Origin of the sequence: Granulicella sp. S156 (assembly GCF_009766105.1) — a bacterium.
GTDB lineage: Bacteria > Acidobacteriota > Terriglobia > Terriglobales > Acidobacteriaceae > Granulicella.
In genome coordinates, this window is record NZ_LMUH01000005.1 from 1 (window position 1) to 57,671 (window position 57,671).

The window sequence follows — 57,671 nt, forward strand, 5'->3', positions numbered from 1 at the left end:
CAAAAGCGGAAACCGCTTCTGCCTCGATCCCTCAAAAATCAAAAAGTCACAGGCTCTCAGGATGACGAATTTGAGGGGAGGCTAAGGGGGAGAAATACAGATAACCAAGCGTTCGCCTGACCTTATCTACGTGTTCGCTTTGTCTTTGCCCTTATAGGTTCGGCAGCCACATCGCTCAGGCTGGAGTTGTGCGGCGTCGTTCCATGCCGGCAACATGCCCATTTCGTGGGCTATATGGGCTCTTTTTCCTGTTCCAGCGCTCGCTCCCCGGAACCCGTCTTGACCCCTGCTTTTATGCGTCTTCGGCAGCTATAATAGAGAGTGCCCATGCCAGACGATCAGAACCCGCAACTGCCTCTCGGACCCGACTCAAACTCACCTTCTCCGCAGGACGCAAACTCCAACAATCCCCCGCTTGCGGGGGGTGCTGGTGGAGACGGTCCCACCGCGCCTACCGGCCCCGGTGCCCTGTACATGAACTCCATCAATATCGAGGAGGAGATGCGCCGGTCGTATCTCGACTACTCGATGTCGGTCATCATCGGCCGCGCGCTGCCCGATGTCCGCGACGGCCTCAAGCCCGTGCATCGCCGCATCCTCTATGGAATGCAGGAGATGGGGTTGCAGTTCAACAAGAAGTACACCAAGTCGGCCAAGGTCGTCGGGCACGTGATGGGTAACTACCACCCCCACGGCGACTCCGCCATCTACGACACCATGGTGCGCCTGGCGCAGCCCTTCAGCCTGCGCTACCCGCTGATCGACGGCCAAGGCAACTTTGGCTCCGTGGACGGCGATCCACCCGCTGCGATGCGTTACACCGAGAGCCGCATGACGCGGCTGGCCGGTGAGATGCTCGCCGATATCGATTCCGATACCGTCGACTTCGTTCCGAACTACGACGAATCGACCTCCGAACCGACGGTTCTGCCCGCGCGCATCCCGAATTTGATCGTCAACGGCAGCACCGGTATCGCCGTCGGTATGGCGACCAACATTCCGCCGCACAACCTCACTGAGGTCCTGAACGCGACCATCGCGCTGCTCCAGAAGGAGAAGGGCGAGACCCGCGGCGACCTTGAGATCGTGCTGGAGCATGTGAAGGGGCCGGACTTCCCCACCGGCGGCTTCCTCTACGGGCGCGGCAACCTTACCCAGACCTACAAGACCGGACGCGGACGCTTTATGATGCGCGCCAAGTGCGGCATGGAACAGATCACCGGCGGACGCCAGGCGATCATCTGCACCGAGATTCCGTACCAGGTCAACAAGTCGAACCTGATCAAACGCATCGCCGAGCTGGTGAACGAGAAGATCATCGACGACATCTCCGATGTGCGCGACGAGAGCGATCGCGACGGTATGCGTATCGTCATCGAACTCAAGCGCGGCGCGCAGCAGGAGATCGTGCTGAACCAGCTGTACAAGCACACCTCCATGCAGGAGAGCTTCAGCATGATCTTCCTGGCCGTGCACAACGGCCAGCCGAAGGAGCTGCCGCTCAACGAGGCCATCTGGGCCTTCATCGAGCACCGCATCGACGTCGTTCGCCGCCGCACCGCGTTCCTGCTGAACAAGGCCCGCGACCGTGAGCATGTGCTGCTCGGCTATCAGATTGCGCTCGACCATCTCGATCAGGTCATCAAGATTATTCGGCAATCGTCCAGCCGCGCGGATGCCCGCGAGAACCTCTTCGGCTACTTCAGCAATCGCCGCATTAGCCTGCGCGGCACTGAGCTGCAGGGCGTCACGCTGGATCCGAAGAAGTACAACATCGATCTCGCCGGCGGCTCGGTCTCGGCACAGCTTTCGAATAACACTGCCGGGACGCTGATCCTGAGCTACCGCCAGATCGACGCGATCCTGGAACTGCAGCTCTACAGACTCACCCAGCTCTCGATTGACGAGCTGCTGAATGAGTTGAAGGCTGTGCGCGACAACATCGCGGAGTACGAGTCGATTCTCGCGTCGGAAAAGAAACTCCGACGAGTGATTATTAAAGAGCTCGAGGACATCCGCGACAAGTACGGCGATGCCCGCCGCACCACCATCCTCGACGAGTCGACCGAGCTCACGCTCGAAGACCTGATCGCCGATGAGCAGGTTGCGGTAACGGTTTCGAACACCGGCTACCTGAAGCGGACGCCGATCTCCACCTACCGGCAGCAGCGCCGCGGTGGCACGGGACGCCTGGGGATGAAGACGCGCGAGGAGGACTTCGTCGCGCAGCTCATCATCGACTCGACGCATGCCTACCTGCTCTGCTTTACGAACTCCGGCCGCGTCTACTGGCTGAAGGTCTATGAGATTCCCGACATAGGCGCCGCCGGCAAGGGTAAGGCGATGGCGTCGCTGGTCGACCTGCAACCGGGCGAGAAGGTTGTGACGATTCTGCCGGTGAAGGACCTCACGGAAGAGTCCAAGTACGTGCTCTTCGCCACGCGCAACGGCACGGTGAAGAAGACACCGCTCAAGGACTTCTCGAATGTGATGGCACGCGGCATTATCGCTATCGGCATCGACAAGGACGACGAGTTGATCACGGCCCGCATCACTGACGGCCAGCAGGTCATCTTCCTCGCCACGCACGACGGCATGGCGATCCGCTTCAACGAGCAGGATCTGCGCCCGATGGGCCGTCCGGCCTTCGGCAACCGCGGCATCACGCTGAAGAAGGACGACTATGTGATCGGCGCGGCGGTTACGCCCTCCAACGAGGCGCGCAACAAGAAGCGTCTGGAGCTAGCCGCGCAGACCGGCCTCACCGCCAAGGTGGAAGCCGTACTGGACGAAGCTGGTGAGAGTGTAGCGGCACAGCCTCTGGAACTGGCTGAGCCTGGCGAGCTGAGCGCGCCGGTGATCTCGGAAGAGGCCGCCGCCAAGCTGCAGAAGCTGGACGAAGAGCTGGGCCTGACACCGTGCCTGATTCTGTCGGTCTCGGATAACGGCTACGGCAAGCGCACGGATGTGGACTCCTACCGTCTACAGACGCGCGGCGGCAAGGGCGTGATCAACATGAAGGCCACTCCCAAGATCGGTAAGGTCGCCAGCATTCAGTTGGTGGACGACACGACGGAGATGATGGTGATCAGCCAGTTCGGCAAGATCATCCGCATCGACACCAAGAGCGTTCGCGCGGCGGGACGAGCCACCATGGGCGTCAAGCTGCTGGATCTCGATGCCGACGATAAGGTGGCTGCGGCGATGGTTATCCCGCCGGAAGATCCGAAGAGTCCTACGGAGAACGGGGCGTTGCTGCAGTAGTTGCCTTTGTTTTTCTTCCTGTCATTCCCGTAGGGAATCTGCTTCTAAAGGGCGTGAGCTTCGGCTCACGCCCTTTCTCTTGCCCGTGTTTCGGAGTTTGTTTGTCTACCCCAGCGCTTACGCGTGATTGAAATCCGAACGGAGTAGGATAAGTCTTCAAACTTAAGCCAATGAGGACTCTCCGTGAAAGCCAAAATCTTCAAGTGTCTGGCGACACTTGCTGGTCTGTTGTTGTCCTACGTCCCAGCCTTCGCACAGCAATCGCTCCAGGTATTGCACGGTCATGTCAGTACAGCAGTCTCTAGCGGGAAAGCGGAACTAGTGGGTTCGCTTCCATCGGAGAAACAGCTGAACCTCACCGTGGTGCTGCCGCTACGGAACCAAAGTGAACTGACCAGCCTTTTGAGCCGACTCTATGATCCGTCCAGTCCAGACTATCGCCACTTTCTTAGTGTCGGACAGTTCACCGATCAGTTCGGACCTACGGTTGCGGACTACCAGGCAGTGGTTGACTTTGCCAAAGCCAATGGCTTTAGTGTGAACGATACGCCAGCCAATCGCTTGATTGTGCCCATCAGCGGCTCCGCAGCACAAATCGAAAAGGCATTCCATGTGCAAATGAAGGTCTATCAGCATCCGACGGAAAGTCGCACTTTCTTTTCGCCGGATCGTGAACCTTCAGTCAATCTGAGCGTACCGCTGTTGCACATTGTCGGTTTGAACAACTTCTCCATACCGCACCCCATGGTAAGAAGAGCGGCAGCGGGGCAAGTAACAGGCAACACCACCGGTTCAGGACCTGGTGGTTCATACCTCGGCAGCGATATGCGGGCAGCCTATTACGGCAACACAATCCTCACTGGCGCCGGCCAGGCAGTTGGACTTCTGGAGTTTGGCGGCTACAACCTCAGTGATGTGAATCTGACATTTAGCAGTGCTGGACAGTCGTACAACGTCCCCATCAACAACGTACTTTTGGACGGAGCTACCGCTGCTCCGGTTGATGGCGATGTCGAACAAGTATTGGACATCGTGCAGGCTATCGGCATGGCCCCAGGTTTGAGCCAGGTTCGTGTGTATATCGGGAACTACTCCGAAGTAGACATATTTAATGCCATGGCCACGGAAAATATCTGCAAACAGCTCAGTACTTCCTGGGGTTGGGCACCGGATGATCCTTCGACAGACGATGTCTTCTTTCAGGAATTTGCCGCCCAAGGTCAGAGCCTATTTACCTATTCTGGAGATGACGGAGCCTTCGATACAGCGACCAGTCAGGCTTTCTATCCGGCAGAAGACGATTACGTCACGGCTGTTGGCGCTACTCATTTAAACACCAATGGTGCAGGCGGTTCTTGGGCGTCAGAATCGGCGTGGAATTCGGAAGAGCCAGGCACAACCGAACGGTATGGGAGCGGTGGCGGAATCAGTCCCGATGGCATACCGATTCCGAGCTGGCAAGCCGGGGCGGCCAATTCAGCCAACGGAGCTTCAACCACCCTGCGCAATGTGCCGGACGTTGCCATGGAAGGTGATTTCGATAACTACAACTGCGAGATGGGTTCATGCAGAGAAAACTGGGCTGGAACCAGCTTTGCGGCTCCGCGCTGGGCGGGCTTCATGGCGCTGATCAATCAGCAGGCCGTGGAGGCCGGCACAGCTCCCAGGGGCGGTTTGGGTTTTATCAATCCGGCCATCTATTCAATCGGTGCGGGCTCCAGCTTCAATAGCGATTTCCACGATATTGTTAGCGGGAACAACGACACCTACAACCAGCCCGTGTGGTATAGTGCTGTCCCTGGCTACGATCTGGTGACTGGATGGGGAAGCCCGGCTGGACAACACCTGATCGACGCTCTGGCAGGACCACAGGTGCCGGGCTTTTGGCTCTCAACCACACCTAGCATTCTGTCCATTAATCAGGGTGCTTCTGGCACAACCACCGTCACCATGACTGATGCGAGCGGCTTCGCAGGCAGCGCCAATCTGGCCGTGTCTGGCCTGCCCAGCGGGGTGAACTCATCGTGGAGCACGAATCCCACAAGTGGGACCAGTGTGCTTACATTGACCGCCAGCAGTTCAGCCGCAGCAGGAACCTCAACGGTAACCATTACCGGTACTTCCGGCTCTCTGAACGCAACCACGTCTCTGCCTTTGACGGTTCAATCGCCGAACTTCACGCTGTCAGCTTCTTCGAGCATCCTTACTGTGAATCAAGGCAACTCCTCTACTTCCACAATTTTGGTAAATCCCGAATACGGGTTCACTGGCAGTGTAAATCTGACCGTGTCTGGCCTGCCCAGCGGTATGACCTCATCGTGGAGTACGAATCCCACAACTGGGACCAGCGTGCTTACATTGACCGCGAGTAGTTCCGCCGTGCTCGGAACATCTGCGGTGACCATCATAGGTAACTCTGGTGCCTTAAGCGCGAGCACGACCATTACCGTAACTGTCAGAACAGTGGCAGTGGCAACAGCGACTACCTTGACGGCGACTGCAGCTGGCGCTCCAGCCTCCTCTGTAGCATCGGGGAGCGTTGTGATACTGACTGCGACGGTAAGTGCCGGGCCAACGGTCTTGACGACCGGGCAGGTGAACTTCTGCGATGCAACGGCCGCGCACTGCGAGGACATTCATCTTCTCGGCACCGCGCAGTTGACGAGTACGGGAACGGCGGTGCTGAAGTTTGTTCCGGGAATCGGGAGCCACAGCTATAAGGCAGTCTTCGTGGGCAGCGCGACCAACGCAGCGAGCAACTCCAACGCATCGGCGCTGACGGTGACCAGCGCGATTGCATCCACAACGACTATCGCACAGAGCGGCAATCCGGGCGACTACACGTTGACAGCAATAGTAACGGGACAAGGAGCAGTTTCGCCAACCGGGACTATCTCTTTCCTGGACACTAGCAATGCAAACGTCCTGCTGGGTACTGCAGCTTTAGTTGGAGAAGAAGCTTCTGTAAACTGGCTAACTTCCCAGTCGCCAGCGGCGGGATCTTCTCCAATGTCCATTGCTGTGGGGGACTTTAGCGGCGATGGAATTCCGGATTTGGCAGTCGCGAACCTTGGCGGGACTGACGGGAGCGTGACGATACTGCTCGGCAATGGTGACGGGACATTTGCACCTACTGCGGTAAGTCCGTCAACAGGCACCTATTCCTGGTCCATCGCAGTGGGGGACTTTAACGGAGACGGCAAGACTGACTTAGCCGTTGCAAACGCAGTAAGTGACACGGTGACGATTTTGTTAGGCAAAGGGGATGGGACATTTACCCCACAAGCGGTGAGCCCGGTGACGGGTTCCTATCCAGAGTCGGTGGCAGTTGGAGACTTCAACGGGGATGGCATACCGGATTTAGCCGTGGCCAACGGATATGGCAATTCGATAACAATTCTGTTGGGTAATGGGGACGGGACATTTACCCCAGCGGCAAGCCCGACGACAGACGACAGTCCGGTCTCTGTCGCCGTGGGGGACTTTAACGGCGATGGCATTCGGGACTTGGCCGTGGCCAACGCAGGGAGCGGCACGGTGACGGTTCTGCTGGGCAATGGAGATGGGACATTTACCTCAACGGCTAGTCCCGCAGCTGGCTGGAATCCTGTATCCGTTGCAATAGGAGACTTCAACGGAGATGGCATACCGGACTTAGCTGTGGCGAACGAATATGGCAATACGGTAACAGTTTTGCTGGGCAAAGGGGACGGGACGTTTACCCCAGCGCCTAGTCCAGCTACGGGCAATGATCCCTCATCCGTAACAGTGGGGGACTTCAATGGAGACGGCAACGCCGACTTGGCGGTGGCGAACTCCAAGGACAATACTGTCACTATTCTGCTGGGCAACGGGAACGGGACGTTTACGGCTGCGGCAAACCCGTCAACCGGAAACTATCCACTGTCTGTAGCGGTGGGGAATTTCAAGAAAGATGGCCAGACGGGCCTAGCTGTGGCAAACAACATCAGCAGCACGACAACGGTTCTAACGACACAATTGACACAAACAGCGACAGCTGTGGCAAGCAATATCTCGGTCGGCGCAGGAACGCACTTGGTAGAGGCGAGTTATCCCGGAGACAACAACTACACCTCCAGCGTCTCCGGCACGACGGCGCTGACCGCGCCGCTAGTGACGCCGACGGTATTGGTCACACCTTCTTCCACGAGCATCACGACGGCTCAACCCTTGACTGTGATGGTTGCCATCAACGGTACACCGACACCGACCGGTTTGGTGAAGTTGGTAAGCGGCAGCGACAGCAACACGCAGACCCTTAGCGGGGGCAGTACGACGTTCACCATAGCGGCCGGATCGCTGGCCGCCGGCAGCGACACATTTACCGCCAACTACACGCCCGACTCAACCAGTGCCTCGATCTATAACAGCGCCACAGGTACATCTCCCCAGATTACGGTGACGACTGCAGTCCCTCCCAGCTTCACAGTCAGCGGAACAACGGTTTCTGTAGCGCCCGGCGTTACCACTGGAAACACTTCGACCATCACCGTAACGCCGTTGGGCGGATTTACCGGCATGGTGAGCCTGAGCTGCGCCATCACCCCTATGACCGCCAGGGATGCGGCGACATGCAGCATCCCCAGTTCGGTTACGATCGGCGGAACGACGCCGCAAACAATCACTCTAACCGTTCACACCACAGCGGCAACGAGCGCTACACAGGTCTATCCCAAACGCCAAGGAGCTCCGTGGTACCCGGCAGGTGGTACGACTCTGGCAGGGCTCCTCGTCTTTGGCATAACTGTGCGGCGGCGTAATTGGCAGACGAGGCTTGGAATGCTTCTGTTCTTCGCCATTCTTGTCGGCGGTTTGTCGGCGTGCGGTGGCGGTGGTGGTGTGAACTCCGGCACAACCCCAGGCACCTATACAGTGACGGTGACCGGAACATCGGGCACCCTTTCTCAGCAGGGCGCGATCACCCTCACCGTGCAGTAGGTGCTACGCGATTCATGCAGCCGCACCGTTGCCAGAGTGCGGCTGCATGTGCCTTCAAGCATTAGACTTCGCTGAGCTTCAGTGCATAGCGTGCGTACTTGCGACCACTCGTGCGGATAAGGACGCCTTTCTCTGTAAGGACGACCAAATCGCGCGTTGTTGTCGCGGACGAAGCGCTGGTGACGGAGGGGCACCACCTTCTGCTGTCTCCCACTGATGTAGTGGTGCGGTCGACGGCGCTCAGGATGGAGAGGCCTGCAAGCTTACTGGCGCTGGCAATCGTTGCCACGCGGCAAAACTGTAGGTCTCTCCACTGCGGCGCAAAAGCGCGCCTCCGGTCGAGATGACAAAGTTTGGGTGATGTGGCCGGGAGACACTTGCGGGGTGCGGATGTTCTACCTCTGTGCTCACCCCCTCGCCGTCTGTTGAAGGATCCGTTGGCGGCGAGCAACAGCAGATTAGCTCTCGTCCACGCCACCTATAGCGCTCTCTACTTCGGGTGTGAGGTCGCGTGGGCTGAGGGCTGAGGGCTGAGGTCTGGAGTAGGAGTTGGGCCTGGTCGTCGTCTACCGCGTCCAGCAGGGTGGTGGCTGAGCCTTGTGGCTGTGAGATGCGGGTGCGGAAGTAATAGGTCTTGCCCGTCTGGGCGTTCAACCTGTGTAATGCGATTCCATCTTCCATCGGATTCCACCCGCTTGCCTGGGCCCATACACAGACGTGGTGTACGCCGGGATCGACCAGGAAGGTCAGGTAGGTTTCGCCCTCCGTTGCCCCTACCCATTTGCCATCCACCCCGACTCTCACCGTCACGCCGTGGAAGGGGAGCCTGGCGACGTTCTCAAATAGGTAGACCAGGACCTTGCCGGAAGGAACCTGCGGTGGTGGCGCGACGTACTTGTCGGGCTTTACGTCAAAGTCCAACTTTGCGGGGCCGCAGGCTGCGATGGCGGCGGGAAAGTCCTGCGCAGTCTGTTGGGCTTTGGCCTGCGGCAGTGCAAGGGCTAAAAGGATGAGGCCTGAAAGGATTGATGCTGCTGCACGAGCTTTCATTGGGTGCTCTTTCTGTTGTGCCGGGCACGGTCTCTTGCGCGGCGCATTCCTGTGTTGCAGAGACGTGGGGGGTTCTCGATTGGCCTCTGGCGCTGGAGGAACTTACAGAGGGGCTCGATGAGCCTACGCCTCTCGGTGGTATCTGGCTACTGTCGCCGCTCCAAGCTAAAGACGGTCGCCCTTGCGGGCGATGCCCACCTTAGGCGCATAAAGCGCGCGCCGAAGATGGGGCACCCGGTCGATGGCTCGGACTACGGCGAGAGACAAACAAATGACAAATACCAGCGCTCAATGGGGTTCCCGCACTCCCCTTGACCGAAACATTTCTACCGAAATCGCATCTAACTCAGTAGAGGTTTTTTACGATGCAACGCTCCTCATCTTTCCTGTTTTCCCTGGCGCTTCTGTCCGCTGCTGCCGCTACTTCGCTGGCGCAGAATGCGGGTATCGCCGACCCCGATAATGCTCCTGCACCACCCCCGTCCAACTATGTTCAAGGTCAGGCGGCTCCGATCCAGCGCACAGCTCCAAGTGGCTTACACCTCAACACTTTGGCTGCAGGCCAGCCGCTTACGACCACCGACGGTACCGCCAGTGCGGGCGTGTTGCCGGGCGTGATGGTCCGGGTGGGGCCCAATAGCTCCGTCCGCTCCGTGTCCACTACCGACGCGGGCGTCGCCGAGGTTCGCGTGGAGCATGGCCGCGCCAATGTCAGCGTCGATCACCCTGAAGGCAACCCCCAGATTCTCGTCGACCTGCCCAGTGGACAGGTTGCGCTGGTGAAGGATGGCTTCTACACCTTCAACGCCGATACGAATACCGTACGCGTGCTGCATGGTGAGGCTCAGGCGTTTTCTGGCCAGAACAATAACAACTCCATCAAGATCAAGGACAACCAGCAACTGGTGCTGGGAGCGAGCGGGCGGGCTTCGGATGTTGGCCCCAACCAGGCGCGCGCTGATCTGGTGCTCGACAACAACACCTATGGCCGCAATCCCAACGCCAGCTCCTACCAGGGTGGCGGCGGCGGCGGCTACTACGGTGACGGTGGTTCCGGCGGCAATGCCTACTATGGCGACGCCTATTACGGCGATGGTTACTACGGCTATCCGTACTATGCGTATGGCTATCCCTATGGCTACTACCCTTACTGGGGTTACGGCTATCCCTGGGGCTTTGGCCTAGGATGGGGCTGGGGCGGCGGCTACTATCGTGGCGGCTGGGGCTATAGAGGCGGTTATGGCTATCGCGGTGGCTATGGCTATCGTGGCGGTTACGCTTATCGCGGTGGTTACGGCGGCGGTTATCGTGGCGGCTACGGCGGCGGTTACGGTGGAGGCGGCTTCCACGGTGGTGGAGGCGGTGGTGGCTTCCATGGCGGCGGTGGTGGCGGCGGTCATCGCTAACGCAATCCTCCAAAACAGCTCTTCAGATGCCCCTCTTCGCTCGATGCGGAGAGGGGTTTTCTGCGTTTGCGAACAGGCGATGAATCCTCGATGAACGTTTCGGCTGGAAGAACAACTTTGGTTCAGGTGTCCGAGTCAGACGGTCTGGGAGCAACTCCCAGGAGGATTCACACAATGGCACACGAATCGCACAAGCAGGCAGCAGAGCACCATGAGCACGCCGCCAAGGCGCATCACGCGGCAGCCGAACACCACGAGAGCGGCAACCACGCAGCAGCCCACGAGCACTCGGAAAAGGCCCATACGCACTCGGTAGAGGCGCACAAGCACTCCTCCGACGCGCACGCCAAGTCGGCTGAGAAGCTGTAGTCGAGAGATTTGAAGAAGGCCGAAGAGGGTGGTGAGGATTTTCTCAGCGTCGTCTTCGGCCTTTTTGTTTTTGGATCTTCTTGCTGTTACCTGTTTCTTTCGCCGTCATTCTGAAGCGAAGCTGAAGAACCCCCGCATTGTTGCCACCACAAATGCAAAGCAAGACAAAACAAATGCTTGTGGTGTGCTTTGCATACGTGGTGATACGAATGCGGGGGTCCTTCGCCTACGGCTCAGGATGACGGCGAAAAACAGACAACGACATCATTCCTATTTATGCGAAACGGTTTTAGCTTGCGGGAGGCACCGTGATGTCATCCCCGATATAGGCATGCAGTGCCTGGCCCTTCTTGATCTCCACGTTTTTGCCGTGCTTGATCAAGCCGATCGGCCCGAAGAGTACCGTCAGCACTACCGCGCTGGTCGTTCCACTCTCGCCCTCTTTGCCTTTGGTGCCGCGCAGCTTGATCTTGGTGTCGCCTACCTTCAGGTAGTTGAGCCGCAGATTCAGCTCGCCGGCTTTGCCCATCATGCCTGACTTCTCCGCCTTGGTCACTTCACCAAACGCTTTCGCGCCAGTCTTCGCCACAACTACGTTTCCCACCTTCAGATCATCGGCCAGCGTAAGTTCTACCGGGTCACCCTCCGACGAGGTCTTCGAACTTAGATCCTGCGCAAACTGCAAATCCACATCGTCGCCTTCGCGAAGCATGTACTTGCCAGATGCATCCGGGTTCATAGCGGCAGCGGGTGCAGACGCCGCGACCGGTGCAGCAGTGGGCACAGCAGGTGCCACTGCCACCGTGGGCGCGGTTGCGGTTACCGGAGCTGCCGGAGCGGTGGCTTGCTGTCCCACGGCACGACTGCCGACGGCCGAGAAAACTACGAAAGACGACACAAGCAGACGCCGCATAGAACACCTTAGGTTGAGGATAGGAATGCCACCTAAACCTACGCGGAAGCCCCACAAGACACAAGCGAAATAAATATTCGGGGTTGCATGGAAAACGCGGCTCTTACACGAGACCACTCCAAACCAAACGGCTAGACGTACCGGAGATAAAAAAGACGCACAACTTTTCTATTTTTGTGTGGTTCCTACACCTGTGCGTGGAAGATAATTCCCTGCGCTAGTCAAAAGGAGACACAACAATGCGTACTGGTATCAAGGCACTACTGGCAGCAACGGGTTTGATGGCGGCGATGGTGCCGGCGACGACGATTCAGGCACAGGTCCCGGGACCTCATCCGGCTTATCTGCATGCGCTGGACGATCTGCGCGGAGCGCGGGGCATGCTGGCTGACCACTGGCAGTGGGGTGCTGTGAAGCAGGATGACCAGGCTGCCATCCGCGAGATCGATGCAGCAATCAATGAGATCAAACATGCGGCTATCGACGACGGCAAGGGCCTCAACGACTATCCGCCGGTCGATACGCGCCTGAGTCCGCATGACCGCTTCCGCAGAGCGAATGAGTTGCTGGCGGCAGCCCATCGCGATCTCGATCACGCCGAGGATGTGCCTCAATCGCGCGGACTGCGCGATCGTGCGGTCGGCCACATCGATGCGGCACATCAGATCGTCGATGCGGCGTGGCGTAATGCTCACTGGCAGTAAATCTGACTTCGTTGAGTTGTGAGTTTTGAGTGAGTCTGTTTTGAGTTAAGGCGGTGTCGCTGGAATAGTGACACCGCCTCTACTTATTTGCCCTTGTAGGGCACGTACAGATCGGGAAACTGCTTTTTCAAGGCCTCTACTTTGGGCCTGTCGCAGACCAGGATGTAGGGGTTTCCGGGATTGTTGAGAGCGTAGTCCTGATGGTAGTCCTCGGCGCGGTAAAAGCCCTTCGACGGTGTGACCTGCGTCACGATCGGCTTGGGAAAGACTTTAGCGGCGTTGAGCTGCGCGATGTATGCCTCGCTGAGCCTGCGCTGATCATCGTTGAGGGTGAAGATCGCCGACCGGTAGGATGTGCCGACATCTGGTCCCTGCCGGTTGAGCTGGGTCGGATCGTGAACGACGGTGAAGAACACCTGCAACAGGCGGCCGTAGGTGATCTTCGAGGGGTCGTAGACCACCTGTACCGACTCGGCGTGGCCGGTGGTCTCGGTCGTGACCTGATCGTAGGTTGCAGTCGAAGCCGAGCCCCCAGCATAGCCAGTGGTCGTCGCCAGTACACCGCGCACGTGCTCAAAGACAGCCTGTGTGCCCCAGAAACAGCCACCGGCAAAGACCGCCGTCTGCTTTCCTGGAGTAGCGGCGAGGGCGACGTCTGTGGTTGGGGCGGGGATCATGGGCCTGTCGGCTGCTTTGCATCCGCTGCAGAGAGCGATGACAGTGAGGAGGACGAGGGTCGTGTTGCGCAGAATGTTGAAGCGGGGCATGGTGGACCTCTCTTACAGCCATAAGACTAGCGCAGAGGTGGATGGGTTACATTCATGGGGCTGATTCTACTTTGTGGGATCCCATCAAAAATGAGCAGGAGCGGTCGCGCTTCGCGCGATGCCCGCCTTAGACGCGCAAAGAACGCGCGCCGAAGACGGGGCACCCGGTCTTACCGTATGGCCTAAAGGCCGTACTCTTCAAAGCGCATATCTACGCTGTATAGCTTCGGCTCAAGCCGAGTGCGGCGAGGCCTTTTCTGTAGGCGATTGAGCTTCGGTCGGCGGGAAAGTGGGCTTCTGCATGGAGGTCGAGCGGGAGGTCTTCCGGATACTGCCGCTCGACGACCGCGATATCTTCTGCGAATACCTGGTGGTTGAAGTCGAGCGTCTCCTGTAGCGGAGAGTCCTTATCGAAGTTCCGGCAGATGGGCACAAAGAGCCGCGTCTTGCGAGCGGAGATGGGCGATGCGGCGTTCAGGATGTGCAGTTGGCCGTCATTCGGGAAGACCACCGTGAGCTTCGCCGTGAAGGGGTAGAAGACCTCGAACCGCCTGTGCCAGAGGAAGCCTGGCGGGTTAAGGTGCTTGTAGGCGTGCGAGTAGTTGCTGACCGTGCTGAGGTAGTCGGCCACAAAGCCAGAGGGCGTCTGCGTGATGGGATAGTCCGGCACGACCGGGTTGTCGGACTCACCGAAGCTGTCCGTATGGATAAAGGCAAAGTGGCTTACGTCGAGGAAGCCTTCGATCTGGCGGCCTGCGGCGGCGTGAATGAGGACGCTGTTGGGGAGCACTGGAAGGTAGTCTGGATCGCCCCACTCCTTCATCTCCGGCAAGGGGAGCGGGCCGTTGTCTACCAGCCGCAGCCAGACCAGGCCGTAGCGCTCCTGTACGGGAAAGATCTGGAGGCGCAGTCGAGGGGAGATGGCTCCGCCGGGATGCGCGGGAATGCAGGTGCAGCGGCCCTCGCGGTCGTAGCGCAGCCCGTGATACTTGCAGACGATCTCGTCGCCTTCGACGTGACCCATGCTGAGCGGAACGCCGCGATGCTGGCAGATGTCCCGGGCCGCGGCCAGCGAGCCGTCGGAGAGGCGGTAGACGACGACGCGTTCGTCGAGGAGGGTGGCTGCGTAGGGCTGATTGGTGACCTCATGCGAGAAGGCGACCGGATACCAGAAGGGGGCAAGCGCCCGCCAATCGGCCTCTGGAAAGGTGCACCCGCGAGGAAGAACCGCCTGACCAGACCCGGCTGAGATCAGCTCAGCGGTTGGTACGAAGCTTGTAGGGGTCGCCATAGGCCATTATGGGCCTGCGCCACTGGCGGCAACAAATCATAAATTTTGATTCTAGTATTCGCCGTGGCGATCAAACGTCCAGTGCCGGACGGGGCCTACATCCACGTGCACAAACTGGCTGAGCGGGTAGTAGCCTACACCGCCGGCCTGCAGGCTTAGCGCGGCATCGCGCAGACGGCGGGTACGGATGCCGGGTACGCGGATGTCGATGGCTTTGGCCTCTATGTGCTGCGAGTGCTTGGCTACGCCGGTCTCGGGACCGAGGTTGCGCAGGTACTCATTGCTCTCCGGCGTGCGGTAGCCGCAGACTACGTCGATCATGCCCTGTGGGCGGCCGAGCCGGGCCATCAGGTTGTGCAGCAGGTCGAACTCGTGGGGATCGTAGTGGCTCTGGTCTTCGGTGCGGTGGTCACGCAGAAAGTGATTGAGCTTGTCCATCGCTTCAGGGATGTAGACGTCGCCGATGCGGTAGACCACGTCGAGACTTTCGCCAGTGTGCAGGTGGTAGAGCTTCAGCTTATACTTGCGGCCCGTCGTGGGCAGGCTGTCGCCTTCCTCGGGCACGATTCCGGGTTCCAGAAGGGGTACGGACTTCAGCGGCTCCATGTGGGTATGAAGGTGAATCCGCGTGTTACGTGCCGCAGCGGGCAGGGTCAGGCAGAGCAGACCGGCGAAGGCCAGGGAGGCAAAGACGAGGTTGCGCAAGCGCCGATTGTTGGAAAGTGCGGTATAGAGCGGCAGATTCAATGAAGTCGGTCTCCGTGGGAATTAGTCTGCACTTGCAAGTCGGGCCGGGCGAATCGAATTCGCCAATTGCCATTCCACTCTGCCATTCTAGCGTAAGAGTTGTTCTATGGAGTGTCATCTCTTTGTAAGGGCATTGTCAAAGTAGCTTCCTGGGTGGGGCGGCGAAAACAAGCAACAGTAAGGACAACTACGATGGATAGATAGTGTCTTTCTTTTTAGATAGTTACGTTACCTTGCCGGAGCACCTTCGATGAAAAAGCTCGCCCTTGCCCTACTTCTGGTGCAAACAACTTTCCTGTGTGCCGCCAAACCGAGTTCTAACCCGGCGGACTACCCCCTCAGGGTGCATGTTGTATTTTCCAGGTATGACACCCATAACGCCGAGCAGGAACTTGACACCATTATCGATGGACAGCAGGTTCTACTCGAGAGTGAAGGAACCAGTGGCACTGGCGTTCTCGCGTTGGGGGACTACAAAGCTCAGCTTTCCAAAACTATTTGGATTCCAAAGCACCCCAACGGCTACGACACCTTCCTCGTCTATCGGTTCCTGCTGCCCGATGGCACGATCCGTGACTTTAACGTCGTTGGCCTGGGACCCAAAGCCGATACCGGGACGGCCCCCGCGCCTACGCACCCTTGACGGCGGCTGTATCATCTAAAGAGAACGAAGCGATTTGTTGGAAGATCATTGCATGTTTCGCACTAGCACTAATCCGGTGAGTATCTCCCGCGTGACGCCTTCTCGTCACGACTTTGCCTAGCTGCGCCTTCCCCGACTTCTTTTCCCCTGTTATCTGTTTTCTGATCCCTGCCTTTGCAGGAGGAGCCGCATCATGTTCGACCGCCTTGACCAGATTGAAGAACGCTACGAAGACCTTGGCCGCCAGTTAGGCGACCCCAGCCTGCTCTCCGACCAGAAGAAGTTCCAGACCGTTGCCAAGCAGCATCGCGACCTGGAGCCGACGGTGGAGAAGTTTCGCGAGTACCGCAAGCTGCGCGACGGAGTCACCGAGGCCAAAGCCATGCTCGGCGAGAGTGATGCCGACATGCGCGCCATGGCGGAGGAAGAGCTCGGCACACTGGAGCCGAAGCTCGGCACTGTAGAAGAAGAGCTGAAGGTGCTACTGCTGCCCAAAGATCCGAACGACGATAAGAACGTTGTTATCGAGTTGCGCGCGGGCACCGGCGGAGACGAGGCCTCGTTGTTCGTCGCCGAGGTCTTCCGCATGTATCTGCGCTTTGCCGAACAGCATAAGTGGAAGGTGGAAGTGCTGTCGCAGACCGACTCCGATGTGGGCGGACTGAAGGACGTGACCGCTATCTTCGAGGGAGACAAGGTCTACTCGCAGATGAAGTATGAGTCCGGCGTGCATCGCGTACAGCGCGTTCCAGCGACCGAGACGCAGGGCCGCGTACATACCTCAGCCATTACTGTCGCGGTGCTGCCGGAGGCCGAAGAGGTCGACGTCAAAGTCGAGGCGAAAGACCTGCGGATCGATACCTTCTGTTCCTCGGGTCCGGGTGGACAGTCGGTGAATACGACTTACTCGGCGATTCGTATCACGCACCTGCCTACCAACACCGTTGTGAGCTGCCAGGACGAGAAGTCGCAGATCAAGAACCGCGAGAAGGCTATGCGCGTTTTGCGCTCGCGGCTGTATGAGGTCGAGGCTGAGCGCATTCACCAGCTTCAGGCTAAGGAGCGCAAGCAGCAGGTGGGAACCGGCGACCGTAGCGAGAAGATCCGTACCTATAACTTCCCGCAGAACCGGCTTACCGATCACCGCATCGGGCTGACGAACCATCAGCTCGCGATGGTGATGGAAGGTCTGTTGCAGCCGACCGTGGATGCTCTGATCGCGCACTATACGGCGGAGAGATTGAAGGCGGAGATGGTGGCGGCTTGATGGATTGAAATCGAGGTGCCCCATCTTAGGCGCAGCTTCATCGCGCCTAAGGTGGGCATCGCGCGGAGCGCGACTGCTCCCGCCCATTTTCCTATCGCCACAAACGTAAAATCAACCGCATGACATTCGGCCTCAAACGCTACCAGACATCAGGCCATGACCACGCGATCAACTTCAGTTGATACCAGCACCTTCCCTATCTCGACACCCCCGAATCGCGCGATCTGTTCGAGCACTCGCTTGAACGGACACGACGCAAGTACAACTTCCAGGTCTTCGGATACGTTGTAATGCCCGACCACGTTCACCTTCTCGTCTCCGAACCTGTGTCTCAGCCACTCTCGAAGGCCATTCAATCGTTGAAGGTCTCGGTTAGTAAACAGTTGCCGCAGCGTCCGTTCTGGCAGGAGCGTTACTACGATTTCAACGTCATCACGCATCGCAAATTTGTTGAGAAGCTAAAGTACATTCATCGGAACCCCGTGGCAGAGGGACTTGTCGAGGTGCCAGAGGAATGGCCTCACTCCAGCTACCGTACATGGCTTACAGAAGAGCAGGGCACTGTATATATCAGTGGGTTCTGACTGGAATGAGCGGGAGCGGTCGGGCTTCGCCCGATGCCCACCTTAGGCGCGCAAAGAACGCGCGCCGAAGATGGGGCACCCGGATTGTGCGGATCTTCGTTCACCATTGCCCTGGTGCCAGCTTTAGTACCGTGCCTGGTTTCAGTGCGAGGAGGGAGGCTTGCCTCGCTGCTTCCCCTTGTGCGCAGTGGGCGACGATGAAATTGACTATTGGGGTTGGGTCGGGCAGGCCGTGGGGATGATGATCGCAACCGTGTTTGACGATCAGGACGAAGTCTCCGCCCAAAGCCATGTAGCGTTCGCGGACGATGTCTGTGTTCTCTTCTTCCGGAACTGCTGTATCCGCATCGCCGCAGACATGCAGGATCGGTATGTGCGCGGCGGCGATCGGCGCAAGGATATCGATCGGGTTTCCTTTGAAGTTCAACATCTCCTGCTCATTGGCAAAGTGATAGCTCGCGATCGCTAGTTTCCAATCGTTAGGACTGCCAGTCCCTTTGCCTTTGCCGCCCGGCCAGCTCTTCATATCGCAGACCGGAGCGTCGCCATAGATGCAACCCACTTTATCTGTGTTCACGTAAGCCCAGCGATAGGCATAGAGGCCTCCGCGACTTAGACCCTCCAGCGCCGGTTTGGAGGAGAGCCCATATTGCTTCGTCATCGTCTCGTAGAAGACGTCGAAGTGCTTCATGGCGTCGGGACAGCCGAAGGTGTTTCCTACGTCGAGGAAAGCGACATAGAACCCAGCTTTCAAGAGAGCGATATCGGCTGCGGGAAAGGCGTCCCAGAACATGGTTCGCCAGACCCAGGGCCGTCCTGGCAATGGGTCTTTCGGCTGGACGATATGGCCGGTGCAGCCATCTACAACTAAGTCGTGGAGGACATAGCCGTGGTAGTCCTGCACTGGTGGGCCTGGAAAGGCAGGGGTAGAAGACAGGGCCCGTACTTTACTGGAGGCGGCAAGTGCGGCAAGGAGTTGTATTAAATTCCGGCGGGTCACGAAGGTTCTCCTTCGACAGAGTTTACTGGTAGCGTTTGTGGCCGAAGGTCATGCGGTGATTTTACGGTTGTGGCGATAGGAAGATGGGCGGGAGCGGTCGGGCTTCGCCCGATGCCCACCTTAGGCGCAAAGAACGCGCCGAAGATGGGGCACCCGGATTAAAGGTGGGCGCCCGATTTGTGGCTTCAGGTGGAGTTATTTCTCCGGCAAGCTCTCTTTGATCGATTGCGCGACATCGTCGATGGAGGTCTTCTGGCTCAGTTCGCGCACCTCTTGAGCATTGGCCTCTTTATCCAGGCCCATCTCATTTGCGATGTGCCGATCCATGCCGAGTACGGCTGTGATCTCCTTCTCCGTCAGCAGCAGGATCTGCAGCATCAGGTGGTCGCGTTCATCGGAGCGGCGGCCCAGGCGGGCTTGTCGCATCAGGATGAAGCTGGCGACAAGGATCGACTCCATCGCGACGATGGTCTGCAATAGCGAGAAGGGCGCGGGGTCGAAGTGCCGCAGGTGAGGTAATAGGTTGAGCTCAATCCATAGGGCAAAAAGGCAGAGATGCGCCACAACAAACGTGAGGCTTCCGACGAACCCAGCGATCGAATCGGTGAGCCGCTCCGTCCGGGTCCGCTGAGAGAGGAACTCCTGCTCGTGTTTCGCGATCAGCTCGACATGGTCCTGAATGTGGGCCTGCGACATAACGCACCCTCCTTCCTGCTTGAGTTGGATGCATAGTAGCCAGCCTCGCTGATAGTCTTCCCGATATGCGTTGTCCGCCTGTCTTTTTCGCGTTGACCCTCGCCGCCACCCTGGCACCCGCCCAGCAACCGTTTACGCTGCAACAGATTCTCAGCGCGCCCTATGCGCTTTCGCTCACAGCTGCCCCATCGGGCACGCTCTTCGCATGGGTTGAGAATGCCGAGGGACGGCGGAATCTCTGGATAGGCGGGCCGAAAGAGTCCGCGCGGCAGCTTACGCAGTACAGCGAAGACGATGGGCAGGACATCGATGGCCTCGTCTGGTCGCCGGATGGGACAAGCATCGCCTACAGCCGTGGCGCGGAGACAGGTGCCGACGGCAAGCCGGCGAATCCAGCGCATCTGCAGCGCGCGACACCAGTGGAAGTCTGGGTGCAGCCGATCGCGCCTGACAGCCAGCCCGTGCTGCTTGGCGAAGGCCATTCGCCGCTATTTTCGCGCGATGGACGGAGCGTACTGTTCGTGCATGGAGGCCAGATATGGTCTGCCGGGCTTTCTTCCTCCATGGCCTCACCCAATGCCGCGCATCAACTCGTCTTCGATCGTGGCACGGCGAGCTCGTTGACGCTTTCGCCCGATGGCAAGCTGCTGGCGTTCGTCAGTCATCGCAGAGATCACAGCTTTATCGGAATGTTCGATCTGAGTGCGCACACATTGCGTTTTCTCTCACCCTCCACGGGCAGCGACTTCGCACCGAACTTCTCGCCTGATGGCCAACAGATCGCGTGGCTGCGTAAGCCGTTCACGGAGGCTCCGGAGTTCGCAGCGAATCGCGTCTCGGCGTATCCGTGGTCGATCCAGCTTGCGAGTGTGGCGAGCGGCGAGGCTCATACTCTCTATTCCCCCAAAGCGAACGAGCGCGGGAGTGTGACGCCGCATCTTTCAAGCGGGAGCCCGCGTTTGTTCTGGGCGACAGGTGGCAAGCTGCTCTTCTTCAGCGAAGCGGATGGATGGGTGCATCTCTACTCGCTACAGGCGGACAAACCCGGATCACAGCCGCGTTTGCTTACGCCTGGGGCGTTTGAGGTTGAAGACGCCACTCTCAGTGCGGAAGGACGAACTGTCTTCTATGCTTCGAATTCGGCAGTTGCAAATGCTTCCGATGCGGACCGCCGCCATCTGTGGAAGATCGACCTCGGCGGAACAAACTCCGAGCCGATCGCTCTCACGCATGGCAGTGGCATCGAGACCCATCCGCAGATTGCAGCCAGCGGCGAGATTGCCGCGATTGCCAGCGATGCCCGTGTTCCGTCGCATCCTGTGATGGTGGCCGCGGATGGAACATTTACGCCGCTGCATGCGGGCGCTTTGCCACAGGACTATCCGGCTGCGCTGGTTACGCCGCAACAGGTGCTCTTCCGTTCTAGCGACGGCATTGATCTCCATGGGCAGTTGTTCCTCCCCGAGCGAAAAACAAGTTCCAAACGCCCCGTCATCGTCTTCTTTCATGGTGGGCCGGAGCGGCAGATGATGCTTGGTTATCCGGCGATGGATTATTACTCCAACGCGTATGCGATGAATCAATACCTCGTCGCGCGCGGGTTTATCGTGCTCTCGGTGAACTACCGCTGCGGCATCGGCTATGGGATGGAGTTCTACCGGTGCGAGGGCTCAGGTGCGGATGGCGCTGCAGAGTACAACGACGTACTCGCGACGGCGGCGTATCTGCACTCGCGCAACGATGTCGACCAGAAACGCATTGGCGTGTGGGGAGGGAGTTATGGCGGCTACCTTACGGCGCTGGCGCTGGCACGCAACTCCGACCTGTTTGCCGCCGGCGTGGACTTTCATGGCGTCCACGACTGGATTCTCGAAGACGATGATGCCAAGTGGCTGCGCGGCAACAATGCAGAGAAGGATGCTATCGCCACAAAGGCTCGCGTTAGCTCACCGATGGCAGATGTAGCGAAGTGGCGCTCGCCGGTGCTCTTCATCCACGGTGATGACGACCCCGAGGTCTCCTATGCCGAGACACAGGCGCTGGCCGATGCGTTGCGGGCTCGTGGCGTGCCTTTCGAAGAGCTTATCTTTCCCGATGAGGTGCATGATTTTTTGTTGCATCGGGATTGGCTTGCGAGCTATGAGGCGGAGGCGAAGTTTTTTGAGAGGGTGTTGAAGCCTGGGCAGTAGGTCATTTGCGTCTGGAGATCCCTGCATTTGCCTATAGCTGCAACGCTACTCCGAACAAAATACAGGGGTCTCTCCGCTACGGCGCAAAAGCGCGCCTTCGGTCGAGATGACAAGTTTTTGGGGAGACTATAGAACTGCTATTTAGTGTGCGTGGCTGTGTTCGTGGTCGTGGTGATGGCCGCCTGGGCCATGGTGATGGTGCGAGTGGCCGTCGATGACGTCCGGCTCCGGTGGGGAGACGCAGCCATCGACTGTGGGGCAATCGGTGACCTCGATCTGGATCGTTGAGTGGTGGATGCCGAAATGGTCGCGAAGCTGATGGTTGATGCGCTCCAGCACCGCTTCGCTCTCCGCAAGCTGCATCTCGATGACCTGCACGTGGCTGGAGAGTGCGTGCGACTGCGAGGTCAGGCTCCAGACATGAAGGTCATGCACGTTGACGACGCCGGCCACACCTTGCATAGCCGTACGTATCTCATTGAGATTGAGCGAGCGCGGCGTGCCTTCGAGCAGGATGTGCAGCGTCTCGCGCACGATGCCCCAGGAGCTCCACAGGATCATCGCGGCGATGATGAGCGAGAGCAGCGGGTCGATCCACTGCTGGTGTGTGAACAGAATTGCCAGGCCACCAAGAATGACCGCGGCGGTCGAGAGTGTGTCGCCCAGCATGTGCAGAAAGACGCTACGGATGTTGACGTCGCCGGAGAACTTCCAGAGCAGCCCGGCGATGGCGCCGTTCATGACCACACCGGCGGCAGCTACGGCCATCATCAGGTGCGGCTCTACCGTGACCGGATGGAAGAACCGTTGCAGGGCGGTGACGGCGATCCAGAGGGCGAGTACCAGGAGGCTCAGTGCGTTGACGAAGCCCGCCAGAACGCCCGCGCGCTGATAGCCGAAGGTGCGCTGGTCGGTTGCCGGCCGCGTCTGCAGCCATACCGCAACGAAGCTGAGTGCTAGCGCGAGGAAGTCGGAGACGTTGTGCCCAGCCTCGGAGACCAGTGCGAGCGAGTGGGCACGCAAGCCGAAGAACAACGTCGCAAGGATATAGAGCAGCGTGAGCGCAAGCGAAAACTTGAGGATGCGCTGCATCGAGCCGCCGGGTTTCGCGTGGGCGTGCATATATCCAGTGTAGACGCTTGCGGTAAAGCGGGGGACTCCAGTGGCCTGCAGAAGCACCTTCCAGCGGCAGAAATGGGCTAAAGCAAGACAAACTTTCGCGGTTCGGACCGGCTCACCGGGGTTTCTCTTCCTGCCATCTCCAACAATGTTTCTTCGATCATCCCGCTCATTTCTTCCAGCGGAAGGTCATTGGATAGCGTTCCGAAAGGCTCTTCGATCTCTTCGGCCAACGCTTCGAGCGCCATGAAGGTATAGGCCACCAGCACAGACATTACCGGAGTCATCACGCCAAGGGTACCGACAAGGCCAAAGGGGAGAAGAAAGCAGTAGATATACACCGTGCGATGAATCATTACGGAGTAGGGGTAGGGCAAAGGAGTGCCTGCCAGACGTTCGCAGCCTCCCAATACGTCGGAGAGGCCATTCAGGTTGTGATCGAAGGCAGCGGCAGTCATCTCTCCGTATCGGCCTTCCCTGCTTCGCGCTGCGACCCATCGGCCCAGAGAGGTAAGAAGGACTGCAGGACGATATCGCGCTGCTAGAATTTCCGCACTTAGCTCTGGGGACAGCAGACGATCCAGATCGAGCCTGGGATCGCTATGACGCAGTTGGTGACGCAGCGCGTGGGTAAAGGCGGCGAGCAGGGAGACCCATTCCGTGACACGGGGATCTGCCGGCTCAAGGCCTCCCAGGGTGAGCGACTGACGGACAAGGGAGCGGGTCAGGTTGAGCAGAGCTCCCCATAGCTTGCGGCCTTCCCAGTAGCGGTCATAGCTGGCGCTGTTGCGAAACCCCAGAAACAGCGCCAGCGATACGCCAAGCAGCGTGAACGGAGCGACGGTCAACGGGATCTGATGATGAAACAGCCTTCCGTGGCTCCATGTAACAAAGCTGGCTATCGCCAGCACCAATAGCAGTTGCGGAAGGATGTCGCTCAGAACGGAGCCGTGCCAGATGAAGAGCATTCGGAACCAGTTCAATTTTGAGCGCACGATCATATGTTCATTGCACGCCCCGGCTGGTTATATGTCCAATCGTATGATTCGTTCATATTGATAGGAGAAATGGATAAGTAGGTTGAACCTTTCTCCCGAAGCGCCTGGGGTCAAGCAGCAAGCGTTCTGGTTGAAAAGGTCCTGATGGCATCGGTGCGGCAGAATGTTTCGGGGTTCTTCGACTCCGCGCCTCGCAAAGTACGCGAGTCGATTCGCTCAGAATGACGGATTGTGGGGATTTATGAGAGACGAGGACTTTAGGCTTTCGATTGTCGTGCCAGAGGAAAATCGATGCAGCAGCGGGCGCCGGTCTGGACGGATTCGTCGAAGAAGATGCTTCCGCCGCTGCGCTCGACTGCGAGCTTGGCGATCGAAAGGCCGAGGCCCGCACCGCTGTTCGACGAAGTTTCCGACGACCTGCCGGTAAAGAATCTCTCGAACACGCGCTGATGGTCACCTGCCAGAATGCCAGGGCCCCCATCGTGAATGCACACACGCTCCGCTTCGAAAGAAGATACGGTGACACGGGAGTAGCTGATCCGCAGGGTGGAACCAACGCTGGAGAACTTCACTGCATTGTGCAGCACATTCAAGACAGCGGCTCGTATAAGGCTGCGGTCCGCAGAGATTGTCTGCCGCACATGATCGTCCTGTTCCTGCTGCACGGTGATCTGCTTTTCGTCTGTGACCACTTCCAACAGTACGAGGATCTCGTTGACAAGCTCCGGCAGAAGAAATTCGTCGAGCGCTTCGAGATGCGCGACTTCGGCCCTGGAGAGCATCAGGAGCCCTTCGATCGTCTGGTTGAGACGCACCGTCTCTTCGAGCATGCTGCTGATGGCTTCACGGTAGCCTTCGCCATCCTCAGTCTCCTGAAGCGCGATCTCACCGGCGGCGCGAAGGGAGGCAAGCGGTGTCCTGAGTTCATGGGCCGCGTCTGCCGTAAACCGCTGCAGTTGAGAGAAGGCCTGCTCCAGGCGCTGCAATAGATGGTTGAGGACTCTGGCCATGTGCCCGAGTTCATCATGTTCGTTCTCCACCACAACGCGTTCCTGCAGGTTGCTGGCGGTGATCTGTTCTGCGCGCGCGGCCATCTCGTCCAGCGGAATGAAGGCCCGTCTCGCGATGTTGTAGCCCGCGAACCCTGCGATCACCAGGCCAATCGGCATGGCTACCAACAGGAGCAGAAAGAATTGGAGCATCCGTTCGCGGAGCGGCGCGAGGCTGTATCCGAGCCGTATGAGCACCTGTCTGCCGGCGACAGGATGCAGGTGGCTGATGACGAGCACATGCGTCCCATCCTCGAGCTTGATGGAACGCTCGTTGAAGGAGTTGCTTCCTTCGTTAGGGTGAGTGGGACCGCCCAGAGAAAGACCGTTCAGGTTACCGGTGCGATAGAGGACAGTGCCGGACAAGTCACGGATCTCCATCAAACGATCGACCAGAAGGTGCGAGTGGGGATGAGAGTAGTAGTCCTGCTGCAGGTGGAGCTGACCCTGGGCGTCGAAGAACAACAGGCCTTCTACGGTCTCAACATCCTGAACTTCATCATGAAACATCTGACGTTCGAGTAGACCGTACTGGAAGATAAAGACGACCGCCACGTAGACAGCGAGAATGCCGGCGAGGACCGCGACGTACCACATGGTGAGTCGTGTCCGAATATGGCTGGAGGGAAAGATCTTCATGGCTTAGGTTCCTGGAGAATGAAGCCTACCCCGCGAATTGTCTGCAGGAGTTTGACCGCGAAGGGATCATCCAGTTTGCGGCGAAGTCGGGTCATTTGCACATCGATGACATTGTCGAGCGGCGTGAACCTTGAGTTCTCTTTCCACACATCCTTGGCGAGCATCTCTCGCGAGACGGCGCGGCCCTGGTTTTCAGCCAGGTAGAGCAGAAGGTCGAACTCACGGGTCGTAAGATCCAGGCGAACATCCGACCTGCTGGCGGTACGGCTTTCTGTATCCAGCGCGAGGTCGGCGATGCGAAGCAGGGCGGCTGTTGCCGGCGCCTGCGCGCGGCGCAAGAGCGCGCCGATACGTGCGAGCAATTCAGGAAAAGAGAATGGCTTGCCGAGATAGTCGTCCGCGCCTGCGTTAAGGCCGGCGACGCGATCTTCCGGCGAGTTGTTGGAGGTAAGAATCAAGATGCGGATATCCAGCGACTGGGCGCGAATCTGGCGGAGTATCTCAAGGCCACCGCGCTGAGGAAGATTGAGATCGAGCACAAGAAGCTGGGGAAAGAGCTTGTGTACGAGAAAGAATCCCTCTTCTCCAGTGCGGGCGACGCTAACGTCGTAGCCGCCGGCTTTTATGCCGCTCACCAGGGCATCCGCCATCTTCCTGTCGTCTTCAACGACCAGGACACGCCGTGTTGCGGGGGCTTTCTGCACTAGATGATGATGTCGCACTGCTACGCCAGGAGCAAGTAGATGGCAACAAATGTCAGGGAGTTGTAAGCGGAGTGTAAGGAGGTTGCGTGGTCAACTCAGGATGTTGAAAGGATGGTGTCGACCATGAAAATCAATCTCCTCATTGCAGCCTCTCTTTGCTGCACACCCCTGTTGCTTGCCCAGAGCGGACACGCAGCCACTACTGAACAGCTTGCTCCCAAGACGACCCTGCCCATTGTGTTCACTCAGGGCTTTGACGCCAACCATGCGCATACGGGCGATGTGGTGCATGCCAGAACAACCCAGACTGTCTCTCTTGCCGGCGGAGGAACTCTGGCGGCAGGTGCGGAAGTCACAGGGCACGTCGTAGCCGCCAAGGGCTTCGCCTTCGACAAGACGCACTATGCCGTGCAGAATCAATCGACTCTTGCGGTTCACTTCGACAGCGTCAGCTCCAACTCCGTTACGCTGCCGCTGAATGTCTATGTTCGCGCTATCGCCGATCCTCTCACCTCATGGGGAGCAACGGAGTCGATGGGCACCGACGACACGCTCGCTACACGCACGCAAATAGGCGGCGACGTTTTGACTCCGTCACAGAATGAGGTTGTGTCGCAGAGCGGCGACGTCGTTGGCTACAACAAGCGTAATGGCGTGTATGCCCATCTCATCTCGTCTGTTGGGAATTCGCCGAATGGTTGCGATGCGAGCGATACGGAACAGTCGATGGGTCTCTATTCGGCATCGGCCTGCGGCCTGTATGGATTTACGGGCACGACGTTGCAGCAGACCGGAAGAACGGGCGAGCCTTCGACGCTGGTGCTTAGCTCCAACCGGGTTGCTCCGAAGGTCTGGAAGAACAGCACGGCGCTGCTGGAAGTTCGGTCGACGGATAATACGATTGCGAGCCGTTAGTACTCAGTTGTATCCGTCCCAATGTCCGTCATTTCGGCCGACCAGCCTGTCCCTTTGGCTTCTTCGGTAGTACAAGCATCCGCGAAATACAGGGGGGTCCCCGCTCCTGTTGGTCGGTCGAAATGACCAGTATCGGCGTAGGTTTTTGGACTGCTGTAGTACCCCTCTAACCCCTGATGTTCTTCCCTCTTTGGAGATTCAATGCTTAGTGCTGGATCGGCGTTCAAGGTAACGGTGTATCTCAACAGGGACACCAGTTCGACAAGCGGCTTTCTCCCCAATGACATCCTTGACTTCCTTCATAAGCAAGGCATTGCGGGCGCCACGGAATATCGAGCCCACGCCGGCTTCGGCTTCCATCGGCAGATGCATACGAGCGACGCCGGGGGGGTGGAGAGTGAGCACCTCCCGGTTGTCCTCCAGTTCCTGGATACGCGGGAGAAGATCAGCGCCATCCTGCCGGAGCTGCTGGCTATGGTCACCGATGGCCTGGTCGAAGCGCACCCTACAGAGATCCTCAAAAACATCGCAACCGCGGAGAGAGTGCTCGCCTGATGAGGTATGGAAATGTTGCCGGCAAATTGGCCCGTACAGTATTCGGCGTCGTACTCTGCTCCGCGAGTTTTTCGTCGCAGGCGCAAGCTGTAAATCCCTCTGCACCCGAACAGACGTTGCCACCCCTGACACTCGCTCAGGCTGAGACGGTTGCGATTGCCAATCAGCCTCGCATGCTGGCCGCGCAATTGCGCGCTCGCGCTTCGGCGCAGCGGATCAGAGAGGCTAGATCGAGCCTGTATCCGACGATTGCGTTCAATGCGACCGGCGTCGGCGTGGCCGATACCGGCACGGCTACTGCGGCAGGCGCGCTGACTACTTCGTCGATTTCAGATCGCTTTGCCTATGGAGGAAATCTTGTCCAGCTTGTGACAGATTTCGGAAGGACTAGTGCTTTGATCGCGAGCTCGCGATCAAGTGCTGAAGCGCAGGCCGATCTTGCAACGCTCACTACGGCCCAGGTGAAGCTCAATGTGCGCAGGGCTTACTACGAGGTGCTGGGCTCGGAGGCCGTGCTTCATGCGGCCGACGATGCACTGAACAATCGCAAGCTGATCTCGAAGCAAATTGGCGCGCTGGCTCAGAGCCAGCTTCGCTCCACACTCGACGTGAACTTCGCGGGTGTGCTTGAGAGCGAAGCGGAGCTTGCTGTCGTGCGCGCGCAAAGCACTGTGCAACAGATGCGAGTTCACCTGGCGAGCACGATGGGACTGCAACAGCCGATCGTTGCGCCGGTGGCGGATGTCGCACTGCCGGCTCCGTTGGATGCCGATCCCACATCACTGCTTCCGCAGGCAGACACGCAGCGAGCTGATCTCAGTGCGGCGCAGGCTCAGCAGAAAGCGGCGGCACAGTTTGCGCTCTCGGAGAAGCGGCTGAGCTATCCCACGCTTAGCGCGGCGGGAGTCGCAGGCGAGATTCCGTTCCACGATCACACGCTGCACGATAACTATGCGGCAGCGGGCTTCAATCTGAATATTCCGGTATTCAACGGTGGGCTGTTTGCAGCGCGGCGCAGTGAAGCCGAGCTGGAAGCCAGTGCGCGAACGCGCGACGCCGAAGAGTTGAAGCTCGAAGTCAACGAGCAGGTGCGCGATGGCTGGTATCGCGCCGATGAGGCCTTCCGCAGTCTCGATGTTTCAGCGCGGCTGGTGGCGCAGAGCAAAGAGGCGCTTCGTCTGGCCAAGGCTCGCTACGATGCCGGTCTGGGCAGCATTGTGGAACTCAATGAGGCGCAGCTCAACGAGACCTCTGCCGAGATCGGCGCGGCCGATGCCACCTACAGCTATCTCATTAGCCGCGCGGACCTCGATTACGCCGCAGGATTGTTGAATTGAAAGGACCACACGCTATGGCTCTTCGCCTACGAATGCTTGCACTCGCAGCACTCACCACCGGAGCGGCAGGCTTGACCTCCTGCCATCAAGCGACGCCTGTCGCCGCCGCGGATGTGCCGAACGTACCTGTTGCAACGGCCGCTCCCGCAACACTCACGAATGACCTGGTGCTCACCGCTGAGTTTGTTCCCTACCAGGACGTCGACGTCATGGCCAAGGTAGCGGGCTACGTCAAGAATATTCGCGTCGATATCGGCGACCATGTGCGGCAAGGCGATCTGCTGGCCACGCTTGAAGTTCCTGAACTGCAGGACGAGATGGGTAAGGCGATTGCCGGTGTGTCTGCAGCGCAGGCGAACATTCTGACAGCGGAAGGCGCGGTCAAGCGGGCTGAGGCAGGGGCCGCAATCGCGCATCTCTCGTATCAGCGCATTCTGGATGTCTCCACCAAGAACGCCGGCCTAGTGCCGCGGCAGGAGGTCGACGTTGCACAATCGCACGATCTCGAAGCCTCAGCTCAGTTGGCAAGCGCGCAGTCCGAGTTACGCGCCGCGAAAGAGGGGCTGACGGAAGCTACCTCCGAACGTTCGCGTACGGAGGCCATGCTCGCCTACGCAACCATTCGGGCGCCCTTCACTGGCGTTGTGACGAAACGCTACGCCAACACGGGCTCCATGATTCAGGCTGGAACAGCATCGCAGACACAGGCTATGCCCATCGTTCAACTGGCACAGAATGATCTGCTGCGTCTTATCTTTCCTGTACCGGTCAACGATGCGGCGCAGATTCGAGATGGGCAGCAGGTAAGCGTAAACGTAGTAACGCTGGGTAAGACATTTCCAGGAACGATCACCCGCTACGCGGATACACTGCAGACCTCGACACGCACGATGAGCACGGAAGTCGATGTCCCCAATCCAAAAGGACTTTTGATTCCAGGCATGTACGCTGAGGTGCGCCTGCACGAGGCCTCCGGGACGAATGTCTTGAGCGTGCCCCTGGATGGAGTAGAAGGTCTCGGAGGGAATGCGGAGTCAGCCTACCTTGTACGGGACGGGAAGGTTGTCGTGGTCCCCATAACTACGGGAGTGCAAACTCCGACACGTGTCCAGATTCTCTCCGGCGTTCAGCAGGGCGACACCGTAATTGTCGGTCGCCACACAACTCTTTCTGCGGGCGAAAAAGTAAATCCTCAGCCAGCCGGTTATGAGAGCAACGGCTCCACCAACAATTAGCTTTTTAGGGGTAAGAGTTTATGTCTGGATTTGCCATTCGGAATCCGTACCTTTTGGTCGTGCTGTGCCTTTTGATCACTATCTTGGGTACGGTGAGCACGGCGCGAATGCCGATCGATATGTTTCCTCCAGTCAACTTGCCTGTGGTTGCGGTCGCAACGTTCTATGCCGGCATGCCGCCGCAGCAGATTGAAACGAATATTACGTATCACCTCGAACGGCAATTTACACTCGCCGGCGGCATCGATCACATCGAATCCCGCTCGCTCTCTGGTGTAAGCCTTATCAAGGTGTATTTTCGGGCTGGAACGAACGCGGACTCTGCCGCTGCACAGTTGTCTACTCTGGCGATGGCCGATATGCACGATATGCCGCCGGGGACCTATCCGCCTATCGTGCTGAAAGAAGATGCGTCCAATCTTCCTGTTGCTCTTGTAACCCTGCAGGGTCAGGGCCTGAGTGAAACAAAGCTGAAGGATCTGGCGCAGAATTTTGTGCGCAATCAGCTTGCCGGCGTTCCAGGCGCCTCCGTACCGCAGCCCTTTGGCGGAAGCTGGCGGCAGATCATGATGTACGCAGATCCCTACAAGCTGGAAGCCAACCAGCTTAGCCCGATGGATGTAGTGCGTGCCGTGAATAAGGCCAACGTGGTGCTTCCTGCGGGCGACGTGGAGATTGGCCCCTACGACTACAACATCTATACCAACTCCATGTTGAAGGGCCCTGCAGACATCGAACAGGTGCCCGTCAAAATGATCGGGCAGTCGCCGGTACGCGTAGGCGATGTGGCAACCGCGAAGGATGCGTTCAGCCGCTTATACAACGTGGTGCGTGTAGACGGAAAAGATGCAGTGTATCTACCGGTCTTCAAGCAGGGCGGCGATTCCAACACCATCTCGATTGTGAATGGCACTCGTGATGTGCTCAAGAAACTCTATGATGTGCCGTCAAGCCTGGTCACCAAGGTTGTCTTCGACCAATCGCGCTTTGTACGCACGGCTATCGAGACTCTGCTGCATGAAGGAGGAGTAGGACTCTTTCTAACCTGCCTCATGATTCTCGTTTTCCTGGGCAGTATACGTGCGACTGTGGCGGTGTTTTTTTCCATCCCACTTTCCATTCTCGCTACGTTCTTTGTGTTGTATATCTCGGGCGGCTCTGTAAATACCATGGTGCTCGGAGGGCTGGCGCTCGCACTTTCCAGACTGATCGATAACTCTGTTGTCGTATTGGAAAATATCTTCCGCCACATGGAAGGCGGCGAGTCTCCTCGGGTTGCTGCCGAGAAAGGCGGTAGAGAAGTAGCCCTGCCAGTACTCGCCGGCACACTAACCACAGTGGTGGTTTTCTTTCCGGTCACACTGCTCTATGGAGTAAGTCGTTTTCTCTTTACCGCACTTGCGGTAGCTGTAGTGATTTCGCTCTTTGCGTCTTACTTTGTGGCACTCACAGTAGTTCCCCTGTTCTGTGCCATGTTTATTAAAGCACCGCATGGGGAGACACACGCAGAGCTCTCCGCTGAGTCTGAAGCAACGCTGGAACAGGTCGCCGCCCAGCCAAAATCGAAGCCCGGCTTTGGGGCACGTTTCACTGCGCGCTTCAATCAGGGATTCGATACGTTATTACTGCGCTATGACAAACTCGTCCAGCGCGTGCTTGAATGGCCGCGCGCTACGTTGTTGTGGTCTGCGCTTGGATTCGTATTGAGCTTGCTTCTATTCCCTCTTTTGGGGCTCTCGTTCTTCCCGCGCACGGATCCTGGGCAGTTTGTCATCAACTACAAGGCGCCCTCCGGCACTCGTTTAGAGGACACGATTAAAGAGACAGCTCGGCTCGAAGATTTGGTCAAGAGAACCGTGCCTGCACATGATCTCGATATGACGGTCGCGAACGTCGGCTTGAACCCGGGCTTCTCGTCTCTGTTTTCGCCGAACTCCGCCATGCACACAGGTTTTCTGCAGGTGGCATTAAACCCCGGCCACAAGATAAGCAGCTTTGTCGATATTGATCGCGTCAAAGCACGCATCGCCCAGGAGATGCCTGAACTGCAGACGTTCTTCTCTTCCGGAAGCTTGGTCGACGGCGTATTGAACATGGGAGCGCCGGCTCCGATTGATATCCGCGTAGCTGGACAGGACGTGAATGCGGACTACCATATAGCGCAAACCATTGCTGCGCGAATTCGCGGAATCCACGGCGTTGCCGACGTTTATATTCCGCAAGATATCGACTATCCCTCTCTGCGACTGAATATCAATCGTACCCGCGCCAGCGAGTTGGGATTAACTGAAAGTGAAGTTGTCTCGAATGTCATTACAGCACTTACATCGAATCTGATGATCGCGCCCAGTATCTGGATCGATCCCAACACAGGAAATAACTATTTCCTTACCGTCCAATATAAAGACGGGCAGATTAAGACGATCGACGATCTGAAGGCGATTCCACTGCACGGCGCGGATATCACGCAGCCGACAAGGCTGGATATGGTCGCGGACATTCAACCCTTCAACGCGCCCACCGAACTCGATCATATGCAGATTCGCCGGAATGTCGACATCTACGTGCGCCCGGAGAAAGAAGATCTTGGCCGGATTACAAAAGAGATTGAGCACATTGTTGCTACGACTCAGACACCACACGGCATCGACGCCACCCTTGCAGGCAGCGTGGAATCTATGAATGAATCCTTCAAGAGCTTCGCCATAGGACTTACTCTGTCCGTAGTACTGCTGTATCTCATCCTGGTCGCGCAGTTTCGGTCATTCCTCGACCCCTTTATTATTCTGCTCGCGCTGCCGCCGGCGATTACGGGTGTCATTGTTGCGCTGCTGCTCTGGGGCACGACTCTCAATGTGATGTCACTGATGGGTGTCGTCATGCTCGCGGGCATCGTGTTGTCGAACAGCATTTTGATCGTCGAGTTCGCACATCATCTTATTCGCGAAGGGCACTCGGTACGCGAGGCGATTATTGCCGCTTGCCGTGTTCGTCTGCGGCCTATTCTTATGACCTCGCTGGCAACGCTCCTTGGCCTGCTGCCGATGGCGCTTAAGCTCGGCGAGGGCAGCGAACAATATGCTCCTCTGGCACAGGCACTGATCGGAGGCCTCACGCTTTCCGTTCTCCTGACCGTCTTCCTTGTTCCTGCCGGCTTCTTCCTCGCCTACCGCCCAAAGGCACAAGCCTAAGGAGGTATCGGGAATAGAATTGGATTGCAACACCTCGGATCTCTGTCAGAAGGGGGTCGGTGAATGCTTCTTGAAGTCAGCAAAGCGATGTCTTTCCTGCTCAGCATTCTGTCTCTGTATCCAGTGATGATGAGCGCGTTCTTCGTGCCTGGAGCCCGATGGGAGGAACGTCTGGCCCTGGCGTTTTATAAGATCGCGCTCGCCGGCTGTATCTGTTTCGCGAGTGGGCTTTTGTTTTCCTGGCCCTCGCTGGAGGGCTCGAAAGCACAGGGCTCCCTGCTATCTACTCTGCCTGTGCGTATGTTCTTCTGGGCCGTGGCAGGCATGGCTCTTCTCTTTTTGGCGTCCTGGTATCTCGAGGATTATTACGTTCCTTTGTTGTGGAAGAACCAGCCGTGAGCAGCCGTAGCGTCAAGACCTGCACGTTGCAGAGCGCGATGCGAATGTTTTTTGGCGCGCTTTGCGTCAAGACCTGCAGGTTGCAGAGCGCGATGCGAATATTTTTGGCTCGCTTTGCGTCAAGGCCTGCAACTTGCCTGTACCAGCACTATTACCTGCGCAAGCAACCTGCAGATCTCTCCACTCCGCATGACGATAAAACCATCATGCTCCGGTCGAGATGACATTTCTGAGGTGATTCACCCACACACCGGGCTAGTAGCGGTTCATGCTACATCACACTCTTCGTGAAAATGCCCTACGACTCACCAGACGGCGACTGTCAGAATCTTGGGCGTGCCTGCTATTCCGTTGACGACATCGGTGCTCAGTACGGCTTCGAAGTCATGGTCCCGGAATCCGGGCCCCACGCGCTGGCGAAGCTTCTCCATCTGCCTGGGATCGACCAGGAATTCGCCGGCGGCGGCGGTCCCGCTCATGCCGATTCCTGCAACAATCACCTCGACCTGCCCCGTGGATTCATCATGGATACGCGCGATGATGGCGAAGTCGCGTTTGGTGTCGGCGAGCCAGGCCTTCAAGTCGAGGCCCCAGTCCTTCATCTCAGGATTTTTGCTGTCTACAATCCAGTACTGCTCCTGGTTGGTTCCAGCGAAACGGTAACGGAGCGGAGCGAGGGAGCGCAGGGTCCATTGGTTGTCCAGGCCGCCTATCAACACCACGGGGCCCTGCCGCAGATCGTCGAGGGTTGTGGCCGTGTTGAGCCGGAAGCTGGACTCGCGGTTATGCTCCGCCAAAAAGTTGGAGACGTGCAGCGTCGCCAGGGCATCGGAAAAGACGACGTTCTCTCCCAGGGTCTCGTGAGCGAGAAAAGTGCCGGGCAGAGAGGCATCAGGAGCTGGGGCTGACGGAGGATTGCCATGATCCGGTAGGGCCGCGTGATCCTGGACCAAGATTCCAGCGGCAGCGGCAGTTTTGTAGCCCTGACTCTGCTCTTCCATCGGTATGCAGAAGACAACTGTCTGGCGACTGGAGAAGAGTGGTCCCCAGAACTGCTCCAGCGCAGACGGATGGGCCCATCGCCAGAAAAGACCAGATCCCACGGCAAGGAGCAGAACCGCCGCTAGACCCAAGCCGTATAGAACCATGTGTTTGCGGCGCGACTGGGCCGACGACGCGGCGACAGATTGCGATTCAATATAGAGGGACTCGGCCGTATGCCCGTTCGCAGAGAGATGCATTGGCCCGAGTACCGGAGGGTGATCGGCTCCAACTTCCTTGCGGGGACGAAACTCAGGCTCGTAGCGGCCCGGCAGCAGCTCGATCCGCATCTCCGAGTCGTGCGCTTCCTCGTGATAGTACTGAGCGATCCGCTTGCGAATCTCGGCGATCGTGACCCGTACGATAGGGTCCGTCGCGGTGTCGTAATCTGCTGGACGATCGAAGACATGGATGCCCAGCAGGCGCTCCTTTAGGAATTCGCCACGGCCTTCGAGCGTCTCCTCGACGATGAAACGGAACAACAAGGGATAGCGCTTGCTGTTTTTGAAATGGCTGGTCTCGAGCAGACGATTCATCTGCTGTCTGACCTTTTCCTTGTCTTCCTCCGTCCTTGGGATCCAAACGCTGTTCTCGTCGGCCACAGGATTCATCCGAGTACCTCTTTAAAGCTGCTGCCCAGCATAGGCCAACTCCCATGCTTCTGACAAACGCTTTTCTGAGGAAGGCACGGCGCCAACATTTGTCGCTTACCTCTCAACTGTGGCTCTTTACCTACTCTTTACCTCTCCCTGAAAAGTGTGAGTTTGCCCGGAAACACCTCTTTACCTACGGTGAGATACCAGATGAACCCTATACAGCTATGAAAGCCGCTACCTATGATCCCTCCCGAACTAAAAGACAACCTTTGGGTGTCGTGAACCGTGATGGCGAACGCATCCATTTACCCCCATGAATTGAATCCCGATTCAGGGCTCAATGACTTTACGAGACAGGAAACGACAAATGATCGAGAAAACGCAGCACAAGCAACACCGCACAGGCCAGTGCGAAAACCTCTTCCGGCAGGCGGGACGATTGATCGTCCTGATGGCGCTCCTGATCGGCAGCGCGACCTTCGGATCCAGGGCGGCGCTTGCCCAGTTGACCACCGCCGACATCCTTGGAACCGTCACCGACAGCACAGGTGCGGTAGTCCCCAAGGCGAACGTAACCCTGGTGAACGTGGACACTAACCTTCAGCGCACGACTGTGTCCAACGACAGCGGCGATTATGAATTCACCCTGCTCCCGGTCGGACACTACTCCGTAACGGTGAAGATCTCCGGCTTCAAGACCTCAACGACATCGAACCTGTCCGTGGAAGCCGGCGATCGCGCCCATGCGGACGTCCACCTGGAGACCGGCGGCGCAACGGAGACCGTAACCGTAGAGGCCCAGACCCCCCTGCTCCAGGCCGACAACGCCACCATAAGCTCCACCGTGACAGCCAAGGCAGTGCAGGATCTCCCCCTGAACGGGCGTAACTTCGTTCAGCTTGTAGACCTGGTTCCCGGCGCCAATGAAGGTGCTGGTAACAGTCTCAGCAGTGGCGGCCGCCCCGATGATCGCCGCACCAATGCTGCCGGTCTCTCCATCAACGGACAGGACGAGTCGCTCAACAACTGGGTGGTCGATGGCGTCGACGACAATGAACGCATTATCGGTACGATCGGCGTCAAACCGAACGTCGAAGGCATTCAGGAGATCACGATCCAGACCAACAGCTACGCTCCAGAGGCTGGGCGTACGGCCGGTGGTGTCATCAACATTGTCACCAAATCCGGAACGAACCAGTTCCATGGTTCGGCCTATGAGTACTTCCGCAATGACATCTTCGATGGCCGCTCTGTCCTCCAGACGACCGGAAATAAGCCTGAGCTGCGCCAGAACCAGTATGGCGGCAGCGTTGGCGGTCCGATCTTGCGGAATAAGGCATTCTTCTACTTCGACTATGAAGGATTCCGGCAGGTTTCGGGCGTTACCGATACCGGGACCGTCCCAACCCTCGCTGAATACAATGACATCAACAGCGTCGGCGGCTCAATCCCCCAGGATCTGCTCTCGGCGGCCAACGGAACCGCAGGCCTCCCGATCAATACGATTGCACTGAACTACCTGAAGCTTTTCCCCGCACCCACCAACACCTCGCCTAGCGCCCTTTCCAACAACTACACCATCAGCCCAAACAAAACGCAGAACAGCAACACCTACGACGCTCGCGTCGACGACAAGATCAACGACCGCAACCTGCTCTTCGCGCGCTTCGCATATAACAGTGTCGACACCTTTACCCCGCCGAATTTTGGGACGGTAAATGGTCTTCAGATCAGCGGCGGAAGGTACAACTTCGATGGTCCCGCAACCGATATAGCGCAGCAGTATTTGCTGGGTTATACGCACATCTTCACTTCAAGCCTGCTAATCGACCTCCGGGCTGCATTCACTCGTATCAACAACCTCTCCCTCCCGCTCAACTATGGCAAGAATGCCGATCAGACCGTCGGGTTTCCAGCGAGCATGACCGCCTTCAGTCCCTTCGCCAACTCTCTGACACCGATCTCAGTCGGACCCTTCGGCGATATCGGCGACGGTGCCTATGTTCCCCTACAGGACATCGACAATACCTTCCAATACTCCGGTACGCTGAGCTGGACGAAGGGAAACCACAGCATCAAAGTAGGCGCAACCTTCCTTCGCAGACAAGCTCGTAACGTACAAAGCGCCTCTGCGGTGGGTGCATACCAATTCAATCTGCCCAGCGATACCAATAGTGACCAGTTGACGCAGCAGAGCAATCAGCTGGCCTCAACCCTGGTAGGCGCCTTCACAAGCCAAACCCGCAACTTCAACCTGAATCCTCCCGACTACCGCAGCTACGAGCCGGGCGGCTTCGCGCAGGATAGCTGGAGGGCTACCCCGAAGCTGACGGCGGTGTTTGGCGTCCGTTACGATGTCTTTACCCCCTTCACCGAAGCTCACAACCACATCTCGAACTTCGACTTCCCGGATGCGCTCACGCTCGGTGCCGGAAACGTATCCAGTGCGTTGAAGATCGCCGGCGTCAATGGTGTCAACTCACAGGTGGATATTCCGACCGACCACTCCAACGTTGCTCCGCGCGTCGGCTTCGCTTATTCAATGACACCTTCGATCGTGGTTCGTGGAGGCTACGGTCTCAGCTTCTTCCCCGGCAACTATACCTCGAACGCCGACCTGAAGAACGCCCCGTTCACCTCTGTCTATAGCCCCTCCTGCCAGTCCACTATCGCAGTCCAGATCGAAACCGCCCAGAATGCCTTGGCTGGTCAAAACCCGGACTGCGCAACTCAAGGTCAACCAGGAACTCTAAACGAGGGCTTGCCCTCTCCCGTACCTCCTACGGCAGCCCAAATCGCGAACCTGTCCACTCTCCCCGGTCTAGGATTCGTCGCTGAAGCTCCCAAATTCAAGTCGGCGCTCATCCAGCAGTTCAATCTGCAGGTTGAGCAGCAGTTCGGCTCCAATGTGTTCACCATCGGCTATGTCGGCAACATCGGCCAGCATCTGCCGGAGTCGATCAACAATATCAACCAACCCAAGCCCTTCAATGTGCTCACCGATCCTGCTGGGGCAAACCGTCCCCTTTTCGCGCAGCTTCCCAATCTAGGCGGCGTCAGCTATATCCAGAGCGAGGGCGTCTCGAACTACAACGGCCTGCAAACCTCCTTCCAGCGCCGCTTCACCCACGGACTGGCCTTCGATGCGAACTACACCTGGTCCAAGGCGTTGGCCGATATCAGCAGCTTCTCCCAGCAGGGTGACCAGGGTTGGAGCAACGCCGATCCCACCCGCATCCGGCAAATCGAGTACGGCAAATCGGATACCGATATCCAAAACCGCTTCGCTCTTTCGCTGAACTACGAACTGCAGTACGGGAAAGAGTTCACCGGCATCAAAAAGGCTGTTTTCACCGGATGGCAGACGAATATGATCATGGTCTGGCAGAGCGGAAAGCCCTTCTCGATCGTCGAATCCGGGGCTGGCGCAGATGATCCTGATACGGATTGCGATCTCCAGGGCGTCTGCAAAGCTCGCGGATTCAACAACCGTGCTGTCCCGCAAAACAGCGGCGGGGCGGATCGCCCGAACCAGATTGCCGATTCGCGTCTTTCTCATAAGACCCTGACGGAGTTCTTCAATACGGCAGCCTTCGCTCCTCAAGCCCTCGGAACTGTTGGATCCACACAGCGCAACTCGCAGTTTGGTCCCGATTTCCGCCACGTCGACCTCTCCCTCTTCAAGAACTTTCCTGTCACACATAGCGTGAACGTGCAGTTCCGTGTGGAAAGCTTCAACGTCTCCAACACGCCGAACTTCTTCATAGCGAATAACAACAGCTCTAACCAATCCTTCGGCAACGCGGCCTTTGGTACGGTTACTGCAACCGATCCGAACTACGTTCCCAGAGAGATTCAGTTCGCTCTGAAGCTTCAGTTCTAGCGGACAGGTACTGACTGGAAAACACGACGAGCTGTCGATCCGAATAGTCTTTATGGATCGGCAGCTCGTTTCCTTTTTGCCTGGATGACTTTGCTCGACTAACGAAAGACCTACACGACAGGGAGTAGTTTTGTGTTGAATACTTTTTCTCGCCGCACCCTCGCCCGACTTATTGGCGGTTCCGCCGCAGCTCTCTCCTTCCCTCGTGTTGGACTCGCAGCCGAAGAAGCCTCAGCGTCTTTGCCGGACAGTGCTGAGACAGCTCGCACCTTTCCGAATGACTTTCTCTGGGGGTCGGCGACTGCTTCCTATCAGGTGGAGGGCGCGGTGCATGAAGCAGGCCGCGGGCCTTCGATTTGGGACACTTTCTCGCATACCCCTGGCAAGACCTTCAACGGTGACACGGGCGACGTCGCTGACGATTTTTTCCACCGTTACAAGGAAGATATCCAAATCATGAAGGAGCTCGGGCTCAAGACCTTCCGCTTCTCGGTTGCGTGGTCACGTGTCTTTCCCAGCGGCACAGGAACGCCCAATCCTCAGGGGCTGGACTTCTACCACCACATGGTCGACGCGCTTCTGGAGGCCGGCATTCAGCCCTTCTGTACGCTCTACCACTGGGACCTTCCGCAGACACTGCAAGACAAGGGTGGCTGGGAGAACCGCGATACAGCCAAAGCGTTCGCGGACTATGCCGGCTATACCGCCGGCAAGCTCTCGGACAAGGTGAGCCACTTCATGACCCTGAATGAGATGAGCACCTTCGTCGAGGTTGGGAACCTGGAGGGAAGGCATGCACCTGGCCTCAAGCTCGATGCGAAGCGCCTCGCGCAGTTGAACCACTATGTCGTGCTCGGCCACGGTCTCGCCTTGCAGGCCATTCGTTCCAAGACAAAGCACGGCACCAAGGTTGGACTCGCGGAAAATATCAGGATTACGGCGCCGGTCGTCGAATCGAAAGAGCACATTGAAGCGGCACACAAGGCGGTGCGGGAAGAGAATGCGATGTACCTCACCGTCGTGCTGGAGGGCCGCTACACGGAGCTGTATCTCAAACGTCTCGGAGCCGACGCTCCAAAGTTTACGGCCGAAGAGATGAAGATCATCGGCAGCCCGATGGATTTCGTGGGTATCAACGTCTATCAGCCTGAGTTCGTTCGTGCCGATCACTCCGAGAAGGGCTATGCTATCGTGCCGTCTCCGAGCTCCTATCCCCATATGTTGAGTCCATGGCTCAAGGTCGGGCCGGAAGGTCTCTATTGGGGTCCGAAGCTGGTCCACGATGTGTGGGGTGTGAAGGAGATGTATATCACCGAAAATGGCGCATCGTCGGACGACCAGCTCACACCTGAGGGTGCAGTCTACGATACGGACCGCGTGATGTTCCTGCGCAACTACCTCACGCAACTGCAGCGTGCCGTTTCACAGGGCGTGCCGGTTAAGGGCTACTTCCTGTGGAGTCTCCTGGACAACTTCGAGTGGGCCGACGGATACGAGAAGCGGTTCGGTATTGTCTACGTGGATTTCGCCACGCAGAAGCGGACCCCCAAGCTCAGCGCGGAGTTCTACAAAAAGGTCATACAGGCCAACGCTGTCTGTTGACGTAGTGCCTCCTTCGCGGTTCCACAGTGACTGTGGAACCGCGTTTTTTTTGCGAGTTCTATTCTGTTTCTGAAGGGTGCTGTGCTGTATCTCAGCTTTGACTGCTCTCTTAGGGTGGCCACACTCTACAAAAAATAAGCGCCGAGATGATCTCGGCGCTTATTTTTATTGGAACGTTATAGAGAGGAGATCTCCTAATTAGTCTCCACAAACTCAATGTAAGGAGTCGGGCCACTATTGCCGGTGCAGCTCTGACCGATTAGGTTGTTGGTTTCGCCGGTAGTACCCTCCACACTTGATGGCAATATGCAGGTCGGCGCGGTCTGCGATCCGTCAGTTATGGCGAGCTTCGCAGTGAGAGACACGCCCTTATTAAATTCCGCTTCCGATCCACCGGCATTGCCGACGACATTGAACTCCGCCTGAGTCCATCCACTCGAGATATCCGTCTTTGAATCTGCTACGGTCGCCGTATAAGCTTCGGTGCCGTACGTCGCGGTGGCTTTATCTGTTCCCTTTGCCGCAACCGAACCCGAGAATCGCAGGCTTCCGAGATCCGTAATTGGAAGTTGTCCGTCGTAGACCACTACAGCGGGCGTATTCTGGACACAGTCATCCCCAGGCCCGTTGGAATCGGGGCCAGCATCGATGAACCCTTTCGGGCAAATATTCTCGCCCGTATCAACCCCGTAGTTGAGCAGCCAATACTCTATAAATACTTCAGTCTTACCCGTAAGCTCACCACTCGTCAGTGACACGGGAGTATTGGTTGAAACGACATATTGCTGCCAGGCCTGGCAACCAGAGTAGCGACCGCAAGCTGCGGTGTGAGCGAAGTTTGTATTGATCTGCAGGGTATATTCATTTGGCCCAAGGATGCCCCCGTCGCCAAATAGAGCAACGCCGACGCTCTGTTCAGAGGTCACGCCCTTGACCTTCAAGAAGCTGCCCGCCGCTGCAATGATCTTGTGTCCTGATGCTACTTGAGCAACGTAGTCAGAGCCGTTGCCGAGCGTTTGCTCACCGCCTCTGATTTGTGGCAATGCAGACCGATAGGCTGGCGGGGCCGCGCACTCTATCTTCTCCCATTGAGTACTGGGATACGAGGCATGGTAGCACCCTTCTTCGGGCGCGGCGATATCGTGCATGGTTTGGCTCCAAGCTTCACGTGCCTGGCTCTCGACCTGGTCCGCTGAGTTATCTCCAGACTGCGCCATCAACATGGATGGGAGTCCGGCGACACTGAGGAGACTTGCCGTTAACGAGACATAGACAATGGAACGCGTGGCTAAGTTCATAACACTTTTCATGGCTCTCCGTATTATCGTTATGGATTGTTATTCTTTGTCTTGACTACCTGGCAGAAGAAAGAAAACACACATACTACGAAAACAACAGCACCGCCGCCGTTCTTAAACAGGTTCTTAGCGGAGGTTTTTGCTACTCCCTACAAAAATAAGCGCCGAGATGATTTCGGCGCTTATTTTTTGTTGGAGCGTTATAGAGCTGTGGTCGCCTAATCAGACTCCACAAACTCAATGTAAGGCGCCGATCCACTTGTGCTGGTGCAGCTCTTGCCCGTGAGGTTGTTGGTTTCGCCAGTAGTACCCTCCACACTTGATGGCGATACGCATGTCGGTGCGGTCGTCGATCCGTCCGTTAAGGCGATCTTCGCAGTGATAGAGACACCACTACTATTAAATTTCGCTTCCGATCCACCGGCATTGCCGAGCACATTGAACTCCGCCTGAGTCCATCCACTCGAGATATCTGTATAAGAATCCGCTACAGTCGCCGTATAAGCTTCGGTGCCGTAAGTGGCGACGGCTTTATCCGTTCCACTTGCCACAGCCGAACCCGAGAGTGCCAGGCTTGCGAGATCGGTAATCGGAAGTTGTCCGTTGTAGACCACTACAGCAGGCGTATTCTGGACACAATCAACCCCAGGGTCATCGGCACCACCATTGATGAACCCGCTGGGGCAAGAAGCATTTGTGCTAGAGCCATAGTCGATTAGCCAATATTCGATAAATACTTCGGTTTTCCCCGTAAGCGAGCTGCTCGTCAGTGACACAGGGGTATTGGTTGAAATGACATATTGCTGCCAAGCCAGGCAATTCGTGTAGCCATCGCAAGCTGCGGTATTCGCGAAGTTTGTATTGACCTGCAGGGTATATTCATTCGACCCGAGGATGCCCCCGTCGCCAAAAGCAGCAACGCCGACGCTCTTTTCAGAGGTAACACCGGACACGGTTGGGAAGCTGCCCGCCGCTAAACTGATCGTGTGTCCTGATAGTGCTTGAGCAACGTAGTCAGAGCCGTTGCCGAGCGTTTGTTCACGGCCCCTAAGTTGTGGCAACGCAGACCGATAGGCCGGCCGGTCGGCGCACTCCACCGCTTCCCATTGAGTACTGGGATACGACGCATGGAAACACCCATTTTCTGGTGCAGCGGTATTGTGCATGGTTTCGCGCCAAGCTGCATGAGCCTGGCTCTCAACCGCGTCAGAGGCGACATCACCAGACTGGGCCATTAGCACTGATGGAAGCCCGGCGACGCTGAGAAGACCTGCTGTTAACGAGACATAGACAATGGAACGAGTGGCTAAGTTCATGATGCTTTTCATAGCTCTCCGTATTATCGTTATGGATTTTTATTCTTTGTCTTGACGAATCCGGCAGAGGAGAGAACACACACAGCCCTTTACCGTGTAGATACGGTGCTTGTCCAATAACGATTTTGTCAAGGGCGAAATAGCAGTAGTACTGAAGTAGCAGAAGTGCTTTCGTATCGGTTTTCAACCTAGGGTTACTGCGTGAATTAGCTGTCGAGGTTAATGCATTATTTTCTAAGAATTTGTTTAAATACCTGTGGTTTTCAGAGTATCCGCAGCTTTTTACGCCATGGGAATAAGACAAAGGCCTCTCAATTACTAGTACTTTATACCCAGGTCTTTTTTACTAGTTTAAGACCCGCAGCTACTCCCAAAAGCCAGAGCAACGATAAAGATATCGATTTAGCAGACACTACCTGGCCACAGGTATAGGCTCTTTTTTCTGAGCGAATATGCCATTGATAAGGAGAGATGTCCTAAGGACTAATACCCGTGCCTCATCTCAGAAATAAGAACAAGGCAGCATTATTAGACAAGTTCTTACAGACAAATCTTTTTCTAGGAAGTTACTCACGAGCTTCTATTTATTGGCGTAGCGCTTTATGTCTTTTCGCAGAACGCGTGGGAGCGATTGGCTAGGCCTGGGGAAGTTGGATCGGGGACGCTTCGCTTTGAAGAAGGCACAGCCTCGGCGGTTGAACAACTGCGCGAGAAACCCGCGACTGCCATATGGGGCATGCGCGATCCAACCCTGATGGCAAAGTACCTACTGCCACTCTTTCAAGAGTCGTTTCCTGACGCGCCAATATCGTGTCTCACGCAGGCGAGCCACTATCTCTACGAAGATGCGCCGGAGACGATAGGTCTGCTGATCCGGCAATTCATAGAGCTCACAAGAGCTATTTAAGTAACAACGGCACATCACCCTGAAAGAAAAGATGTTTGAAGGCGCTTGCTTCGTGTTCGCTGAAGCAGAGGCCCTGGCCTATTCACTCCTCCCTAACCTTGTGTTGCTAGAATCACTCCGCGAAGGAAGAAATAGACCGCTACCCGGAGATTTTCGTGGCACTTCCACAGATTCAGATCGGCGAGGGCATGCTCGGTGGTGCGTTGCTTGCCTCCGTCGATGTAGTGCAGGCAGTCAATCAGCACTGGTGGTGCACCGTTGTGTGCCGTGACACTCTGGACCAGCGTGTGCCTGTTGAAGATCTTCTTGGGCAATCCGTTGAGGTGAAGACCACCGATCTCCAAGGCGTGGAGCACATCCACTTCAACGGCACTGTGCACCGTGTCGATCTCGAATACGAGATCTGGGGAAGCTATGCCGCTACCATTATCGCCGTGAGTGACAGCTATGGCATGGATGTCACCGCGCACAAACAGTACTACGCGGATCAAACGCTCAGCTCCGTTGCTTCCACCATAGGCGGTCGTCACGGTCTGTCGATCAGCGTCAATGCCTCATCCAGCAAGGCGCTCAACTACGTGCAGTATGGCGAGACGGACTTCTCCTTCCTGCATCGCATCGCGGACGACTACGGTGCATGGATGCGGCCGTGCGAAGGCGGCCTCGAGATCTTCGACAGCTTCCAGAGTGGAAGCACGCTGGGGTGGCGTGCCGAGTATGGATTGATCCGCTTTCGCCTCAGTGGTGAGCGCGTGAATCCCAGTTTCTCCGGCGCACACTACGACCACCACGTTATGCAGTCGAATAACTTCGAGCAGGTGTCGAAGACGCCGCAGTTCTACTCGGCGGCAGCGCGGCTTACCAGCTCCGTGCAGTCGGCGTCGCAGAAGTTGCCGGCCGGCTTTGAGACGCAGCGCGGCCGCGCTATGACCCTGGCGGATTACAACGATCAGTTGGAGGCTGAAAGCGAACGCGCCATGGGTAGCGCGGTCAAAGGCTTTGGAAGCTCGCGCGATCAGACGCTCAAGGCCGGCAACGACGTCACGCTCGACGGCGAGCTCGATGCCAAGGGAACGTACGGCTTGATACGTGTCGAGCATCGCTGGACACCTCAGGGCTACGACAACAGCTTCATCTGCACACCGTGGAAGATGTATCGCGACCCGCAACCTCCGGTCATGCGCCGCTGGGAAGGCCTGGTGCCTGCGCGCGTGGTCGCGCATAACGATCCCAAGAAGATGGGACGCATTCGCGTGCGCTACTTCTGGCAACAGGAAGACGAAACGCACTGGGCACGCTTCGCCAGCCCGCACGCCGGCCCCGATCGCGGCTTCATGTTCATGCCTGAGGTCGGTGACGAAGTGGCGGTCGCCTTTGAAGACGGTGATCCGGAGCGCCCGGTCATCCTGGGCGCGCTCTGGAACGGCGTGCAGCAAGCGCCTCGCTACGACTTCCGCGGGGGCGATGTGGAAGTGAACGACGTGAAACGCATTGTCACCAAGGCCGGCAACCGCATTCAGATCAGCGATACGGAGGGCAAAGAAACCGTCGTTCTCGCGACACCTAATAACGCATGGATCTGCCTGACGGAGAAGTCCGACGATACGACACGCAGCCTCATCAGCCTGCGCTGTGATGGCGACATCGTCCTCGACGCGACCGGACGCATTCACATGAAGAGCAAGTTCTTCTCACGCGAGATCGGTTAAACCTTCAACCAGTACACCAGAGCACTTGAAAAAGATCCGAAGATAGAAGGAGTAGTTCATGGGTTTCGACGGTTCCGCCCTCGTTGTAACCCGCGGCCACGGCGGCCCGGACGACAAGACACCGACCAAGCTCGGCAGCCTCTCGGTAGGTTCCATGCTGTCGGCCACGGCACTCGCAGGCACCACTGGTACCGACGTGGAGCTGATCCGCGGCCAGCAGTGGCAGGAGCGCACAGGCAACCGGATCACGAACCTTCATGGCTCATGGAAGGCTCACATCTTTCAGGACGAAACCTGGACCATCGACGGCGACCTGACCTTCACAGTGAATGGAAAGACCGTCGACAACCGTATCGGTGTGCATCATCAGACCAACACCAACCCGCGCTTCGACCACTTCATCCACACACGCACAGAGACGCACAATCAGCCCCAGGTGATCCATCAGCCAACCACGGACACGCAAACCATCTGGCAAAAGCTGGAGATTGGCTGGGAGAAGCACTCCTTCAATGCCCTGTACGTCACGGCCAATGCCATCAAGCTGGAGCTCGATCTGCTGGAAGCCACTGAAAAGGTCGTCGTCATCGAGCGCAAAGAATTCCAATTGAAAAATGAGCCCACCAAGTTCACCATCGGCGGCGTCAAGGCCGATGTCTGGGCATTCATCACTAAGACCGTTCCTTTAACGGTGAAGACCGCGGCTCTTTTCACCAAGTTCGTCGCCGCCGACATAGCGTCCGGTATCCGAGCCGCACTTTCCGCTCCGTGGGGGTCGTAACACTATGCACTTCGGACGCGCTCTCTACTCCATCAGTTCGGGTGACATCCTCACCGTTATCTCCCCGATCGACTATCTCTTTTGCGGATTCGTGCTGCTCTGTTCCCTCATCGTGGGCCTTCTTCTCTCCTCCAAGTACGGAGCGACCAAACCTGCGCCCTGGATATGGAACGCTCTGGGGACGCTCGTGATACTCAGCGTCGTCTCGTCAAATGCTACCGTCAGGCTCGACGGGCATCAGGGCAAGGTCTACATCACGCGCGTCCTGTTCTTTTATCCGACGCGCAACGTGTATGACCTCGCAGGCCTGCAAGGAGCGACCATCGGCGAGGCCGACCAGACCGACGCCCTTCGGCTCGTCTTCAGCAACGGGACCCTACTCCAGCTGACACCCTTCAACCAGATGGGTGGCAAGAACCAGGCCGCTGCGTCGATCAACCAGTTCGTCCAGCAACACGGCGGCACAGGCCTCCAGTAGGGAATACACCGCGTGTCACACCACGGCAGGAGAGAAGATTCATGATCGGAATATTGCGCAAGCGGCTGCTGGAGCATCAGGAGCTGACGTTGGAACCGTTTGTTCGCGCATCGGCAGTCACCGATTGTTCCATCTACTGGTGCGGTGTGGACCAGTTCCCCATGAATTTCTACGAGCGTGCATGGCTGCTCGAGTTCCTGCGGAGACTGACGCAGCAGCTGAAGCAGACCGACGGTCTTCGCGAAGAGACCTTCCTGCAATCCAAGGCGACGCTGCCGGACCTGATGGATACCTTTCTGAAGCGCTCGCGGACCTATATGCCCCTCGCCGGCATGACCCTGGTTCCCGGTACTGCACCCATCAAGCCACCCAAAGCGGAAGAGATGCGCGAGGCCTTAGAGAAGGCCAGCAAGAACAACACCTCTCCCGACGTCGCCAGCTGGATGCCGGACAATGCGCATCTCTTTCTCGACAAGAGCGCCGAGGCACAGCGGGAAGACTTCTTCGGCCACGGCGGCATGTTCTCGCTCCTGATGAAGCCGGACCCCAAGCCCAGGCAGCTCCTGCCAGAGGTCCCTCGCATCTTCGCCACACACCCCGCATACACCGGCACGTTGCAAAAGCAGTACGACATGGTGCAGTCGTTTCAGAACGACTTCCTGGGTCAAAGCAAGCTCATCTTCGGTGAACCCTTCCGCGAAGATCCCAGCTATGACGGCCTACCCTTCATCCTGCCCCTGCTGACCGCGAAGAGCGTAATGGACGCCCCCCCGGACACCCGCAAAGACTGGTTCGAGCTCTTCGATGGCTACTGGATTGAAAGTAAGCCCGACCGGGGCCTGCTCCTTGTCTTGAAGAACCCGGATTTCGATGACGATTTACTGGAACTCCTGGAAGAGATGCGCGAGGACGGCCACACCTACCGGAGCACACGATGACATCCCCCGCGATCGCAAAGGAGCTCCTGTCTGAAGAACCCCAGTTCCAAGGGGAAGAGCTGCAGTTAGCCGCCGGCTGGTCGGGATACGCTATTCCGCTGCAGTTTCCCCTCAAGCACGAGCGGGAGCGGCGCGAGTTGCTTGCGTTCCTGTGGGACTTGTCCCTCAGCCTCTTCCCACCGGCAGAAGCGGATCCGACCGCATGGCTGCTGATGGATAATCTCCATCGCGACGACGCGGTCCTGCGGCTCAGCCGCAACGCTCGCGAGTGGAAGCCAACCTACGGCCTGGGCCTGTGGCCCGATCAGGCGCCGCCCAGCATGTTGAAGCGGGAAGACATCCTCAACATGGAGTGGGGCTCCAAGCCGCGCCTTCCGTATCACAGCGTCGCGATGCTCCATGCTACCGGCAGCATGCTCCATACCGCCTGGAGCACCATGTTCGGCACGGGCAGTACCGTCCTCACCCTCGGTGCAGGCGGCGGGAGCACCTTGCTCGACACAACCCGTGAGTACCTCAAGAGGCCCATCACCGATGAGAGCTTCATGGACTTCCCGTTCTACTTCCCCTTGCTTGGACGCAACGCACTCCGTCACGCCACAGACTTTCAGATGGAGGGATGGCTCGGGCCCACGCAACTCTATCTTCGCGAAAGCGAAGAGGACAACGCGGTGCTTCTGCTGGTACACACCACCAAGGAGAGATTGCAGGAAGCGATTCGGCAATTCACGGAGAGCTCTCGCAAACAGACCCCGGCGAAAGAACCTCACGCCGCGCTATAGATGAGATGGTCACCGATGCGCAATGAATAGTTAGAGCCAAGACGAAGCATAACCTGGCCAAATGACCAGGTTATGCTTTGTTTTTTATTCGGCGTACGCGCAGGGCTTTAGCATACGATGTCCAGGCTTTCGTTAGTGCTTGAGCAACCCGGGAATCACTGGAGCGTCTGGAAATACCGTCGAGAGGGTGAGCTCGCGATATTTTGCCGCCTCCTCCGCACGTGCTGTCTCGACGTTCTTTACGCGGGTTTCTGCATCCTTGCCAAGGATCAAGCGCTTCGGAACGTCCTGCGAGTTTGCCAGTTTTACGATGACATCCGCAATCTTTTTGGGATCGCCCTCCGCGTTTCCGCGAACAGAGGCGAGAAGCTTGTAGATTGTGCCGACCGATTCCTCGTACTCCGGTAGTAACTCAGGAGAGTTCTCCCCAGCCCTCTGCGCCCAGTTGGTGCGAATGCCACCCGGCTCGAGCGTACACACCTTCACTCCAAACGGCGCTACCTCCGCGGCGACCGAGTCGCTGAAGCCGCCTACCGCCCACTTTGCCGCGTGGTATGGCGAGTTGCCCGCAATCGCCATGCGTCCGCCGACGGAGGAGACCTGGAAGATATACCCACTCTTTTGTTTGCGCATTACCGGCAGCGCTGCGTGCGTGGTATATACGACGCCGAAGAGACAGGTCTCCACCACATCGCGGAACTGTTCAGACGTCATCTGCTCAAAGGGAGCAAAGTATCCGTAGCCCGCGTTATTCACAAGCACATCCAGACGACCGTACTTCTCCAAAGCGGTCTGCACCGCCGCCTGAGCTGCCTCTTCCTTCCGAACATCGAGCTTCACTGGAGTCACGCGTTCGCCGTATTGCTCTGCCAGAGAGTCCAATTCCTCGATTCTCCGAGCCCCCGCAACGACACTATCTCCTGCCGCAAGCGCAGCTTCCGCAATGTCGCGACCCAAACCGTTACCGCTTCCTGTAATCAACCAAATCTTTGCCATGTCCTACCTCTTGCTTCTATAGATGCGTTAATGAGCAAGTGGTTGCTCATTTATTGCACGAAAAAAGAGCGTTTTGTATGAGCAGGTCACTGATGTCAATGTTTTTCCTTATCGGGGTCTTTGCTTTTGCTGTTGTCGTTGCGGTTGTTGTTGCTCTCCACCGGGTTTGTATTCGCACTCTGATGAGTCGGATGAATCTGGACTCGGTGCCGGTTGGGGTTCGAGAGGAGAGTCGATGCTGCTATTTATCAGACGGCCTTGGGAGACCAAAACGCTCACGCAGTCATCGGAACGCGGTGTCGACGCAACGGGTGAACAGAATCATCTTCAGGCTGCTTGTTGATAGAACGGGATGTATGGTTCCTGTGTCGTCCAGAGATGGTGAAGCAATACGGCCAACTTGCGGGCGACCGCCACGACGGACTTGTTCTTCGCCTGCTTGCCGCCTCTGGCAGCCAAGTGCAGCCCCCACTGTCGAAGTGCCGAGTCTCGACCATGGGGTCGCAGGATATGGTTGGCGCACTCGATCAGCAGACTTCGAAGATAGGCGTTGCCAGCCTTGGTAATGCCGAGTTGCGGATCGCGTTCGCCGGACTGGCTGCGTTTTGGTCGTAGCCCAAGGTAGCAGCCGACGTCTCGACTTCGACCGAATCGCGACTTATCCCCGAGCGTCAGAACGAACGTAAGAGCGGTGATATGGCCAACTCCATGGATCGTCATCATGGGCTGTGTCTCGGCATACTCCGTCTGAGTCATCCTCTGGATATCCCGGTCGTACTGCTTGATCTTGAGAGTCATCTCTGCGATCTGGGTAAGGATCGGACCGAGTGCAAGCTTCAGCCCTGGCGGCATCGCCGCCTGACCTCGTTGGGCGAAGCACTTCGTGGACGAAGCCGGCATACGATGACCGCAGGCCTTCGTCAGTCCGCGCACTGCGTTCACCGCCGCGGTTCGCAGTCGAACCAAAAGCTCTCGGGCACGGATCAGGGTCAGGGCTTCCTGCTGTTCGACCGTGCGGTGAGAAATCGGCCGGAGGATCTCAGGATCGAGCCGCGCGTAACGGGCTAGCTTCTCCGCATCTACATCGTCGCTCTTGCGGTCGCTGTGCGAGATCGCTCGCAGCTCTCGTACGTTCGCCACGATCACCTCATGGCCCAGTTGCTCAAGCTGTTCGCTGATCCAGATCGAGTGAACACCGGCCTCCATCGCCACACGGGCGTGAGGCACAGGCGCGAACCACTTGTCGATCGCCTTCGCTGTGGTTCGGAAACGACCTCGATCGATGACGTCGCCTTCTTGGTTGAGGGTGCAGTAATGGCTCCAAACGTCGCCAAGGTCGATGCCGATCGTCAGCTCTACCTTGGCACGCTTCCGGGGTACTTCCGCGATGAGGTGGTGCGCTGGCTTCTTCATGGGAACAGTCTGCTCCTCCTTCGGAGGACCTGCTCATCCCATTTATTTAGCCATTTGCCAGAAGGCATCGAAGGCCTGTTCGACGAGTATCGCCTTCTGGCGCGGCTTTTTAGCCGCCATCTCCATGACGGCTCCTTGCATCGCTGACATAGCAGAGGAGGCGAAGCCGGGAGGCAGATTTCTGAAGGAACCCTGTTTGCCGAGCTCGCTCATGGTTTGGGCAACCGCTCCTCGTTGGGAGTCAACCTCCGCTCTGGTGTCCGCAGTGACAATCGCGGAGAGATTAAGCAGCACCGAGACCTTCCGCTCCTCGGGCTTGTCCATCGCCCAACGCAGATACTCATTCCAAATGTGTCGCGCGCGGTCACGTAGATCGGATTTCAGAGGAAATTCCGCATGGATGCGCTGATAGATCTCCGTCTTCAACTCGGTATACAGCACGTTCAACAGGTCATCTTTGGAAGAGAAGTACGTGAACATCGTTCCTTCGGCTAGGCCTGCGCCGCCGGCGATTTTCGCGGTGGAGGCACCCAGGCCAGCTTCCGCAATCTCGCGTACCGCGGACTGCAAAATTGCCTGTCTTTTTTCCGGACTTCGCGCTCTAGCCATACAGGTCAATGCTATCCCAGCGGAATCCCAGGTCTCACAAGATAGCCTTTGTTCCCGCGACAAAGAGCTCGCCCTCTGGCCCTGAACCCAAAGTCGCGGCTTCTATCCCGCAAAAAGAACCCATATGCTGGCCATTTGGCCAACTTATGGGTTTTTTCTCAGTATGTTTTTTCTTGCTGCACGCCAGGGCTCAGATACGCATTGGCATCAGGATGTAGCGGTACTTCACATCCTCGTTGCCATCTTCCGGCCTCATCTGGCCGGCTGACTGCGCATCCTTGAACTCCAAGCGCACCTCACCGGTTACACCGGTTGCGCGCAGGAAGTCCACCAGGTAGGAGCTGTTAAAGCCGACCACCAGAGGGTCATAGTTGTACGGGGTCTCGATGATGTCCTCCGACTCGCCAGCATCTGTCGACTGCGCTGAGAGCTTCAGCTCGTTCTGTTCCAGACGAATCTTGATCGCACCCGAACGCTCGTCAGCAAACTGGGCGACGCGCTGAATCGACGACATCAGATCTTCCGAGCGCACGATGACAAACTTGGTGTTGTCGCGCGGCAGCACTGCCTCGTAGTTGGGGAACTGGCCGGTGAGCTTACGGCTCGTGAGCACGCGGCCCCCGATGCGGAAGAAGAGCGACTGGTCGTCATCGGCGAACTCTACAAAGTCTGTCTCCGACGCGCCCAGAAGCCCTGAGAGCTCAGCGAGTGCCTTGCGGGGGATCAGGGTCTTCTTCTCGCCGGAGATGCCTTCAAGGGCCTCGCCAAGCTTCTCGATGTGCGCCAGGCGGTGGCCATCGGTCGCGACCATCGCCATCGACTCGGCCTTCAACACCAGCAGCGCGCCGTTCAGCGTGTAGCGCGACTCTTCGTTGGAGATCGCAAAGATCGTCTTCGCGATCATGTTCTTCAAATTAGCGGCGTTGATCTTGAACACGCCAGCCTCGGGGAACTCCGGTACCTGCGGAAAGTTCGCACGCGCCATGCCGACCATCTTCGTGTTGGAACGGCCCGCGCGGATCTGCACCCAGTGGTTGTCCATCAGCTTGATCGAGATGTCGCCCTCGGGCAGCAGCTTGATGTAATCGAACAGCTTGCGCGCCGGGATGGTGCAGGCGCCCGGCTTCTTCACCTTCGCCGCACAGCTCGTCTTCAGCGACTGGTCGAGGTCGGTCGCTGTGATCGTGAGTTTGTCGTCCGCGGCTTCGAAGAGAAAGTTCGAAAGGATCGGAATCGTCGTCTTGCGCTCGACGACAGACTGCGCCGCGGTGAGCTCGCGCAGCAGTTCTGCGCGCGAGACGGTGATCTCCAGATTGCCGGTAGGCGCTGCAACGTCGGGTGTGATGGTGGCGGTGGACACGGTAGGGATCTCCCTTTGCTAATGGCGCGCTGACCCAGTTGTACTCCGCTTTCGCTGCACCTTCGCGCGGCGTGCGTGGGTTGACTTGATTCTAGGGCGAATAGGGCCTTTCGTGCGAGCGGTTTTCCGTGTGAATATCCGGGGACGTTCTGTGGGCTACGGGACATGGCCCGAAAGCGTCTGTTTGCGGCCCTTCCCTCGAGCTTTGAGCGGACCCGAAGGGGGAGCGGGCAGAGAGCCAGGGACCGGGTTCTCGTTCAGACCACCTCGACTGCCAGATGCCCGCCGCGAACGCTTCTACAAAACAAGATGAAAGAGAACAAATTACTCGTAGTAGCAGTCGTTGTGCGTGGAAGAGTGGATATCAGGGCGAAGTGTTTCAGCATCACCACTTGAGACGCGTACAAGCTTTCCAAAACCAGACCCCCAAAAGCGAACGTTGCGGACGACTGGGTACCGGTCCCAAGTTACGTCCACGGTTTTCCCTTTTCTGCACATGCCCTGTTGAGGCACCCCGACAGACTCGCGTTCGCTATGTGTGTAGATGGTGCGGAACCGCATAAACACAGGCGAAAGCGATGTCCGCTTTAATCACAGGCCAGCGCGCCTGACGCGCAAAAGTGGAAAGCTGGGATGCGAATGTTGAAGTGTGGAAGAGGTGGTACGGAGTTGTTGGGTGCCCCATCTTCGCCGCGCAAAAAACGCGCGTCGAAGATGGGCAACCGGATTATTTCCGTTCCCAGGCACGAAAAAGAGGCCACCCATCGGGTGGCCTCCTCTCTCACTGTTTGCTGTTTCCTGCCTATCCCAGCGTCTCCATCAGCTTATTCACCGTGCGGTTCAGGTCCTTATCGTTCCTGCGCTGCTCGTCGATCTTGGCGATGGAGTGCATGACCGTCGTATGGTGCTTGCCGCCGAACTGGCGACCGATCTCCGGGAGCGAGGCTTCGGTCATCTGCTTGGCCAGGTACATGGCAATCTGCCGCGGCACCACGATCTGCCGCGAGTTGTTCTTCTGCTTCAGCTCGGCGACGCGCATGCCGAAGTTTTCAGCAACGGCACGTTGAATCGCCTCAATCGTGATCTTCCGCACCTGCGTATCGATGAACTGCTTCAAGCACTGCTGTGCGGTGGGCAGTGTGATCTCCACGCCATGCAGCGAGCACCACGCAATCAAACGCACCAGCGCGCCTTCCAGCTCGCGCACGTTGGTCCGCACGTTGCCGGCGATGAACAAAGCCACATCCATCGGCAGTACCGTCTGCTCCAGCTCTGCCTTCTTCTGCAGGATGGCAACCTTCGTCTCCAGATCGGGTGGCTGGATATCGACCACCAGGCCCCACTCGAAGCGCGAACGCAGACGGTCTTCAAAGTCCGCCAGCTCTTTCGGAGGGCGGTCCGAAGCAATCACAATCTGCTTCATGGACTCATGCAGCGCATTGAAGGTATGGAAGAACTCCTCCTGTGTGCGCTCCTTGCCGGCCAGGAACTGAATGTCATCGATGAGCAGGACATCCACGGTGCGGAACTTGTCGCGGAAGCCGGTCATCTTGTCGTAACGGACGGAGTTGATCATCTCGTTGGTGAACTTCTCACCCGAGACATAACTGATCGCCGCATGGGGCTGGCGGAGCTTCACCTGGTGCCCGATGGCCTGCATCAGGTGCGTCTTGCCCATACCTACGCCACCGTACACAAACAGCGGGTTGTAGGCCTTGGAGGGGCGCTCCGCGACGGCCTGTGCGGCGGCGTGGGCAAACTGGTTGCCGCTGCCAATGACGAAGCTGTCGAACTGATAGCGCGGGTTGAGCTGCGCGGCGGTGTTCCAGTCGAAACGTGACTGCTCCGGCCCGACGCCGTTGCCGGTGGGGGCACCGCTGCGCAGGCTGCGCGGGGCATTCAGGCTGTGGCTGGGCTGCGGTGCGAATCCGCCATCTTCGCGCAGGCGCGTAGCGTTGGGGTCGGGTGGGGGAACCTGAAAGATAACCTGGTCGAGTTCCAGACCGAGGTTGTCGACAGCCTCGCTGATGAGATCCGCGTAGCGGTCGCCAACATGTTCAAACTCAGCAGAAGGGATGCGCACAAACAGGGTGCGGTCCGTGATGTGGGAGAAGCGCGTCGGTTTCAACCATGTTTCAAAGCTTTGCCGGTTGATCTTCTTTTCGAGCGCACCGAGAATGCGTACCCACTGATTCAAAACGGCGGCGGCAACCGGAACAAATGACATTTTTATCGTCTTCCTTAAAATCGTTTCGTGTTCGGCAAACCATCACAAAAAAGCACTACAAGCTCTGCAAAAAGCAAAAAGGATTGTGAGCCTCCGCAGCGCAATGCTGTGGAGGAGTGGCCAACCCATGATTGCTTTGAAGTCTTCGTCGCCAGAAGCGGCGAAGGAGTGAAACAGAAGATTTGGCCCGGTAAAACTTATCGTGACCCCCTTCAAGGAATCACGGAACGGAGTTGATAGTAGCACGCAAACGAGACGTTGCTAACAAGAGGTGTGATGCAAATTTTGCAATAAAAGTTGAGTTGCACCAAACCTTGTGAAGAATCGACACTCACCCCCCGTGACACCCCATAGAGTTCGTCGTTACCGGTGCTTGTTCCCGGTATTAGAGAAGGCCCTCCACGAATTTCGTTGCCCGTTTTCCTCAGCTCCGGTATACTTAGAACTTGCTGCCGCACGTGGCTTTCTCCAAGCACGCAGGCTCGCCGAGCGCGACCCCTCGCAGCAGCCATTCAAGTTTGAGTTTTACAGAATAGGATAACGACGATGCCCAAGCGCACCTTTCAACCCAACCGCCGCCGCCGCTCCAAGGTTCACGGCTTTCTCGTCCGCATGGCCACCAAGGCTGGACAAGCTGTTCTGAACCGCCGCCGTGCCAAGGGACGTCATAAGATCGCTGTCTCGGCCGGCTTCCGCGACTAGTTTTTCTCCAACCCACGTTGCACATTTGCGCGCTCATGGGAGAACTCCCTGAGCGCTTTTGTGCGTTTGGATGCAAGAGACCTTTATGACTCCGGGGACCACCCACCGCCTGCGCAAACACGCCGACTACCAGCTCGTTTACAAGGCAGCGCGCAAGCAGTTTGGGAAGCAGATCGCGTACTTCCATGCCCTGCGGCCGGCAGAGCGACGCAGCGACACGCCAGGCCCACGCATCGGGCTGACGGTCCCCAAGGCGCTGGGCAAAGCCGTCGACCGCAACCGGATCAAGCGCCGCCTGCGCGAGGCCATACGCCATGCGCTGCCGCTGCTGAGTGCGCCGGTCGATGTGATCCTGCATCCGAAGCGCAGCGTCATTGAGGCGGACTTCGCAAACCTGGAGCGTGAGGTGGCCGTGATCTTCCGCTCCGTGCAGGCCGCCTCCGAACGTGTCCTCGAAAAAGCTGCGAGCGGGACGAGAGCACGATGAGTGAAGAGGCCCAGCAGGGTTCCGGTCGCGAGCGCATCGCTGCAGGGCTGCTGGCGTTCTACAAGCGCATCGTCTCCCCAATGCTGCATGTCTTCTCTGTCGGCCAATGCAAATACCTGCCCACCTGCAGCGAGTACGCCTATGTTGCCGTAGTGCGACATGGGTGGATGCGCGGAAGCTGGCTAGCCGTGCGCAGGCTCGCACGTTGCCATCCCTTCAGCAAAGGTGGATTGGATTCTGTGCCGTAGGCTGCCGTCGTTGCTGTTGTCTGTAACACCTTTGCAATCATCCCTCCGTGTTGCGCAATCACCATTTATCATGGGAACTGCGGATTTTGCGCCTTTCTCGCAGCCGCCAAGAATAGGAAACCCCTTTGCCAGAGTTTCGTAATCCCAATCAGGGCGGTGGCGGAAGCCAGGACAACCGCTCGTTCCTGGTCATGCTGCTCGTCATGTTCGGCGTCATCTTCGGTCTGCAGTACTGGCGCGCCAAGCATACCCCGCCGCCTTCGCAGACGGCCTCCGTCCTTAGCCAACAAAGCACTACTCCCTCGACG

General features: G+C 57.6%; 46 protein-coding genes (1 of these 46 running past the window's edge). 27 read left to right on the forward strand and 19 right to left on the reverse strand.

Features of this window, described 5'->3' with window-relative positions; genetic code table 11:
- Nucleotides 1-327 precede the first annotated feature (327 nt).
- On the forward strand, nucleotides 328-3,264 hold the full coding sequence (gyrA, locus tag GSQ91_RS02290) for a DNA gyrase subunit A (protein ID WP_158819648.1): 2,937 nt from the start codon (nucleotides 328-330) through the stop codon (nucleotides 3,262-3,264).
- Between the two features lie 183 nt (nucleotides 3,265-3,447).
- Nucleotides 3,448-8,223 (forward strand): FG-GAP-like repeat-containing protein, encoded by a 4,776-nt coding sequence (locus GSQ91_RS02295; protein ID WP_158819649.1) that lies wholly within the window; start codon nucleotides 3,448-3,450, stop codon nucleotides 8,221-8,223.
- 240 nt (nucleotides 8,224-8,463) lie between these two features.
- Here GSQ91_RS02295 and GSQ91_RS02300 read toward each other — a convergent pair whose 3' ends face one another.
- Nucleotides 8,464-9,273: a hypothetical protein gene (locus tag GSQ91_RS02300; RefSeq protein ID WP_158819650.1), complete on the reverse strand. Its 810-nt coding sequence runs from the start codon at nucleotides 9,271-9,273 to the stop codon at nucleotides 8,464-8,466.
- Between the two features lie 365 nt (nucleotides 9,274-9,638).
- On the opposite strand from GSQ91_RS02300, the gene GSQ91_RS26110 reads away from it, so the two are divergent.
- Nucleotides 9,639-10,679, forward strand: coding sequence for a FecR domain-containing protein (locus GSQ91_RS26110; protein WP_158819651.1), 1,041 nt, complete (start codon nucleotides 9,639-9,641; stop codon nucleotides 10,677-10,679).
- 174 nt (nucleotides 10,680-10,853) lie between these two features.
- Nucleotides 10,854-11,048 (forward strand): hypothetical protein, encoded by a 195-nt coding sequence (locus GSQ91_RS02310; protein WP_158819652.1) that lies wholly within the window; start codon nucleotides 10,854-10,856, stop codon nucleotides 11,046-11,048.
- Nucleotides 11,049-11,337: 289 nt separating this feature from the next.
- On the opposite strand, the gene GSQ91_RS02315 is transcribed toward GSQ91_RS02310, so the two are convergent.
- On the reverse strand, nucleotides 11,338-11,961 hold the full coding sequence (locus GSQ91_RS02315) for a hypothetical protein (RefSeq protein WP_254064328.1): 624 nt from the start codon (nucleotides 11,959-11,961) through the stop codon (nucleotides 11,338-11,340).
- Between the two features lie 239 nt (nucleotides 11,962-12,200).
- Between GSQ91_RS02315 and GSQ91_RS02320 the strand changes: the two genes are divergently transcribed.
- Nucleotides 12,201-12,665 (forward strand): hypothetical protein, encoded by a 465-nt coding sequence (locus GSQ91_RS02320; RefSeq protein WP_158819653.1) that lies wholly within the window; start codon nucleotides 12,201-12,203, stop codon nucleotides 12,663-12,665.
- An 83-nt stretch (nucleotides 12,666-12,748) separates the two neighbouring features.
- Here GSQ91_RS02320 and msrA read toward each other — a convergent pair whose 3' ends face one another.
- The 3 genes from msrA to GSQ91_RS02335 form a co-directional block, all read right to left on the reverse strand.
- Nucleotides 12,749-13,432 carry a peptide-methionine (S)-S-oxide reductase MsrA gene (msrA, locus tag GSQ91_RS02325; RefSeq protein WP_158819654.1) on the reverse strand — a complete coding sequence of 228 codons (684 nt, stop codon included), beginning with the start codon at nucleotides 13,430-13,432 and terminating at the stop codon, nucleotides 12,749-12,751.
- A 211-nt stretch (nucleotides 13,433-13,643) separates the two neighbouring features.
- Complete coding sequence (locus tag GSQ91_RS02330; RefSeq protein WP_158819655.1) at nucleotides 13,644-14,723, reverse strand: aromatic ring-hydroxylating dioxygenase subunit alpha; 1,080 nt, start codon at nucleotides 14,721-14,723, stop codon at nucleotides 13,644-13,646.
- 51 nt (nucleotides 14,724-14,774) lie between these two features.
- On the reverse strand, nucleotides 14,775-15,470 hold the full coding sequence (locus tag GSQ91_RS02335) for a DUF882 domain-containing protein (RefSeq protein WP_158819656.1): 696 nt from the start codon (nucleotides 15,468-15,470) through the stop codon (nucleotides 14,775-14,777).
- A gap of 250 nt (nucleotides 15,471-15,720) precedes the next feature.
- Here GSQ91_RS02335 and GSQ91_RS02340 point away from each other — a divergent pair, with 250 nt between their 5' ends.
- The 3 genes from GSQ91_RS02340 to GSQ91_RS02350 all read left to right on the forward strand — a co-directional run bounded on the left by GSQ91_RS02340 (nucleotide 15,721) and on the right by GSQ91_RS02350 (nucleotide 17,964).
- On the forward strand, nucleotides 15,721-16,113 hold the full coding sequence (locus tag GSQ91_RS02340; RefSeq protein WP_158819657.1) for a hypothetical protein: 393 nt from the start codon (nucleotides 15,721-15,723) through the stop codon (nucleotides 16,111-16,113).
- A gap of 193 nt (nucleotides 16,114-16,306) precedes the next feature.
- Nucleotides 16,307-17,380 carry a peptide chain release factor 1 gene (gene prfA / locus GSQ91_RS02345; RefSeq protein ID WP_158819658.1) on the forward strand — a complete coding sequence of 358 codons (1,074 nt, stop codon included), beginning with the start codon at nucleotides 16,307-16,309 and terminating at the stop codon, nucleotides 17,378-17,380.
- A gap of 224 nt (nucleotides 17,381-17,604) precedes the next feature.
- Nucleotides 17,605-17,964 carry a transposase gene (locus GSQ91_RS02350; protein WP_254064358.1) on the forward strand — a complete coding sequence of 120 codons (360 nt, stop codon included), beginning with the start codon at nucleotides 17,605-17,607 and terminating at the stop codon, nucleotides 17,962-17,964.
- Between the two features lie 100 nt (nucleotides 17,965-18,064).
- Here GSQ91_RS02350 and GSQ91_RS02355 read toward each other — a convergent pair whose 3' ends face one another.
- Nucleotides 18,065-18,964, reverse strand: coding sequence for an alpha/beta hydrolase (locus tag GSQ91_RS02355; RefSeq protein WP_158819659.1), 900 nt, complete (start codon nucleotides 18,962-18,964; stop codon nucleotides 18,065-18,067).
- A gap of 195 nt (nucleotides 18,965-19,159) precedes the next feature.
- Entirely contained in the window at nucleotides 19,160-19,660 is a 501-nt protein-coding gene (locus GSQ91_RS02360) for a DUF1003 domain-containing protein (RefSeq protein ID WP_158819660.1), read from the reverse strand.
- Between the two features lie 65 nt (nucleotides 19,661-19,725).
- On the opposite strand from GSQ91_RS02360, the gene GSQ91_RS02365 reads away from it, so the two are divergent.
- Nucleotides 19,726-21,849 carry a prolyl oligopeptidase family serine peptidase gene (locus tag GSQ91_RS02365; RefSeq protein ID WP_158819661.1) on the forward strand — a complete coding sequence of 708 codons (2,124 nt, stop codon included), beginning with the start codon at nucleotides 19,726-19,728 and terminating at the stop codon, nucleotides 21,847-21,849.
- A 141-nt stretch (nucleotides 21,850-21,990) separates the two neighbouring features.
- On the opposite strand, the gene GSQ91_RS02370 is transcribed toward GSQ91_RS02365, so the two are convergent.
- The 4 genes from GSQ91_RS02370 to GSQ91_RS02385 all read right to left on the reverse strand — a co-directional run bounded on the left by GSQ91_RS02370 (nucleotide 21,991) and on the right by GSQ91_RS02385 (nucleotide 26,376).
- A complete protein-coding gene (locus GSQ91_RS02370) occupies nucleotides 21,991-22,971 on the reverse strand; it encodes a cation diffusion facilitator family transporter (RefSeq protein ID WP_254064329.1) in 981 nt (326 codons plus the stop codon).
- Nucleotides 22,972-23,048: 77 nt separating this feature from the next.
- Nucleotides 23,049-23,969, reverse strand: coding sequence for a bestrophin family protein (locus GSQ91_RS02375; protein WP_158819662.1), 921 nt, complete (start codon nucleotides 23,967-23,969; stop codon nucleotides 23,049-23,051).
- Between the two features lie 254 nt (nucleotides 23,970-24,223).
- Entirely contained in the window at nucleotides 24,224-25,654 is a 1,431-nt protein-coding gene (locus GSQ91_RS02380; RefSeq protein ID WP_158819663.1) for an ATP-binding protein, read from the reverse strand.
- On the reverse strand, nucleotides 25,651-26,376 hold the full coding sequence (locus GSQ91_RS02385; RefSeq protein WP_254064330.1) for a response regulator transcription factor: 726 nt from the start codon (nucleotides 26,374-26,376) through the stop codon (nucleotides 25,651-25,653). The genes GSQ91_RS02380 and GSQ91_RS02385 overlap by 4 nt, the downstream gene beginning before the upstream one ends.
- Nucleotides 26,377-26,481: 105 nt before the next feature.
- Between GSQ91_RS02385 and GSQ91_RS02390 the strand changes: the two genes are divergently transcribed.
- From GSQ91_RS02390 to GSQ91_RS02415, 6 genes are all read left to right on the forward strand, one after another.
- A complete protein-coding gene (locus tag GSQ91_RS02390) occupies nucleotides 26,482-27,273 on the forward strand; it encodes a hypothetical protein (protein WP_158819664.1) in 792 nt (263 codons plus the stop codon).
- A gap of 201 nt (nucleotides 27,274-27,474) precedes the next feature.
- Nucleotides 27,475-27,828 carry a DUF190 domain-containing protein gene (locus tag GSQ91_RS02395; RefSeq protein WP_158819665.1) on the forward strand — a complete coding sequence of 118 codons (354 nt, stop codon included), beginning with the start codon at nucleotides 27,475-27,477 and terminating at the stop codon, nucleotides 27,826-27,828.
- Between the two features lie 26 nt (nucleotides 27,829-27,854).
- Nucleotides 27,855-29,165, forward strand: a complete 1,311-nt coding sequence (locus tag GSQ91_RS02400; protein WP_254064331.1) for a TolC family protein — start codon at nucleotides 27,855-27,857, stop codon at nucleotides 29,163-29,165.
- A 14-nt stretch (nucleotides 29,166-29,179) separates the two neighbouring features.
- A complete protein-coding gene (locus GSQ91_RS02405) occupies nucleotides 29,180-30,400 on the forward strand; it encodes an efflux RND transporter periplasmic adaptor subunit (RefSeq protein ID WP_158819667.1) in 1,221 nt (406 codons plus the stop codon).
- Between the two features lie 20 nt (nucleotides 30,401-30,420).
- A complete protein-coding gene (locus GSQ91_RS02410; RefSeq protein ID WP_158819668.1) occupies nucleotides 30,421-33,591 on the forward strand; it encodes an efflux RND transporter permease subunit in 3,171 nt (1,056 codons plus the stop codon).
- Between the two features lie 63 nt (nucleotides 33,592-33,654).
- Entirely contained in the window at nucleotides 33,655-33,990 is a 336-nt protein-coding gene (locus tag GSQ91_RS02415; RefSeq protein ID WP_158819669.1) for a hypothetical protein, read from the forward strand.
- A gap of 305 nt (nucleotides 33,991-34,295) precedes the next feature.
- Here GSQ91_RS02415 and GSQ91_RS02420 read toward each other — a convergent pair whose 3' ends face one another.
- On the reverse strand, nucleotides 34,296-35,567 hold the full coding sequence (locus GSQ91_RS02420; RefSeq protein ID WP_254064332.1) for a hypothetical protein: 1,272 nt from the start codon (nucleotides 35,565-35,567) through the stop codon (nucleotides 34,296-34,298).
- A 427-nt stretch (nucleotides 35,568-35,994) separates the two neighbouring features.
- Between GSQ91_RS02420 and GSQ91_RS02425 the strand changes: the two genes are divergently transcribed.
- Nucleotides 35,995-39,510, forward strand: a complete 3,516-nt coding sequence (locus GSQ91_RS02425; protein WP_158819671.1) for a TonB-dependent receptor — start codon at nucleotides 35,995-35,997, stop codon at nucleotides 39,508-39,510.
- Nucleotides 39,511-39,642: 132 nt separating this feature from the next.
- On the forward strand, nucleotides 39,643-41,112 hold the full coding sequence (locus GSQ91_RS02430) for a GH1 family beta-glucosidase (RefSeq protein WP_158819672.1): 1,470 nt from the start codon (nucleotides 39,643-39,645) through the stop codon (nucleotides 41,110-41,112).
- Nucleotides 41,113-41,306: 194 nt separating this feature from the next.
- On the opposite strand, the gene GSQ91_RS02435 is transcribed toward GSQ91_RS02430, so the two are convergent.
- Nucleotides 41,307-42,410, reverse strand: a complete 1,104-nt coding sequence (locus GSQ91_RS02435) for a hypothetical protein (protein WP_158819673.1) — start codon at nucleotides 42,408-42,410, stop codon at nucleotides 41,307-41,309.
- 218 nt (nucleotides 42,411-42,628) lie between these two features.
- Complete coding sequence (locus GSQ91_RS02440; protein WP_216845039.1) at nucleotides 42,629-43,726, reverse strand: hypothetical protein; 1,098 nt, start codon at nucleotides 43,724-43,726, stop codon at nucleotides 42,629-42,631.
- 631 nt (nucleotides 43,727-44,357) lie between these two features.
- Between GSQ91_RS02440 and GSQ91_RS02445 the strand changes: the two genes are divergently transcribed.
- The 6 genes from GSQ91_RS02445 to GSQ91_RS02470 all read left to right on the forward strand — a co-directional run bounded on the left by GSQ91_RS02445 (nucleotide 44,358) and on the right by GSQ91_RS02470 (nucleotide 49,321).
- A complete protein-coding gene (locus GSQ91_RS02445; protein ID WP_158819674.1) occupies nucleotides 44,358-44,633 on the forward strand; it encodes a hypothetical protein in 276 nt (91 codons plus the stop codon).
- A gap of 155 nt (nucleotides 44,634-44,788) precedes the next feature.
- Entirely contained in the window at nucleotides 44,789-46,342 is a 1,554-nt protein-coding gene (locus tag GSQ91_RS02450; protein WP_158819675.1) for a type VI secretion system Vgr family protein, read from the forward strand.
- Nucleotides 46,343-46,400: 58 nt separating this feature from the next.
- The gene (locus GSQ91_RS02455) at nucleotides 46,401-47,123 is read left to right on the forward strand and encodes a hypothetical protein (RefSeq protein ID WP_158819676.1); all 723 of its coding nucleotides are present in this window, start codon (nucleotides 46,401-46,403) and stop codon (nucleotides 47,121-47,123) included.
- A gap of 4 nt (nucleotides 47,124-47,127) precedes the next feature.
- Complete coding sequence (locus tag GSQ91_RS02460) at nucleotides 47,128-47,601, forward strand: hypothetical protein (RefSeq protein WP_158819677.1); 474 nt, start codon at nucleotides 47,128-47,130, stop codon at nucleotides 47,599-47,601.
- Nucleotides 47,602-47,642: 41 nt separating this feature from the next.
- A complete protein-coding gene (locus GSQ91_RS02465) occupies nucleotides 47,643-48,539 on the forward strand; it encodes a hypothetical protein (RefSeq protein ID WP_158819678.1) in 897 nt (298 codons plus the stop codon).
- Nucleotides 48,536-49,321: a hypothetical protein gene (locus GSQ91_RS02470; protein WP_158819679.1), complete on the forward strand. Its 786-nt coding sequence runs from the start codon at nucleotides 48,536-48,538 to the stop codon at nucleotides 49,319-49,321. Before GSQ91_RS02465 ends, GSQ91_RS02470 begins: the two co-directional genes overlap by 4 nt.
- A gap of 132 nt (nucleotides 49,322-49,453) precedes the next feature.
- Here GSQ91_RS02470 and GSQ91_RS02475 read toward each other — a convergent pair whose 3' ends face one another.
- From GSQ91_RS02475 to dnaA, 5 genes are all read right to left on the reverse strand, one after another.
- Nucleotides 49,454-50,317, reverse strand: a complete 864-nt coding sequence (locus GSQ91_RS02475; RefSeq protein ID WP_158819680.1) for an SDR family oxidoreductase — start codon at nucleotides 50,315-50,317, stop codon at nucleotides 49,454-49,456.
- Between the two features lie 327 nt (nucleotides 50,318-50,644).
- Entirely contained in the window at nucleotides 50,645-51,730 is a 1,086-nt protein-coding gene (locus GSQ91_RS02480; RefSeq protein WP_158819681.1) for an IS110 family transposase, read from the reverse strand.
- Nucleotides 51,731-51,772: 42 nt separating this feature from the next.
- A complete protein-coding gene (locus GSQ91_RS02485; protein WP_158819682.1) occupies nucleotides 51,773-52,300 on the reverse strand; it encodes a TetR/AcrR family transcriptional regulator in 528 nt (175 codons plus the stop codon).
- Nucleotides 52,301-52,529: 229 nt separating this feature from the next.
- Entirely contained in the window at nucleotides 52,530-53,699 is a 1,170-nt protein-coding gene (dnaN, locus tag GSQ91_RS02490; protein WP_158819683.1) for a DNA polymerase III subunit beta, read from the reverse strand.
- An 802-nt stretch (nucleotides 53,700-54,501) separates the two neighbouring features.
- The gene (dnaA, locus tag GSQ91_RS02495) at nucleotides 54,502-55,926 is read right to left on the reverse strand and encodes a chromosomal replication initiator protein DnaA (RefSeq protein ID WP_158819684.1); all 1,425 of its coding nucleotides are present in this window, start codon (nucleotides 55,924-55,926) and stop codon (nucleotides 54,502-54,504) included.
- A gap of 546 nt (nucleotides 55,927-56,472) precedes the next feature.
- Between dnaA and rpmH the strand changes: the two genes are divergently transcribed.
- From rpmH to yidC, 4 genes are all read left to right on the forward strand, one after another.
- Nucleotides 56,473-56,628: a 50S ribosomal protein L34 gene (gene rpmH, locus GSQ91_RS02500; RefSeq protein WP_014268047.1), complete on the forward strand. Its 156-nt coding sequence runs from the start codon at nucleotides 56,473-56,475 to the stop codon at nucleotides 56,626-56,628.
- 85 nt (nucleotides 56,629-56,713) lie between these two features.
- Nucleotides 56,714-57,115, forward strand: a complete 402-nt coding sequence (gene rnpA / locus GSQ91_RS02505) for a ribonuclease P protein component (RefSeq protein ID WP_158819685.1) — start codon at nucleotides 56,714-56,716, stop codon at nucleotides 57,113-57,115.
- The gene (gene yidD / locus GSQ91_RS02510; protein ID WP_158819686.1) at nucleotides 57,112-57,363 is read left to right on the forward strand and encodes a membrane protein insertion efficiency factor YidD; all 252 of its coding nucleotides are present in this window, start codon (nucleotides 57,112-57,114) and stop codon (nucleotides 57,361-57,363) included. Before rnpA ends, yidD begins: the two co-directional genes overlap by 4 nt.
- Nucleotides 57,364-57,488: 125 nt before the next feature.
- A protein-coding gene (gene yidC / locus GSQ91_RS02515; protein ID WP_158819687.1) for a membrane protein insertase YidC crosses the window boundary here: on the forward strand, nucleotides 57,489-57,671 show its 5' end (the start). 1,629 nt of this gene lie beyond the right edge of the window; only the first 183 of its 1,812 coding nucleotides appear in the window; its start codon is at nucleotides 57,489-57,491; its stop codon lies off the right edge, out of view.

Coding starts and splice junctions, on each gene's coding strand:
- gyrA (WP_158819648.1), top strand. CDS start 328: ATGCCAGACGATCAGAACCCGCAACTGCCTCTCGGACCCGACTCAAAC.
- GSQ91_RS02300 (WP_158819650.1), bottom strand. CDS start 9,273: ATGAAAGCTCGTGCAGCAGCATCAATCCTTTCAGGCCTCATCCTTTTA.
- GSQ91_RS26110 (WP_158819651.1), top strand. CDS start 9,639: ATGCAACGCTCCTCATCTTTCCTGTTTTCCCTGGCGCTTCTGTCCGCT.
- GSQ91_RS02310 (WP_158819652.1), top strand. CDS start 10,854: ATGGCACACGAATCGCACAAGCAGGCAGCAGAGCACCATGAGCACGCC.
- GSQ91_RS02315 (WP_254064328.1), bottom strand. CDS start 11,961: ATGCGGCGTCTGCTTGTGTCGTCTTTCGTAGTTTTCTCGGCCGTCGGC.
- GSQ91_RS02320 (WP_158819653.1), top strand. CDS start 12,201: ATGCGTACTGGTATCAAGGCACTACTGGCAGCAACGGGTTTGATGGCG.
- msrA (WP_158819654.1), bottom strand. CDS start 13,432: ATGCCCCGCTTCAACATTCTGCGCAACACGACCCTCGTCCTCCTCACT.
- GSQ91_RS02330 (WP_158819655.1), bottom strand. CDS start 14,723: ATGGCGACCCCTACAAGCTTCGTACCAACCGCTGAGCTGATCTCAGCC.
- GSQ91_RS02340 (WP_158819657.1), top strand. CDS start 15,721: ATGAAAAAGCTCGCCCTTGCCCTACTTCTGGTGCAAACAACTTTCCTG.
- prfA (WP_158819658.1), top strand. CDS start 16,307: ATGTTCGACCGCCTTGACCAGATTGAAGAACGCTACGAAGACCTTGGC.
- GSQ91_RS02360 (WP_158819660.1), bottom strand. CDS start 19,660: ATGTCGCAGGCCCACATTCAGGACCATGTCGAGCTGATCGCGAAACAC.
- GSQ91_RS02365 (WP_158819661.1), top strand. CDS start 19,726: ATGCGTTGTCCGCCTGTCTTTTTCGCGTTGACCCTCGCCGCCACCCTG.
- GSQ91_RS02370 (WP_254064329.1), bottom strand. CDS start 22,971: ATGCACGCCCACGCGAAACCCGGCGGCTCGATGCAGCGCATCCTCAAG.
- GSQ91_RS02375 (WP_158819662.1), bottom strand. CDS start 23,969: ATGATCGTGCGCTCAAAATTGAACTGGTTCCGAATGCTCTTCATCTGG.
- GSQ91_RS02380 (WP_158819663.1), bottom strand. CDS start 25,654: ATGAAGATCTTTCCCTCCAGCCATATTCGGACACGACTCACCATGTGG.
- GSQ91_RS02390 (WP_158819664.1), top strand. CDS start 26,482: ATGAAAATCAATCTCCTCATTGCAGCCTCTCTTTGCTGCACACCCCTG.
- GSQ91_RS02395 (WP_158819665.1), top strand. CDS start 27,475: ATGCTTAGTGCTGGATCGGCGTTCAAGGTAACGGTGTATCTCAACAGG.
- GSQ91_RS02405 (WP_158819667.1), top strand. CDS start 29,180: ATGGCTCTTCGCCTACGAATGCTTGCACTCGCAGCACTCACCACCGGA.
- GSQ91_RS02410 (WP_158819668.1), top strand. CDS start 30,421: ATGTCTGGATTTGCCATTCGGAATCCGTACCTTTTGGTCGTGCTGTGC.
- GSQ91_RS02415 (WP_158819669.1), top strand. CDS start 33,655: ATGCTTCTTGAAGTCAGCAAAGCGATGTCTTTCCTGCTCAGCATTCTG.
- GSQ91_RS02420 (WP_254064332.1), bottom strand. CDS start 35,567: ATGAATCGTCTGCTCGAGACCAGCCATTTCAAAAACAGCAAGCGCTAT.
- GSQ91_RS02425 (WP_158819671.1), top strand. CDS start 35,995: ATGATCGAGAAAACGCAGCACAAGCAACACCGCACAGGCCAGTGCGAA.
- GSQ91_RS02435 (WP_158819673.1), bottom strand. CDS start 42,410: ATGAACTTAGCCACGCGTTCCATTGTCTATGTCTCGTTAACGGCAAGT.
- GSQ91_RS02440 (WP_216845039.1), bottom strand. CDS start 43,726: ATGAACTTAGCCACTCGTTCCATTGTCTATGTCTCGTTAACAGCAGGT.
- GSQ91_RS02455 (WP_158819676.1), top strand. CDS start 46,401: ATGGGTTTCGACGGTTCCGCCCTCGTTGTAACCCGCGGCCACGGCGGC.
- GSQ91_RS02460 (WP_158819677.1), top strand. CDS start 47,128: ATGCACTTCGGACGCGCTCTCTACTCCATCAGTTCGGGTGACATCCTC.
- GSQ91_RS02465 (WP_158819678.1), top strand. CDS start 47,643: ATGATCGGAATATTGCGCAAGCGGCTGCTGGAGCATCAGGAGCTGACG.
- GSQ91_RS02470 (WP_158819679.1), top strand. CDS start 48,536: ATGACATCCCCCGCGATCGCAAAGGAGCTCCTGTCTGAAGAACCCCAG.
- GSQ91_RS02475 (WP_158819680.1), bottom strand. CDS start 50,317: ATGGCAAAGATTTGGTTGATTACAGGAAGCGGTAACGGTTTGGGTCGC.
- GSQ91_RS02480 (WP_158819681.1), bottom strand. CDS start 51,730: ATGAAGAAGCCAGCGCACCACCTCATCGCGGAAGTACCCCGGAAGCGT.
- dnaA (WP_158819684.1), bottom strand. CDS start 55,926: ATGTCATTTGTTCCGGTTGCCGCCGCCGTTTTGAATCAGTGGGTACGC.
- rpmH (WP_014268047.1), top strand. CDS start 56,473: ATGCCCAAGCGCACCTTTCAACCCAACCGCCGCCGCCGCTCCAAGGTT.
- rnpA (WP_158819685.1), top strand. CDS start 56,714: ATGACTCCGGGGACCACCCACCGCCTGCGCAAACACGCCGACTACCAG.
- yidD (WP_158819686.1), top strand. CDS start 57,112: ATGAGTGAAGAGGCCCAGCAGGGTTCCGGTCGCGAGCGCATCGCTGCA.